General features: G+C 39.4%; 38 protein-coding genes, 9 tRNA genes and 1 riboswitch (1 of these 48 only partly in view). Of the genes, 35 read left to right on the top strand and 12 right to left on the bottom strand.

Annotated features, from left to right (window positions below):
- Positions 1 to 141 precede the first annotated feature (141 nt).
- From J7E63_RS06070 to J7E63_RS06005, 14 genes are all read left to right on the top strand, one after another.
- Positions 142 to 215 (top strand) — tRNA-Met (locus J7E63_RS06070).
- Positions 216 to 217: 2 nt separating this feature from the next.
- Positions 218 to 294 (top strand) — tRNA-Asp (locus tag J7E63_RS06065).
- A gap of 6 nt (positions 295 to 300) precedes the next feature.
- Positions 301 to 376 (top strand) — tRNA-Phe (locus J7E63_RS06060).
- A gap of 27 nt (positions 377 to 403) precedes the next feature.
- A tRNA-His gene (locus tag J7E63_RS06055) sits at positions 404 to 479 on the top strand.
- Between the two features lie 17 nt (positions 480 to 496).
- Positions 497 to 570: transfer RNA gene (locus J7E63_RS06050), tRNA-Gly, on the top strand.
- Positions 571 to 576: 6 nt separating this feature from the next.
- Positions 577 to 653 (top strand) — tRNA-Ile (locus tag J7E63_RS06045).
- 31 nt (positions 654 to 684) lie between these two features.
- Positions 685 to 759: transfer RNA gene (locus J7E63_RS06040), tRNA-Asn, on the top strand.
- 3 nt (positions 760 to 762) lie between these two features.
- A tRNA-Ser gene (locus tag J7E63_RS06035) sits at positions 763 to 853 on the top strand.
- 8 nt (positions 854 to 861) lie between these two features.
- Positions 862 to 933, top strand: a tRNA-Glu gene (locus J7E63_RS06030).
- A gap of 549 nt (positions 934 to 1,482) precedes the next feature.
- Positions 1,483 to 3,426: a 1,4-alpha-glucan branching protein GlgB gene (gene glgB / locus J7E63_RS06025; protein WP_215010673.1), complete on the top strand. Its 1,944-nt coding sequence runs from the start codon at positions 1,483 to 1,485 to the stop codon at positions 3,424 to 3,426.
- Positions 3,374 to 4,519 (top strand): glucose-1-phosphate adenylyltransferase, encoded by a 1,146-nt coding sequence (locus J7E63_RS06020; protein WP_215010672.1) that lies wholly within the window; start codon positions 3,374 to 3,376, stop codon positions 4,517 to 4,519. Before glgB ends, J7E63_RS06020 begins: the two co-directional genes overlap by 53 nt.
- A 22-nt stretch (positions 4,520 to 4,541) precedes the next feature.
- Complete coding sequence (locus J7E63_RS06015) at positions 4,542 to 5,573, top strand: GlgC family sugar phosphate nucleotidyltransferase (protein WP_215010671.1); 1,032 nt, start codon at positions 4,542 to 4,544, stop codon at positions 5,571 to 5,573.
- Positions 5,570 to 7,021, top strand: coding sequence for a glycogen synthase GlgA (gene glgA, locus J7E63_RS06010; protein ID WP_215010670.1), 1,452 nt, complete (start codon positions 5,570 to 5,572; stop codon positions 7,019 to 7,021). Before J7E63_RS06015 ends, glgA begins: the two co-directional genes overlap by 4 nt.
- Positions 7,011 to 9,407: a glycogen/starch/alpha-glucan phosphorylase gene (locus J7E63_RS06005; protein ID WP_215010669.1), complete on the top strand. Its 2,397-nt coding sequence runs from the start codon at positions 7,011 to 7,013 to the stop codon at positions 9,405 to 9,407. Before glgA ends, J7E63_RS06005 begins: the two co-directional genes overlap by 11 nt.
- A 34-nt stretch (positions 9,408 to 9,441) precedes the next feature.
- Here J7E63_RS06005 and J7E63_RS06000 read toward each other — a convergent pair whose 3' ends face one another.
- On the bottom strand, positions 9,442 to 10,377 hold the full coding sequence (locus tag J7E63_RS06000) for a 1,4-dihydroxy-2-naphthoate polyprenyltransferase (RefSeq protein WP_215010668.1): 936 nt from the start codon (positions 10,375 to 10,377) through the stop codon (positions 9,442 to 9,444).
- A gap of 357 nt (positions 10,378 to 10,734) precedes the next feature.
- Between J7E63_RS06000 and J7E63_RS05995 the strand changes: the two genes are divergently transcribed.
- The 6 genes from J7E63_RS05995 (at position 10,735) to menC (ending at position 18,226) form a co-directional block, all read left to right on the top strand.
- Complete coding sequence (locus J7E63_RS05995; protein WP_215010667.1) at positions 10,735 to 12,135, top strand: isochorismate synthase; 1,401 nt, start codon at positions 10,735 to 10,737, stop codon at positions 12,133 to 12,135.
- 1 nt (position 12,136) lies between these two features.
- Complete coding sequence (gene menD / locus J7E63_RS05990; RefSeq protein ID WP_215010666.1) at positions 12,137 to 13,885, top strand: 2-succinyl-5-enolpyruvyl-6-hydroxy-3-cyclohexene-1-carboxylic-acid synthase; 1,749 nt, start codon at positions 12,137 to 12,139, stop codon at positions 13,883 to 13,885.
- A complete protein-coding gene (menH, locus tag J7E63_RS05985; RefSeq protein WP_215010665.1) occupies positions 13,886 to 14,698 on the top strand; it encodes a 2-succinyl-6-hydroxy-2,4-cyclohexadiene-1-carboxylate synthase in 813 nt (270 codons plus the stop codon).
- Positions 14,699 to 14,716: 18 nt separating this feature from the next.
- Positions 14,717 to 15,535 (top strand): 1,4-dihydroxy-2-naphthoyl-CoA synthase, encoded by an 819-nt coding sequence (menB, locus tag J7E63_RS05980; protein ID WP_215010664.1) that lies wholly within the window; start codon positions 14,717 to 14,719, stop codon positions 15,533 to 15,535.
- A gap of 91 nt (positions 15,536 to 15,626) precedes the next feature.
- Positions 15,627 to 17,120, top strand: coding sequence for an o-succinylbenzoate--CoA ligase (locus J7E63_RS05975; protein ID WP_215010663.1), 1,494 nt, complete (start codon positions 15,627 to 15,629; stop codon positions 17,118 to 17,120).
- The gene (menC, locus tag J7E63_RS05970; protein WP_215010662.1) at positions 17,120 to 18,226 is read left to right on the top strand and encodes an o-succinylbenzoate synthase; all 1,107 of its coding nucleotides are present in this window, start codon (positions 17,120 to 17,122) and stop codon (positions 18,224 to 18,226) included. The genes J7E63_RS05975 and menC overlap by 1 nt, the downstream gene beginning before the upstream one ends.
- 239 nt (positions 18,227 to 18,465) lie before the next feature.
- On the opposite strand, the gene J7E63_RS05965 is transcribed toward menC, so the two are convergent.
- Positions 18,466 to 19,401, bottom strand: a complete 936-nt coding sequence (locus J7E63_RS05965) for a metal ABC transporter solute-binding protein, Zn/Mn family (protein ID WP_215010661.1) — start codon at positions 19,399 to 19,401, stop codon at positions 18,466 to 18,468.
- Between the two features lie 214 nt (positions 19,402 to 19,615).
- Between J7E63_RS05965 and J7E63_RS05960 the strand changes: the two genes are divergently transcribed.
- Positions 19,616 to 20,188, top strand: coding sequence for a beta-class carbonic anhydrase (locus tag J7E63_RS05960; protein ID WP_215010660.1), 573 nt, complete (start codon positions 19,616 to 19,618; stop codon positions 20,186 to 20,188).
- Here J7E63_RS05960 and yidD read toward each other — a convergent pair.
- The gene (gene yidD / locus J7E63_RS05955; RefSeq protein ID WP_215010659.1) at positions 20,185 to 20,412 is read right to left on the bottom strand and encodes a membrane protein insertion efficiency factor YidD; all 228 of its coding nucleotides are present in this window, start codon (positions 20,410 to 20,412) and stop codon (positions 20,185 to 20,187) included. The genes J7E63_RS05960 and yidD overlap by 4 nt on opposite strands.
- A gap of 141 nt (positions 20,413 to 20,553) precedes the next feature.
- Between yidD and J7E63_RS05950 the strand changes: the two genes are divergently transcribed.
- Entirely contained in the window at positions 20,554 to 21,027 is a 474-nt protein-coding gene (locus tag J7E63_RS05950) for an S-ribosylhomocysteine lyase (protein WP_215010658.1), read from the top strand.
- 61 nt (positions 21,028 to 21,088) lie between these two features.
- Here J7E63_RS05950 and ytzI read toward each other — a convergent pair whose 3' ends face one another.
- Positions 21,089 to 21,262, bottom strand: a complete 174-nt coding sequence (gene ytzI, locus J7E63_RS05945) for a YtzI protein (protein ID WP_215010657.1) — start codon at positions 21,260 to 21,262, stop codon at positions 21,089 to 21,091.
- A 111-nt stretch (positions 21,263 to 21,373) separates the two neighbouring features.
- A complete protein-coding gene (locus J7E63_RS05940; RefSeq protein WP_066258317.1) occupies positions 21,374 to 21,631 on the bottom strand; it encodes a DUF6154 family protein in 258 nt (85 codons plus the stop codon).
- A gap of 201 nt (positions 21,632 to 21,832) precedes the next feature.
- Here J7E63_RS05940 and J7E63_RS05935 point away from each other — a divergent pair, with 201 nt between their 5' ends.
- Entirely contained in the window at positions 21,833 to 22,150 is a 318-nt protein-coding gene (locus J7E63_RS05935; protein ID WP_215010656.1) for a hydrolase, read from the top strand.
- 88 nt (positions 22,151 to 22,238) lie between these two features.
- Complete coding sequence (ytkD, locus tag J7E63_RS05930) at positions 22,239 to 22,718, top strand: RNA deprotection pyrophosphohydrolase (RefSeq protein WP_215010655.1); 480 nt, start codon at positions 22,239 to 22,241, stop codon at positions 22,716 to 22,718.
- A 21-nt stretch (positions 22,719 to 22,739) separates the two neighbouring features.
- Here ytkD and J7E63_RS05925 read toward each other — a convergent pair whose 3' ends face one another.
- The 3 genes from J7E63_RS05925 to J7E63_RS05915 are packed head-to-tail and all read right to left on the bottom strand — an operon-like array spanning position 22,740 to position 25,289.
- Positions 22,740 to 23,546, bottom strand: a complete 807-nt coding sequence (locus J7E63_RS05925) for an ABC transporter permease (protein WP_168245398.1) — start codon at positions 23,544 to 23,546, stop codon at positions 22,740 to 22,742.
- Positions 23,527 to 24,303 (bottom strand): ABC transporter ATP-binding protein, encoded by a 777-nt coding sequence (locus tag J7E63_RS05920; protein WP_215010654.1) that lies wholly within the window; start codon positions 24,301 to 24,303, stop codon positions 23,527 to 23,529. The genes J7E63_RS05925 and J7E63_RS05920 overlap by 20 nt, the downstream gene beginning before the upstream one ends.
- A 20-nt stretch (positions 24,304 to 24,323) precedes the next feature.
- Entirely contained in the window at positions 24,324 to 25,289 is a 966-nt protein-coding gene (locus J7E63_RS05915) for an ABC transporter substrate-binding protein (protein ID WP_374193701.1), read from the bottom strand.
- A gap of 175 nt (positions 25,290 to 25,464) precedes the next feature.
- On the opposite strand from J7E63_RS05915, the gene J7E63_RS05910 reads away from it, so the two are divergent.
- Together J7E63_RS05910 and J7E63_RS05905 are read left to right on the top strand one after the other, a co-directional pair.
- A complete protein-coding gene (locus J7E63_RS05910; RefSeq protein WP_215010652.1) occupies positions 25,465 to 26,259 on the top strand; it encodes an alpha/beta hydrolase family protein in 795 nt (264 codons plus the stop codon).
- Positions 26,260 to 26,296: 37 nt separating this feature from the next.
- The gene (locus tag J7E63_RS05905) at positions 26,297 to 26,539 is read left to right on the top strand and encodes a DUF2584 domain-containing protein (protein ID WP_168245394.1); all 243 of its coding nucleotides are present in this window, start codon (positions 26,297 to 26,299) and stop codon (positions 26,537 to 26,539) included.
- A 43-nt stretch (positions 26,540 to 26,582) separates the two neighbouring features.
- On the opposite strand, the gene pckA is transcribed toward J7E63_RS05905, so the two are convergent.
- Entirely contained in the window at positions 26,583 to 28,169 is a 1,587-nt protein-coding gene (gene pckA, locus J7E63_RS05900) for a phosphoenolpyruvate carboxykinase (ATP) (RefSeq protein ID WP_215010651.1), read from the bottom strand.
- 247 nt (positions 28,170 to 28,416) lie between these two features.
- Positions 28,417 to 28,556, top strand: a riboswitch (SAM riboswitch).
- A gap of 200 nt (positions 28,557 to 28,756) precedes the next feature.
- Here pckA and metK point away from each other — a divergent pair.
- Together metK and asnB are read left to right on the top strand one after the other, a co-directional pair.
- A complete protein-coding gene (gene metK / locus J7E63_RS05895; protein WP_215010650.1) occupies positions 28,757 to 29,956 on the top strand; it encodes a methionine adenosyltransferase in 1,200 nt (399 codons plus the stop codon).
- A gap of 315 nt (positions 29,957 to 30,271) precedes the next feature.
- Positions 30,272 to 32,176, top strand: coding sequence for an asparagine synthase (glutamine-hydrolyzing) (gene asnB, locus J7E63_RS05890; RefSeq protein ID WP_215010649.1), 1,905 nt, complete (start codon positions 30,272 to 30,274; stop codon positions 32,174 to 32,176).
- A gap of 224 nt (positions 32,177 to 32,400) precedes the next feature.
- Here asnB and J7E63_RS05885 read toward each other — a convergent pair whose 3' ends face one another.
- Positions 32,401 to 32,913, bottom strand: a complete 513-nt coding sequence (locus J7E63_RS05885; RefSeq protein ID WP_214719273.1) for a gamma carbonic anhydrase — start codon at positions 32,911 to 32,913, stop codon at positions 32,401 to 32,403.
- Positions 32,914 to 33,060: 147 nt separating this feature from the next.
- Here J7E63_RS05885 and J7E63_RS05880 point away from each other — a divergent pair, with 147 nt between their 5' ends.
- A complete protein-coding gene (locus J7E63_RS05880; protein WP_214719272.1) occupies positions 33,061 to 33,864 on the top strand; it encodes an alpha/beta hydrolase in 804 nt (267 codons plus the stop codon).
- A 17-nt stretch (positions 33,865 to 33,881) separates the two neighbouring features.
- Positions 33,882 to 34,964: a tetraprenyl-beta-curcumene synthase family protein gene (locus tag J7E63_RS05875; protein WP_215010648.1), complete on the top strand. Its 1,083-nt coding sequence runs from the start codon at positions 33,882 to 33,884 to the stop codon at positions 34,962 to 34,964.
- A gap of 21 nt (positions 34,965 to 34,985) precedes the next feature.
- Here the strand turns inward: J7E63_RS05875 and mnmM are convergent, their stop codons facing one another.
- Together mnmM and mnmL are read right to left on the bottom strand one after the other, a co-directional pair.
- Positions 34,986 to 35,558, bottom strand: a complete 573-nt coding sequence (mnmM, locus tag J7E63_RS05870) for a tRNA 5-(aminomethyl)-2-thiouridylate-methyltransferase MnmM (RefSeq protein ID WP_215010647.1) — start codon at positions 35,556 to 35,558, stop codon at positions 34,986 to 34,988.
- Between the two features lie 5 nt (positions 35,559 to 35,563).
- Positions 35,564 to 36,520 (bottom strand): tRNA modification radical SAM protein MnmL/YtqA, encoded by a 957-nt coding sequence (gene mnmL, locus J7E63_RS05865; protein WP_215010646.1) that lies wholly within the window; start codon positions 36,518 to 36,520, stop codon positions 35,564 to 35,566.
- A gap of 216 nt (positions 36,521 to 36,736) precedes the next feature.
- On the opposite strand from mnmL, the gene J7E63_RS05860 reads away from it, so the two are divergent.
- The 5 genes from J7E63_RS05860 to J7E63_RS05840 all read left to right on the top strand — a co-directional run.
- Positions 36,737 to 37,006 (top strand): YtzC family protein, encoded by a 270-nt coding sequence (locus J7E63_RS05860; RefSeq protein WP_088089319.1) that lies wholly within the window; start codon positions 36,737 to 36,739, stop codon positions 37,004 to 37,006.
- Entirely contained in the window at positions 37,003 to 37,182 is a 180-nt protein-coding gene (locus J7E63_RS05855) for a glycogen biosynthesis protein GlgD (RefSeq protein WP_088089318.1), read from the top strand. The genes J7E63_RS05860 and J7E63_RS05855 overlap by 4 nt, the downstream gene beginning before the upstream one ends.
- 501 nt (positions 37,183 to 37,683) lie before the next feature.
- Complete coding sequence (locus tag J7E63_RS05850) at positions 37,684 to 38,196, top strand: NapC/NirT family cytochrome c (RefSeq protein WP_215010645.1); 513 nt, start codon at positions 37,684 to 37,686, stop codon at positions 38,194 to 38,196.
- 2 nt (positions 38,197 to 38,198) lie between these two features.
- Positions 38,199 to 39,650 (top strand): ammonia-forming cytochrome c nitrite reductase subunit c552, encoded by a 1,452-nt coding sequence (locus tag J7E63_RS05845; protein ID WP_215010644.1) that lies wholly within the window; start codon positions 38,199 to 38,201, stop codon positions 39,648 to 39,650.
- A gap of 432 nt (positions 39,651 to 40,082) precedes the next feature.
- On the top strand, positions 40,083 to 40,892 hold the 5' portion of the coding sequence (locus tag J7E63_RS05840; protein WP_215010643.1) for an MDR family MFS transporter. It continues 384 nt past the right edge of the window; the window shows 810 of its 1,194 coding nt (coding positions 1–810); the start codon lies at positions 40,083 to 40,085; its stop codon lies beyond the right edge, outside the window.

Below are 40,892 nucleotides of genomic sequence, written 5' to 3'. Positions count from 1 at the left end.
GTCGCGGGGTGGAGCAACGAGCATTGCTTCTATGAATAATCTGCGAGTTGTATCAATCGAGCTGCTGCTTGCATATGCTTACTGAGATTGATACAGTCCATGGAACATTGAGCATGGGCAAAATTTTATAATTTCTATTGTCGCGGGGTGGAGCAGTCTGGTAGCTCGTCGGGCTCATAACCCGAAGGTCGCAGGTTCAAATCCTGTCCCCGCAATTGGTCTGGTAGTTCAGTTGGTTAGAATGCCTGCCTGTCACGCAGGAGGTCGCGGGTTCGAGTCCCGTCCAGACCGCCATATGTTGGCTCAGTAGCTCAGTCGGTAGAGCAAAGGACTGAAAATCCTTGTGTCGGCGGTTCGATTCCGTCCTGAGCCACCATTTTAATTAAATAGAGTTTTTATTGTGGCGATTGTGGCGAAGTGGTTAACGCACCTGATTGTGGTTCAGGCATTCGTGGGTTCGATTCCCATCAGTCGCCCCATAATAAATTTATTATATGCGGGTGTAGTTTAGTGGTAAAACCTCAGCCTTCCAAGCTGATGATGAGAGTTCGATTCTCTTCACCCGCTCCAATTTATGGGCCTATAGCTCAGCTGGTTAGAGCGCACGCCTGATAAGCGTGAGGTCGATGGTTCGAGTCCATTTAGGCCCACCATATATCTTTTCACAGCAGCAACTTTAATTGTTCCGCAGTAGCTCAGTGGTAGAGCTATCGGCTGTTAACCGATCGGTCGTAGGTTCGAGTCCTACCTGCGGAGCCAAACGGGGAAGTACTCAAGTGGCTGAAGAGGCGCCCCTGCTAAGGGTGTAGGTCGGGTGACCGGCGCGAGGGTTCAAATCCCTCCTTCTCCGCCATATATTAAGGCCCCTTGGTCAAGCGGTTAAGACACCTCCCTTTCACGGAGGTAACACGGGTTCGAGTCCCGTAGGGGTCATACAAAAAAACTGATAACAACTTGTTATCAGTTTTTTTTTGTTGTATAGGAAATTATAAAATTATTTATTGTGGATAACACTGAACAAGTTCTCTGAATCCAGCTCCAAAATGGTGATTTACATTCAAGACTATAAAGGTCAGTATCAGTTCTAGTGGACCTATGATAAAAGCACTACAAACGAGGACGTGTTTTATACAAGAATCATTATATTGATATAATTTTTAGCACCCTCCTCACCATAGCAAAAACACTGATAACGCTTACATTTACAACAATTCCCCCTAATTTTGAACTATCCATTTTTTATAAATTAAATAACATTTTTTGAATGAAAATCAAAAAAAACTTAAAAAAATTTATATATTTTTGGCGATTACTGATAGAAAAATTGATGTATGGTGTCGAAATTTGTCATATGAATGGTTTTTATGGCATATCGTCTCAATTATTGTCAGAAAAGATAAAAAAGTTTTATAAGGAATATTGGTTAATAGCCATTATAATTGGTCTTTGAAATACATATTTTCATTGGGAATGAGGAGAGCCATGACAGTGAATACGTTTTTTCCGACTGACTATCAGTTACATTTATTTCACGAGGGAAATTTTTTCCAAAGTCATCAGCTTTTTGGCGCTCATATCTTTAAGAATTCCGATAAGGTTTATACACGATTTTGCGTATGGGCCCCTAATGCAATGCAGGTTAGGCTTGCGGGGGATTTTAATAACTGGAATGGTGAAGGGTATGAATTGCAAAAGGTTAATGATGAGGGAGTTTGGATTCTGATTGTTAATAGGGATCTAACAGGGAAGCTATATAAGTATGAAATTATCACACATTCAGGTGAGAGGCTGCTAAAATCAGATCCATTTGCTTTTTATTCTGAAATTAGACCGAATACAGCTTCTATTGTTTATTCGTTAAACCATTATGAGTGGCAAGACAATCATTGGATGAATCGAAGAGGAAAAAAGAACCTCCTTTCTGAGCCAGTGGTAATTTATGAAGTGCATTTGGGTTCATGGAAAAAGAAGGAAGACGGCGAATATCTAAGCTATAAAGAATTGGCATTGGAACTTATTCCATATGTAATTGAGCATGGATTTACACATATAGAGTTATTACCTATAGTCGAACACCCTCTCGATGCCTCATGGGGTTATCAAGGAACAGGTTACTTTTCTGTTACATCCAGGTATGGGACACCAGATGAATTTAGAGAATTTGTTGATATGATTCATCAACATGGTATTGGGGTTATTCTTGATTGGGTGCCTGGTCATTTTTGCAAGGACGCTCATGGCCTTTACCGTTTTGATGGGACGCACATTTATTCCTATAGCACAGCTAGCGACAGAGAGAATGCTGTTTGGGGAACGGCCAACTTTGACCTTGGAAAAGGAGAGGTACAAAGTTTTCTTATCTCAAATGCCCAGTTTTGGATTGACTATTTCCATATTGATGGTTTCCGAATGGACGCAGTAGCTAATATCATTTACTGGCCGAATGGCTCAAATGAAAAGCGTGAAAACCCATTTGGAATTAACTTTTTGAAAAAATTAAACCAACATGTTCATGAGTATGAACCACACTTTTTAATGATTGGTGAGGATTCAACAGAATTTCCTAATGTCACAACACCAGTTACATACGGTGGGCTTGGCTTTGATTATAAATGGAATATGGGCTGGATGAATGACATGCTTGAATATATGGAAACTCCACCTTACTCGCGCTCACATGTTCATTCTAATGTAACGTTTTCATTTTTATATGCCTTTTTAGAAAACTTTATGCTGCCATTTTCTCACGATGAAGTGGTACATGGAAAAAAATCACTGCTCGATAAGATGCCAGGCGATTATTGGGAGAAATTTGCTCAACTTAGACTTTTGCTAGGGTATATGTTTGCTCATCCTGGAAAAAAACTTTTATTTATGGGTTTTGAACTGGGCCAGTTTTCTGAATGGAAAGATAAAGAACAGCTCGATTGGAACTTAATGGACTATGAGATGCATCAAAAATTAAATGCCTACGTAAAGTTTTTAACTAAATTCTATAAACGTTCAAAGGCACTTTATGAACTCGATCATTTACAGGACGGATTCGAATGGATTGATGCCAATAATAGCCACCAATCTGTTTTCTCTTTTATGAGAAAAGGGAAAAAGTCTGAAGAAACATTAGTGGTTATTTGCAATTTTACTGGTGTCAATTACCCAATGTATAAAATTGGTGTTCCTAAATCCGGTGAGTATCGAGAAATTTTCAATAGTGATCATATAGAATACGGTGGAGCTGGATTGGTTAATAAAAAGACTATTATAGCAGAAGAAGAACCATTCCATGGCCAGCCATTTTCATTAAATCTAGCAATTCCCCCATTTGGATTTCAAATCATCAGACCAGTTAAAAAGAGGAAGGAGCGAAAAGGAAATGGCAAAGAAGAAGTGCGTAGCCATGTTATTAGCAGGAGGGAAAGGAAGTAGGCTTAATTCGCTGACAAAGGATCTAGCGAAACCAGCTGTTCCTTTTGGAGGTAAATATCGAATTATTGATTTTGCATTGAGCAATTGCGCCAATTCTGGCATCGATACGGTTGGGGTATTAACACAATACCAACCATTGTTATTAAATTCCTATATTGGGATTGGAAGTGCATGGGATCTTGACCGAAAGGATGGCGGGGTAACTGTATTACCACCATATGCTGAATCTTCCGAAGTAAAATGGTATACAGGCACTGCAAGTGCGATTTATCAAAACCTTAATTACCTTAAACAATACCAGCCTGAATATGTGCTAATCCTATCAGGTGACCATATTTACAAAATGAACTATGAGAGTATGCTTGAATATCATATTGAAAAAAGGGCTGACGTAACTATTTCTTTAATAGAAGTTCCTTGGAATGAAGCCAGTCGTTTTGGGATCATGGATACAGACGAAGAACTAAGAATTGTCGATTTTGACGAAAAACCAGCGAATCCAAAAAATAATCTTGCTTCGATGGGCATTTATATTTTTAACTGGAATATACTTAAAGAATATTTAGAAATGGATGACCGTGTTCCTGAATCGAGTCATGATTTTGGTAAAGATGTGATTCCGATGCTTTTAGAGGAAAATAAAAAATTGTTTGCTTATCCATTTAAAGGCTATTGGAAAGACGTCGGTACGGTCCAAAGCCTCTGGGAAGCTAATATGGATCTACTAAGAGAAGAATGTGACTTAGATTTGTTTGACCACGGATGGAGGATTTATTCAGTTAACCCGAATCAGCCGCCACAATATATTTCTCCGAGTGCGGTGGTTAAAGAGTCACTTATTAATGAGGGATGTACAATAGAAGGGGAAGTAGTGAAATCTGTTCTTTTTCAAGGGGTTACTGTTGGAAAAGGATCCACTATTTTAGAGTCGGTCATTATGCCGGATGCGATCATTGGTAATAATTGTTTGATTGAAAGAGCCATTGTACCTTCTGAAGTGAATGTACCTGACGGGACTGTTATCCGCTCGTTCGATGAAGAGATTATTCTAGTTACTAATGAAATGTTAAGCGGGTTATACCCTGCTTTTTAATATAATACAGGAGGGACTTGGATTGAAAAAAAAGCTACTAGGAGTCATTGATGCCACCACATACCATGAAAATTTGGAAGATTTATTAACACATCGCGCACTTGCTGCCCTGCCTTTTGCAGGAAGATATCGTATTATTGATTTTGTGCTATCGAATATGGTGAATTCAGGTATTCGTAGTGTGGCAATATTTCCAAAAATGCAGTACCGTTCACTGATGGATCATCTAGGTTCAGGGAAAAACTGGGATTTAGATCGAAAACGGGATGGCCTTTTCTTTTTCCCATCTCCAATAGTTGATTACGATGGAAATACAATTGGTTCGTTTGAGAATTTTGCAGCAAATTTAGACTTCTTTTATCGCAGCACGCAAGAGTATTCGATTATTTCCAATTGCTATACGGTTTTTAATATGAACTTTAGACCAATCTTAGATTGGCATAGCAATTCAAGATGTGACATTACCGAAATCCATCAGAAGGATGGAGCTTCAATGGAGATGTACTTAATCAAAACATCCCTACTTATTAAGCTGATTGAAACGCGTAATGAAACAGGGTATACCTGTATGAAGGATGTTGTAAATGATACTGAAAATCTTTACTCGATTTGTAACTATGAATATGACGGTTATGCCGTGATGATAGATTCGATCGAAAACTATTTTTCTACTAGTATGAATTTGCTACAGTCGGATGTCTGGAAAAAACTTTTTATTAAAGAACAGCCGATTTTCACTAAGGTAAAGGATGAGCCGCCAACGAAATATATTAAAGGATCTGTTGTAAAAAATGCAATGATTGCCAATGGATGTTTAATTAGCGGTTCAGTAGAAAATAGTATTATATCCCGAGGTGTAAAGATTGGAAAAGGTGCAGTTATTAAGAACTGTATCATTATGCAAAAGTGCCAGATCGAAGATAATTGTTATCTAGATTCCGTTATTTTAGATAAAGATGTGAAAGTTGAAGCAGGAACTCACTTAACTGGAACAGCGGGGTCACCATTTGTGGTTCGTAAAGGGACAAAACAAGGAGCGTTGATGAACTCGTGAAAGTACTATTTGCCGTTTCGGAATGTGGACCATTTGCAAAATCGGGAGGACTTGCCGATGTTGCTGGTTCCCTTCCAAAAGAATTAAAGAGTTTGGGAACTGATGTCAGAGTTATTCTACCTAAATACGGAACAATTTCAGAAGAATTTAAGAGTGAGATGAAAAAGGTTAAAGAATTTACTGTTTCTGTTGGCTGGAGAAATCAGTATTGCGGAATTGAAGAGCTCACACACCAGGGAGTTACATTTTATTTCGTCGATAATGAATACTACTTTAAACGAGAAAATTTATATGGATATTTTGATGATGGGGAAAGATTTGCTTATTTTAATAGGGCTGTCTTAGACACACTTGCCCAGCTAAACTTTTTTCCAGATGTGTTACATTGCCATGATTGGCACACGGCGATGATTCCTTTTCTGTTACGAACTGAATATTATAAAAGAAAAGGTTACGGCTTAATGCGTACTGTTTTTACGATTCATAATCTTCAATTCCAAGGGATCTTTCCAAAAGAGGTCTTGGGAGACTTGTTAGGAATGGATTACAATTCCTTTCACACTGGTCACTTAGAGTTTTTCGGAAATATCAATTATATGAAGGGCGCTCTTGTAGCTGCAGACAAAATTACGACAGTTAGCCCGACCTATAAAGAAGAAATTCAAACACCTGTATTTGGTGAAAAGTTAGACGGTCTCTTAAGAGAAAGAAAAGATGACTTAATTGGGATTTTAAACGGGATTGATGAAGATTTCTATAATCCTGTTTCCGACCCATTAATATATCAAACATATACGGCTGATAATCATCAAAAAAAATCAATCAACAAAAGTGAGATTCAAAAACATTTTGGATTACCACAATCTGCGCGTACACCTTTATTAGTCATGATTACAAGGCTGACAAGGCAAAAAGGACTTGATTTAGTTAAATGTGTCCTTCGTGAAATATTGCAGGAGGATCTGCAGGTCATTATCCTTGGAACAGGTGATTATGAATACGAAGAACATTTAAGACAGGCCGCACGTATTTATCCTGAAAAATTAAGGGTTCATACTGGTTTTAATGAAGGGCTTGCCCATAAACTTTATGCTGCTGCAGATTTGTTTTTGATGCCATCCCAATTCGAACCATGCGGGCTTGGACAGTTGATTGCAATGAAATATGGTGCGATCCCGATCGTTAGGGAAACTGGCGGATTAAATGATACCATAAAACCTTGGAACGAATTTACTGGAAAAGGAAATGGATTTTCTTTTGCAAATTTTAATGCCCATGATATGCTCTATACAATTAAAAGAGCACTAGGCGTTTATCACGATTCAAAATCGTGGAAATCAATTGTAAAGCAAGCAATGGAAATGGATTATAGCTGGGCACAGTCAGCATATAGCTATAACCAGTTATATGCAGAGATCGTTGCAAGGAGTGAAACACATGTTTTCTAATACGGTCGAGTTTAAGGAAACTTTTCTAAAAAGGATTGAGATGGTAGGTGGGAAGAGTTTCCCTGAAAGCTCAGCCAGGGATCACTATCAAACCCTTGGAACAATGATTAGCGAATTTGTAAGTAATGCTTGGATTACTACAAACGAGCGTCATTTGGCGGCAAAGGGAAAGCAGGTTTATTACCTCTCTATTGAATATCTTTTGGGGAAATTACTAAGACAAAATCTAATTAACCTTGGTGTGGAAGAGACGGTGCAAGCAGGCCTAGAGGAATTAGGAATCGATCTAGGAGAATTAGAGGAATATGAGGCTGATGCAGGCTTAGGAAACGGCGGCTTAGGAAGATTAGCTGCCTGTTTTCTAGACTCACTTGCTTCACTTAATCTGCCGGGTCATGGTCATGGCATTCGTTACAAACATGGCTTATTTGAACAAAAAATTGTTGATGGCTATCAAGTAGAATTGCCGGAACAATGGCTAAGGAACGGAAATGTTTGGGAAATCCGTAAAACCGATAGTTCCATCAAAATCCCATTTTGGGGTAAGGTGGAAACGAAGATGGAAAATGGCCGACTTGTGTTTCATCATCTACATGCTGAAACGGTCACCGCAGTGCCTCACGACATGCCGGTCATCGGCTATCAGTCAAAAACCATCAATACACTAAGACTTTGGAATGCAGAGCCTTCCCAATTTCCCTTACACGAGGATATTTTAAAATATAAACGGGAAACGGAAATGATTTCTGAGTTTTTATATCCTGATGATACCCATGATGAAGGAAAGGTTTTAAGATTGAAACAGCAATACTTTTTGGTATCCGCTAGTATACAATCTATTTTAAAGACCTATCGGAAACAACACAGCAGCTTAAAACAACTCCATGAACATATCTGTATTCACATTAATGATACACACCCTGTCCTTGCCATTCCCGAGTTAATGAGAATCCTAATTGATGACGAAGGATTTGATTGGGAGCAGGCATGGCACATTACAAAACATACTATTTCTTACACCAATCATACCACCTTGTCAGAAGCGTTAGAGAAATGGCCAATACATATTTTTCAACCGTTGCTTCCAAGAATATTTATGATTGTAGAAGAAATCAATGAACGATTTTGCCAGGAACTTTGGGAGCAAACACCAGGTGATTGGGAGCGGATTAAGGGACTAGCCATCCTTGCCGATAATTATGTAAAAATGGCTCATTTGGCTATCGTCGGAAGCTTTAGTGTGAATGGTGTGGCGAAACTGCATACTGAAATATTAAAGAAACGCGAGATGAATCAATTTTATCAATTGTTTCCTGATAAATTTAACAATAAAACGAACGGAATTGCCTACCGCCGCTGGCTGTTAAAAGCGAATCCAAAACTATCTTCATTGATTACAGATACGATTGGGTCTGAATGGACCTATAAAGCTACCGAGCTTTCCCAGTTACTTAATTATCAAAACGACACTTCGTTTTTAGATCAATTGTTCAAAATTAAGAATGAAAATAAACAAACACTTGCCAAGATTATTTTCGATAAGACGGGAACTGCCGTTGATACTGGTTCAATCTTTGATGTACAAGTGAAGCGGCTCCATGCTTATAAACGGCAGCTTTTAAATGTCTTACATATTATGCATCTCTATAATCGGATCAAAGAAGATTCAAGCTTCAAGGTTGTTCCAAGGGTGTTTATTTTTGGAGCGAAAGCATCGCCAGGATATTATTATGCGAAGAAAATCATTAAGTTAATAAATACAGTTGCTGAAAAAGTCAACAATGATCCATCTATCAACGACAAAATCAAAGTGATTTTTCTTGAAAATTATCGCGTTTCTCTTGCGGAGAAGATCTTTCCTGCAGCAGATGTCAGTGAACAAATCTCCACGGCTAGTAAGGAAGCTTCTGGAACAGGTAATATGAAGTTTATGATCAATGGGGCATTGACGGTGGGAACCTTGGATGGTGCCAATATAGAAATTCGTGAATTAGTCGGTAATTCCAATATATTCACGTTTGGACTAACTGCAGATGAAGTTCTTCACTACTATCAACATGGCGGATATCAATCTGATGAATATTACCACCACGATTATCGAATTCGTCAAGCCGTTGACCAGCTTGTGAATGGCTTTTTCCCTGGTGTTTATAATGAATTTGAACCAATATTCGATTCACTCCTTCAGGAAAATGATCAATATTTTGTCTTAAAGGATTTTGCTTCCTATGCAGAAACGCAACGTTCCATTGGAGAAGCGTTTATTGACCGATTACGTTGGCAGCAAATGAGTCTAAATAATATCGCCCAGGCTGGTTATTTTTCAAGTGATCGTACGATTCAGGAATACGCAGACGACATATGGGGAATTAAGCCCCTTCAATAAAAAAAGCTTCTGCCAGTTGCGGCAGAAGCTTTTTTTATAAGAAGTGCCCAGCAAAGATTCCGATTGCTAATAAAAACCCAAATATCGTATTGGTTTGTGCTGTTGCTTTCATCGCTGGTGCCATTTGAATCGGCAAGGTATTTTCAATAAATCCTTTGGTTGCTTTCATAGCCTTTGGGGCGCTAAGAATTACAAGTGCTGTCCAAATTGGTAAAACACCAATAATGATGAGTCCCAAAACCCAAAGAAATGAAAAAGTGAACATCCCTGTTAATAAGTAAATAGCACCTTTCTTACCTAATAAAATGGCAACTGTTTTACGGCCGTTTTCTTTGTCGCCATCCAAATCACGGATGTTATTCGATAACATAATCATACCAACCAATATCATACTTGGAACTGAAACGAGAATACTTGTGCTGCTGACAGTTCCCGTTTGAATAAAGAAGGCGATTAAAATAATCAGCATCCCCATAAAGAAACCTGAAAGAATTTCACCAAATGGTGTATAGGCGATTGGGAAAGGACCTCCAGTATAAAAATATCCCACAGCCATACAAATTAGGCCTACAACAGCTAACCACCAGCTGCTATTTGCGCAAATATAGATCCCTAATAATAGAGCAATTCCATAAAAGCCAAACGCAAGATTTAGGACTGTTTTGGGTTTGATTCCGTCACGAACAATCGTACCTCCAATCCCAACGGATTGGGCAGTATCCAAACCGCGTTTGAAATCGAAATATTCATTAAACATATTGGTTGCAGCTTGAATCAATAAACTCGCTAAAAGCATGGTAAAAAATAGACCAAAATGGATTTTCCCATACTTAAGGGCTAATGCCGTACCAAGCAGAACTGGCACGAATGCAGCGGTTAATGTATGTGGACGGGTCATTTGCCACCAAACTTGAAAGCCGCGGTTTGATTCAACTACAGGATTCGAGCTTTGCTGTATATTTGGTTGCATAGTATCTCTCCCTTTTTAGTTTTTTTCTCTCTATTTAAAGGTTTAGAATCGATTATTTAATGGGCTTTGCCCAAAACTAAGTGTATGAAATTCAAGGAAAAGTGTCAATTAATTTTTCTTATCAAATCTAGAAGATTATACCTGTTTGATTATTATTGAATGGTTAGTGGGAAAATGAAACTAAACAAATGAGAAGGCTTTTTTTATCAGAAAGATGAAAACTTAAGATATAATACGGAATGATGCAGGTTTGCTAGTGACAAGTATTACTGACTTCTTTACAATGAGAGTAGTATGTTAAAATTTGCATTAATATGAATGGATAACAGTCATTTCGGCTGTTTTGGAGGGATTTGTTTGGTTACCATTCAAGAATTGGAAATAATGGAACGAGGTCTTTTGGCTGTTAATCGGGCAAAAGAACTTGGCCGGCCCATTTTAATTAGTGAAGTTCATAAAATGGACACGATTAACCCACTATCATTTTTTAATATAGGAAAAAAACATTATCGCGGGGAACGATTTTTCTGGAAGGACCCAACGGACGAGACGGTGCTTATTGGACTTGGGATTTCTAAACAAATTCAGACGGATCAGGCTTCTGACCGCTTTTTTCATGTTGAAAAGGAATGGGAAAAATTTTTAGAGGACTGCCTCATTTTTAATCCAAATATAGAAGTTGGTGTAGGGCCAGTCATGTTCGGGGGCTTCTCTTTTGACCCCTACAAGGATAAAACAGACCTCTGGTCCAAGTACGCTGATTCACTGTTCCACATACCCAAATTTTTATTGAGTATCATTCGCGGTCAAACGTATTTAACCACGAATACAGTTTGTACTCCACATGAGGATCCTTATTTATTTAAGAAAGTGAGCGAAGAGAGAAATCAGCTATTAAATTCGCTCCATCAGAATGAACGGATGAGTACAGCGTCACTTCTAGAAACGCGGGAGATTGAACCAGCGAAGTGGAAAAAAACTGTTGATGGAGTTGTGAAGGAATTAACAGAAGGCCCGCTTAAGAAGGTCGTTCTAGCCCGAGAATTGCGGCTTGTATTTGACGATCATGTAGAGGCAGAGGATGTATTGAATAATTTATATCTGCAGCAGCATGAAAGCTTTATTTTCGCATTTGAATCGAATGGTGATTGTTTTATTGGGGCATCTCCAGAAAGACTAGTGAAAAAACATGGCAATGAGGTTTATTCTACCTGCCTTGCCGGTTCTATTTCACGGGGGAAAACCGAACAAGAAGACCTGAAATTAGGTCAAATGTTATTAAATGATCAAAAAAATCTGATTGAGCATGGTTTCGTTGTAGAAATGATTAAGGAAGCACTTGAAGAATCATGTGAAGAAATTATCCTGCCTGACAAGCCGCAGTTGATGAAGATACGGGATATTCAGCACCTATACACCCCTGTTATCGGAAAATGCCATAATGATGCTTCCTTGTTGTTATTAGTCGAACGACTTCACCCAACACCAGCACTCGGCGGACTGCCTAAGGATGAAGCAGTTGTAAAGATTAGACAAGTAGAGGAACTGGACCGTGGATTCTATGCTGCCCCTTTAGGGTGGGTGGACTACAGAAGAAATGGCGAATTTGCTGTTTCGATTCGATCTGGACTGATCCAGGGGGATGAAGTATCGTTGTTTGCAGGTTGTGGAGTAGTTGCAGATTCGGACTCAGAAAGTGAATATTTGGAGACGAGCTTGAAATTTAAACCAATGCTCCGAGCCCTTGGAGGAAATTAATATGAATCATCAAGAATCATTAACAGCCTATATAGCCGCCGTAGTTGCTGAACTTATTTTTTCGGGAGTTACAGATGTAGTTGTTAGCCCTGGTTCAAGATCAACTCCAATGGCGATGATCATGGCAGAACATCCTGACCTGAAAGTCCATATCCATGTAGATGAACGGTCAGCGGCTTTCTTTGCGTTGGGAATAGCAAAGTCGTTAAATAAGCCAGTTGCCATACTTTGTACTTCAGGTACAGCCGCAGCAAACTATTTTCCTGCGATTGTTGAAGCGCGTTATGCTCGGGTACCATTGATTGTACTTACAGCGGATCGACCGCATGAACTGAGAGAGGTTGGTGCCCCACAGGCAATCGACCAAATTCATTTATATGGGAAGCATGTGAAATGGTTCTCCGAAATGGCATTGCCTGAAAAAAGTGATGAAATCATTCGCTATGCCAGGACCGTTTGTGCCCGGGCAGTTGCGATTGCCACTAGTGCCCCTTCTGGTCCTGTACATATGAATTTTCCTTTCAGAGAGCCGCTAATTCCAAAGATGGATGATGAGCTCTTCCAGCTTAATGAACGACCAAATGGGTATATAAAAGTTCAAAACGGGGACTTAACCCTTTCAGATGAACATTTTCAGGAAATAGCTGAAAGGCTTAATAAGACAAATAAAGGTGTTATTATTTGTGGAAACATGGGAGATGCTGAATTTCCTAACGCGGTTACGCAATTAGCTGAGAAATTAAATTTTCCAATCATTGCAGACCCCTTATCACAATTAAGAAGTGGGCAACATAGCCTTAAAAATATCATTGAAACTTATGATACCTTCCTAAGGAATGAAGATGCAAAAACCTTCCTTAAACCAGAAGTTGTTCTTCGATTTGGTGCGATGCCAATATCAAAAGCATTAACGATCTTCTTAAAAGAAAATGGAGATGCTGAACAATTTGTGATTGATGGCGGCGCAGGCTGGCGTGATCCTTCATCCTTGTCAACCAGTATGATCTTTTGTGATGAATCGGTATTCTGCAAGAAGCTATTGTCATATACGAATGAGAACCCCTCATCCCAATTTTTAACGAAATGGAAAAAAGTAAACGGGCTAACCAAAGAAAATATGAATGCTCTAAGAGATATAACAGAATTAAGTGAAGGCAAACTATTTTATCAATTAGCCGATATGGTGCCAGAGGGTGCTACCCTTTTTGTTGGCAATAGTATGCCAATTCGCGACTTGGATAGTTTTTTTATTAACAATAATAAAGCAATCAAAGTAATGGCGAACAGGGGAGCCAATGGGATCGATGGTACTGTTTCGACCGCTTTAGGTGCAGCTTTATACTCAAAATCCTTATACCTTGTCCTTGGCGATTTAACTTTTTTCCACGACTTAAATGGTCTGATTGCAGCAAAGTTGTACAATATCAATATTAATATTATTGTTATCAACAATAATGGAGGCGGAATTTTTTCCTTCCTTCCTCAATCGGAGCATTCTAAGAATTTTGAACTGCTGTTTGGAACTCCACTAGATCTAGAATTTGAGCATGCGGTTAAGATGTTTAAGGGTGAATTTACGAAGATTGAAGATTGGGACCATTTAGGGTCAGAAATGATGAAGGCTACGAATCAAACGGGGTTAAAAGTATATGAACTTAGAACAATCAGAGACGTTAACCGTGACGAACACCGCGGATTTTGGAGCTTTGTTTCCCAGGAAATATCGAACTTTGTCAAAGGTGTACAGTAAATGAAGATTGTTAGCGACGGGATTCAATATCATGTCGAAGATTACGGGGAAGGATCTATCCCGCTTGTTCTTTTACATGGATTTACCGGGGACAGCTCGACATGGACTCCTTTCTATGATGCTTGGGGGAAGCAAATGAAACTAATTAATCCTGACATCATTGGACATGGAAAAACAGAATCACCTGATGTACTTAGTCGATATCATATAGAGTCAGTTGCGAAGGATTTAAAAACGATCCTTGAACATTTAAATATTAAGCAAGTAGATCTACTTGGTTACTCAATGGGTGGAAGACTTGCCCTTACTTTTGCCCTGCTTTTTCCTGAGCGGGTCCGAAAATTAATACTTGAAAGTGCCTCACCAGGTCTGGAAACAGAAAATGAAAGTCAACTTCGCCGTATGAAAGATGCGGAACTTGCTAAATTTATTAAAGAACAGGGGATAAGCTCGTTTGTAGATTATTGGGAAGGGATCCCCCTTTTTCAAACGATGAAACGACTGCCTTCAGCACAAAAGCAGGTCTTAAGAGAACAGCGTTTAAACAATTCGCCTACTGGGCTCGCGAACAGTCTGCTTGGGATGGGAACCGGGTCTCAGCCTAACTGGTGGGGGAAATTAAACGAACTAACTTGCGAGGTTCTGCTCTTAACGGGTGAAGAAGATAAAAAGTTTTGTGATATAGCGGATAAAATGATGAAAGAGCTAAAAAATAGCTTTTGGGTGGTTATTGAAGGTAGTGGGCATGCAATTCATGTGGAAGAACCAGAAAAGTTTGGTACAATAGTAAGTGACTTTTTGTCAAAAGAATAAATAAGGGAGGATATCATTTTGACAGTAGAATGGATTGCAGGACGCAAATATGAGGAAATTCTATATGAAACATACAATGGTATTGCAAAAATCACCATTAATCGTCCACATGTACATAATGCATTTACACCGAGAACTGTTTCGGAATTAATTGATGCTTTTGCCTTCGCACGAGATGATTCTAGTGTAGGAGTTATTATTTTAACTGGAGCAGGAGAAAAGGCATTTTGTTCAGGTGGTGACCAAAAAGTTCGTGGCCATGGGGGATATGTTGGAGAGGATCAAATTCCTCGTCTAAATGTTCTTGACCTTCAGCGCCTTATTCGTGTTATTCCAAAACCTGTTATTGCAATGGTAAAAGGGTATGCCATCGGTGGTGGTCATGTGCTGCACATTGTGTGTGACTTAACGATTGCAGCTGATAATGCTATTTTCGGACAAACTGGACCGAATGTTGGAAGCTTTGATGCTGGATACGGCTCAGGCTACCTAGCTAGAATTGTTGGACATAAAAAAGCTCGGGAAATCTGGTTCCTATGTCGTCAATACAATGCCCAAGAGGCACTTGATATGGGCTTAGTGAATACGGTTGTTCCGCTTGAAAGAGTAGAGGAAGAAACGATTCAATGGTGTAGTGAAATACTTGAGAAAAGTCCAACTGCCCTTCGTTTCTTGAAAGCAGCCATGAATGCTGATACAGACGGATTAGCTGGTCTTCAACAATTTGCTGGCGACGCAACCCTGCTTTATTATACAACCGATGAAGCCAAAGAAGGCCGTGATTCATTTAAAGAAAAGCGTAAGCCTGATTTTGGTAAATTCCCTCGTTTTCCTTGATAGTTTTTACCAGCAGCTTGATGGTTTCCATCAGGCTGTTTTTAATAGAAAATCTGGGAAAAAGCAAGGCAGATTAGGAAAGGTGACAATTATGCAAAGCGAAATGATGCCTAATTTTTTGAAGAAAAGAGCGTTTCTAACCCCTGAACGAACAGCGGTGTATTTTCAGGAACAAACCATAACCTTCGGCGAACTCTACCAACGTTCTTATCAAGTTGCAGGACAGTTACAAGGGTTAGGAATGCGTAAAAACCAATATGTTGGTGTGTTATTAAATAGCAACCTAGATACGGTTGTAATATTATTTGCCCTTCAACTGTTAGGAGTTAGGGCTGTAATTTTGAACAACCGCCTTTCTCCGTCGGAACTAGTATGGCAGCTAATTGATGCAAAGGCCGTCTCTTTAATCATTGAAGATACTTTTCCTGAAAAAAAAGCCTTCATAAATAATCAAATTCCATCAATTTGTTCGCTGACAAAGGCCGAGATATTTTTCGGCAGTCAAAACGCGCCCATTATTCAGGAAGAAATCAGCTTATCTGAAATTTGTACGATCATGTATACGTCCGGAACCACTGGAAATCCCAAAGGGGTAATCCAAACCTATGGAAATCACTGGTGGAGTTCCGTTGGTTCAGCCTTAAATTTAGGATTTATTGAAGGGGATTCCTGGCTTTGTAACGTTCCGCTTTTTCATATTAGCGGCTTTTCAATTTTAATGCGCAGTGTCATATATGGAATGCCGATCGTTCTTCACGAGCACTTTGATGTGGAAGAAACCATTCATGATATTCATGATAAAAAAGTGACTATCATGTCAGTGGTTGGTACTTCCCTGAGACGAATAGTTGATGCTCTTCGAGAGAGGCGCCTGCCTAATCATTTTCGCTGTATGCTTCTTGGAGGAGGACCTGCACCATTACCATTACTCCAAGCGTGTGTTGAAAAAGAAATTCCTGTATTCCAAACCTATGGAATGACCGAATCCTCCTCGCAAATAGTGACACTTGCTCCAGAATATAGTCTGACGAAGCTAGGCTCGGCAGGAAAGCCCTTGTTCACCTCGCAGCTTCAAATAGTTGCAGAAGATGGTGGTCTGGCTCCCTCAGGTATGCCAGGTGAAATTGTCATAAAAGGACCCAATGTTACCCCAGGGTATCTATTCCTTCCTGAAGTAACAGAAGAGAAGTTTATTAATGGCTGGTTCCACACGGGAGATGTGGGCTACTTAGATGAAGAAGGCTTCTTATATGTACTTGATCGGCGTTCTGACTTAATTATTTCAGGGGGAGAGAATATTTACCCTGCAGAAATTGAGGCAGTTTTGTTAGCCCATCCGGATGTTTCAGAGGCTGGTGTGACAAGTTTAGAGGATGCTGAGTGGGGACAAGTCCCAATTGCTTATATTGTAAAAAGAGAAGGAACAAATCCTACGGTTGGAGCACTTGAGCAATTTTGTAAAGAGCGTTTAGCCAAATATAAAGTTCCTAAAGCATTTTATTTTACTAAGGAACTGCCTAGAAATGCATCGAAAAAAATACTCCGCCGAGAGCTCCGGGAGTGGGTGAAAGAGGAGATCCGGTAATGAAGATAGCAGCAGTAGAGTTAAATGTCATTCAAATGCCCTTAAATGACCCGTTTCTGACCCATTTAGGGGCCGTGAAGAACCGTGAGGGAATAATCATTAAGATAACCAATTCCGATGGTGTATCAGGGTTTGGAGAGGGCGTTGCCTTTTCTACTCCGTGGTACACAGAAGAAACGGTTAAAACAAGTTTACATATGTTAACTGATTTTTTGATTCCACTCCTTCAAAAAACACCTTTAAACCATCCTGAGGAGGTCTCTCAGCTGTTTAGCTCGGTAAGAAGGAACAATATGGCTAAGGCTGCCTTAGAAACAGCTGTATGGGATTTATTTGCGAAGAGTCATTCGCTGCCACTATCAAAACTCCTTGGGGGAACACGGTCTTTGATTGCGTCAGGGGTTGTAGTCGCCACAGATTCCACTAAAAATGCACTCCAGCAAATTGAGCAATATCTTGAGGTCGGTTATCAAAGGATTAAAGTTAAAATAAATCCACAGCAGGATTATGCTTTTCTTTCTGAAATTCGCCGTTTTTATCCTGAACTGCCAATCATGGCAGATGCGAATTCTGCCTATACGATTAAGGATATCGAACGAATAAAAGCTCTTGATGACTTTAACTTGCTGATGATCGAGCAGCCGCTGGGCTATGATGATATTCTTGAACACGCCTTGCTTCAAAAAGAAATTAAAACACCTATTTGTTTGGACGAAAGCATTGTCAGCTATGATGATGCTCGAAAAGCCATCGAGTTCGGAAGTTGTCAGGTAATTAATATTAAAGTGGGCAGGGTAGGGGGCTTGTATGAAGCGAAACGAATTCATGACTATTGCTTCGAAAAGGGCATACCGGTTTGGTGTGGGGGTATGATCGAGTTTGGGGTTTCTCGGGCCCATAATATTGCACTCGCCTCATTACCAGGATTTTCGATCCCAGGAGATATCTCTGCTTCTAATCGCTTTTGGGAGGAAGATATTATTACCCCAGAAGTAAACGTTAAAAATGGTTTTGTCAAAGTCCCATCCGGTCCTGGAATTGGATTTGAAATAAACGAAAAAAGATTACAGGAAACCTTACTATTGAAAGAAACGTTTGTTCTATAAAAATGTTATTATAAAGCTCATAGCTAATTTTGGAACAATGTTGATTGGAGCAGAAGGCGCGAAGACTCCTGCGGGAGGACGGGGCAGGGGAGACCCCGCAGGCGCTTAGCGCCGAGGAGGCTCCCCGGACCGCCCGCGGAAAGCGAAGCGCCTGGAGCGGAAATCAACATCCAAGTTTAAAAGAGAATATAAAAAAATGAACCAGGTTAAAAGCGGCCTGGTTCATTTCATCTTCAAATTTAGTTATTTAAGGCTATTTCTAATGATTCAAGATTTTTATTCATTAAAGAAAAATAGGTTTCTTTGTTTTTGATGTTGTCGTTAGACAAAACAGCAAGATTATGAATGTGTAATGCTTTTGCCCCAATTTCTTTTTGAACAATTTTTCCAAGTTTTGATTGGACATTTTGTTCGAAAAGCATATAGTGTAAACCATCATGTTCAGCTACAGAAATAATTTTTTCTAACTCCTTTTGGGTCGGCTCATTAGCAGTCGAAAGACCAGAAATGCTGATTTGTTCAATCCCATAACGTTTTTCCCAATAACTGAACGCCGCATGTGTAACGATAATTTTTTTATGCTTCGCATGTGTAAGTGTCTGCTTATATTTAGTATTTAGTTCATCTAACTTTTGGGCAAGTTGTTTAAAATTCTCATTGAATAGTTCTTTGTGCTGTGGCATTTGTTTAATTAATGAATCACGGATGACAGCAGCCATTTCCTTAGAATAAATGGGGTCAAGCCATACATGTGGGTTGACATCCGAATTGCTATGGTCATGTTCTTCTTCATGTGAATCGTCGCTTTTTGGGAGTTTTAGTTCCTCAGCCGTTGGGACTAATGTTACATGTTCATTTTTCAATGTTCCCTTTGCTTTTTCCACAAATCCTTCAAGTCCAAGTCCAATGTAGAAAAATAAGTCTGAATCGGCTAAATTCATCATATCCTTTTGGGATGGTTCAAATGTATGTTCATCTGCCCCAGGTGGATAGATCGTTTTCACATTTACATATTTTCCACCAATTTGTTCAGTAAAATATTGAAGTGGGAATACTGTTGTATAAATAGTTAACTGGTCCTTCTTTTTTTGTACATGGTCTTTACCATTTGAACACGCAGACAACAGAAGACTTAATGGTAACAGAAAAGAAAGGATAAGAATGATTTTTTTCATAAAGACTCCTTCAATATATTATTAAATCGGATTAATTACGATTTATTATCGAAATTTTTTTTGAATTCTGAATGATTACAAATGTATAATACGGAACGATTCCGATTTCCATTAGTATCTTACAAAAAAATTTCCTCAAAAGCAAGTATAAAATTTGGTTTTACCATTAAAAATTAGGTATGCTTAAAAAGAAACAAAAGAAAGGATGGTTATCATGAGTAACCCCACATTATTGAATGAGCTGTTAGACTATAATAAAAAATTTGTGGAAAACCACGAATATGAAAAGTATGAAACAACTAAATTCCCTAATAAACGCATGGTGATTCTTACATGTATGGATACCAGACTATTGGAATTATTGCCGAAAGCATTGAATTTGGGAAATGGTGATGCAAAGATTATAAAAGACGCAGGGGGCCTAGTGTCACACCCTTTTGGAAGTGTGATGAGAAGTATACTGATTGCTGTATATCAATTAAAGGCTCAAGAGGTTTTAGTCATTGCCCATTATGATTGCGGCATGAGCGGTCTTAAAGCTGAACCAGTGATCGAGAGTATGATGGAGCGTGGAATATCAGAAGAAACGATTGACACACTTACATATTCTGGCATCAACATTAAAAAATGGCTTCATGGATTTGATAATGTGACCGAGAGTGTTGAGCATAGTGTAGATATCATAAAAAATCATCCATTAATGCCAAAGGGTGTTCCTGTTCATGGATTGGTCATCGACCCAAAGACAGGAAAGCTTGATTTAATTGTTGATGGCAATAAGAATTAAAGCTTCTCTTTATCAGGAACAGGATCCAAGCCACCAGGATGAAAGGGATGACATTTTGATATCCTTTTGATAGTGAGCCAGCCGCCTTTTAAAGCACCAAACCGCCCAATCGCTTCCAGACCATAATGGGAACAAGTAGGATAAAAACGGCAGGTCGGCGGTTTTATAGGTGAGATAACAATTTGATAAAAACGTATAATCGCTAGGAAGGCTTTTTTTAACATGTCAATCACTCCTTAACTACAATTAACTACAAGATACCATAAATAAATAATATCGTCTAAATTGTTAATTGTATGTAAGTGGATGAAAAAACTCGGAATTTATTGTATGATAAATGGTAGATAAAAAAAGGAGTGATATCGATGCCTTCAGTTGAAAGCTTTGATTTAGATCATAACGCTGTTAAAGCCCCTTATGTGAGACATTGCGGGGTCCACAAAGTTGGAAGTGACGGTGTTGTTAATAAATATGATATTCGCTTTTGCCAGCCCAATAAACAGGCGATGAAACCTGATGTCATTCATACACTAGAGCACTTGCTTGCCTTTAATCTTCGTGAGCACTCCGAGAAGTATGATCACTTTGATATTATCGATATTTCACCAATGGGCTGCCAAACCGGCTATTACCTTGTTGTCAGCGGCGAGCCGACTGTGGAGGAAATCATTGATCTTCTTGAGGATACAATGAAAACTGCAGTTGAAATCGTCGAAATTCCTGCTGCAAATGAACGACAATGCGGCCAAGCAAAACTGCATGATTTGGAAGGCGCTAAACGTTTAATGCGTTTCTGGCTTGAACAAAGCAAGGAAGACCTTAAACAGGTATTTGCTTAATTAGAAAAGCTGAAGCTAGACAAATAATAAAAATTCCTATTCTATTTGAATAGGAATTTTTTTAAGCTTTATTTTGATCCTGAGTATGTTCTTGGTTTTTCTCTTGGTCAAGATGTGGATTATTTTCTATTGGGTCCACAGTATGTTTATACGTGTAGGCTTTAGAAGTTGTGCCCACGGCTAGAAGCAGGATCACGATAACAATAATAATACAAATAACAGCTACTACATACATTTGTGTGAATACCTCCTTTTTTCTTAATTGTAGCATGAATGGATGCTTTTTTGAGAAAAGAAAAAGGGAAGCCCGCTGTTTGAGCTTCCTTCCTTATGTTTTTATGTACAATCAATGAATATTTCGAGGATGATAAGTATTTGTGCGATGTTGTCCGTACTCTTCTTGGGCAAATTTACCTTTCAAACTTTCAATTAAATAAATACCCATTAAATTGTATAATTCCTGCTTATCCATTTCTTGGATTAAAGCAAGTAGATCCTCATGTGACATCTCTTCTAAAAAGGCAAATGCCAGCATGTCGATATCCTCTTCATCACCGGTTAGCTTGTTTCGGTACATTTCGTACAACTCATCAACTAATTTCATTTCGATACACCTCCTAGTTATTCTTTTCCCTTATAAACATAAAATAATTCTAACTTAACCGTTTGTAAATTAACAGAAAAATCTGTTTCTTCGATTGTATGTTTATTATAGCGTATTCATTTCTAAAAAAATAATCGAAATTTGACAAAGAATAAATTTTTTCTATTTGCAAATTACTAATGAGTAAAAGGGGATGACATAATGGATCAGAAAAAGAAGACCTATTATATTGATGTTGGAAGCGGTGAAATATCTCAAAGTCCAACAAGTTCAACCTGGAGCTATAAAATACAGGCAGATAATGAAGAAATAACCCAGCTGCGCGAGCTTTTTGACCAAAACTATTCCACCGAGTGGAAAAACTTCTTTAGAGCCCATGTGCCATTTGTTCAGTATCATTATGACCGTGAAAACGATGCCTATGACAGTACGATTCAGCAAGTGTATGGGATGCTGCATAAACTTGGTGACGCGGAAGCAAAAAATCATATTGAAAGTATGAATATACTACCAGAATAAAATTTTCACCCTGTAAGAAAAATCCTAACTTTAGGATTTTTCTTTTTTTTATTATAATTAAGTATAAAATAGTTGAGGCGGAAATTAGATGATGCGATTTTTAGATGAAAATGGGAATCCAGTAGAATTGTCTTTTTTACCAAATGCTTTCGAAGAGGCAGCAAAGCATGTGTTAGTCATTTGCCAGTATGGGAAAGAGTGGCTATTGACGAACCATAAAAAAAGAGGACTTGAATTTCCCGGTGGAAAAATGGAATCAGGGGAAACTCTTGAAGAGGCAGCCCAACGAGAAACCTATGAGGAGACAGGTGCAATCCTAGGTGAGCTAAAATTTATTGCTGAGTATAAATTTACCGACCCGATGAGGTCATATGTGAAGGCTGTCTTTTGGGGAATGGTCGATAGTGTTGAAGATATGACTAGTTACCACGAAACCAATGGTCCAGTTGTTGTTAAAGGAGATATATTGCAGCAGCGATTTGGGGATGATTACAGCTTTATTATGAAAGACCAAGTCGTCGAGCAATGTGTTAAACTGATTCAAAAGGTACAAAACGAAAAAGAATAGCAGAAAGTATATGACAATCCACTATTCTTTGATAATTTTTTTTTCTAATAATTCAACAAGCTGGTACATAATAGTAGCAAATACCGCGATAACCAAAAGTGATAAGAAAACAAGTGTAAAATTAAATACTTGGAAGCCATAAATGATCATGTATCCAAGTCCTCTAGAGGATACAAGGAATTCACCTACGATCACACCGACCCAAGACAGACCGACATTTACCTTAAGAGTAGAAATAATCGTTGGAAAACTTGCGGGGAGGATAGCCTCTTTGAAGCATTGCCAACGAGTTGCTCCGAAAGTTTGGAGTACTTTAAGATAATTCGGATCCACCTCTTTAAATGAGGTATATACCACAATGGTGGTAATGATAATTGAGATAATCGCGCCCATGGCAATAATCGATGAATACCCAGGACCTAGCGCCACAATCAAAATGGGCCCTAATGCGACTTTCGGCATAGCATTTAAGATGACAAGATAAGGATCAAGCACCCTTGAAATCATTGGTGACCACCAGAGGATAGCAGCTAATATCGTACCCAGTAGTGTGCCTAGAATAAATCCCAGGACGGTTTCCGTTAAGGTTACGCCAATATTGCTAACTAAAGTTCCATCCTGAATTTTTTCCAGGAGTAAATTCCATATCTTTGAGGGAGAACTGAAAAGAAGCGGATCGATCCACTGCTTTTGACTAAACAATTCCCAACTAGAGAAAAAGACGATAAAAATGATCGCCTGATAAAATCCGACCCATCTTTTTTCAACCTGCAGTGATTGAATATAATTTTTATGGAGGAGTTCCAGCTTATTCTTTTTCTGGCTCAAGAGACTCCAACTCCTTCCATATGGTTTGAAAGATACTTGAAAATGCCTCGTGATTTCTTGCTTCAAATGGGGATATATTTCTTAGTTCCTCCGGCATCGTAAATGTTTTATAGATTCTCCCGGGACTTGGTGAAAGCAGAAAAACGCGATCGCTCATGGCAATAGCCTCACCAATATCGTGAGTAACGAGAATAGCTGTTTTTCCAAATTTATCTAATGTTTGTGATACTAAATCCTCCAATTTAAGCTTAGTTTGATAATCGAGAGCGGAAAAAGGCTCATCAAGCATAAGCAGTTTTGGTTCTGTGGCAAGCGTCCGAACGAGAGCCACCCGCTGCCTCATACCCCCTGATAACTGCCTAGGAAGCTGTTTTTCCACCCCGGTTAATCCGATTTGGCTTAACAGGCCAAGGGCAGCCAATCTTGTTTTTTGGTTCAACTGCTTTGATAATTTCAAACCGATCAGGATATTCTCTTCAATCGTTTTCCAAGGGAACAAATAATCTTGTTGGAGCATATAACCGATTTGGTTTTTTGCGGTAGTTACCGGCTTTTTTTCTAACAAAACAGTACCTTGCGTTGGTTTAAGCAAACTAGAAATAATGGAAAGCAGAGTCGTCTTACCACAGCCGCTGGGGCCGAGGAAGGAGACAAACTCGCCCTCCTCCACTGTTAATGAAATATCGGAGAGGGCCGTGGTGGCAGAGGATTTAGTAAAATAGGTGTGATGAATATTTTGAACGGTCAAAAAGCTCATAAGGACGGCCTCCCTTTCCTTTATTCTTTTATTATCTTGTTAGCAATCTCTGTATTTACAAGTGTTTGATGATCTACTTCTTTTGGCAGTACTCCTGCTTCGTTCATGATGTTTTGTAGATTGTTCCACTCCTCTTGGTCAAGGATAGGATCTGTTGCAAAAGATCCTTGATTTTTATAACGCTCAACAACAGTGGTCATAATTTCTAAATCTGTATCTGGAAAAAACGGTTCCACCGCTTTGGCAATTTCCTCAGCACTGTGCGACTCTACCCATTGTTGAGCTTTGTAAATTGCTCGTGTGAACTTTTCAATCGTTCCCTTATTTTCTTTCATATAGCTTTCCTTGGACATAAACGTAGTATATGGTACGTGGCCAGACTCTTTACCGAAGGAAGCAACAATATGACCTTTTCCTTCTTTTTCAAAAATACTTGCCGTTGGCTCAAATAATTGCACAAATTCGCCCGTTCCAGAAGCAAAGGCATTGGCAATATTGGCGAAATCAATGTTCTGGATTAAGTTCAAATCCTTTTGAGGATCAATTCCATGCTTTTTTAAAACAAATTCACCGACCATCTGTGGCATGCCGCCTTTACGTTGCCCTAAGAAGGTTTTTCCTTTTAAGAGATCCCATGAAAAATTATCAATCTTTTCTCTAGCAACGAGGAAAGTACCATCGGTCTGGGTTAATTGTGCAAAATTGATGACGGGGTCGTTTGCTCCTTGGGCATAAACGTAAATCGATGTTTCTGAACCAACTAGGGCAACGTCGGCCCCCCCAGAAATCAGAGTGGTCATGGTTTTGTCGCCGCCGGGTGTTGTTGTTAGTGTGGCGTCTAAACCTTCAGCTTTGAAAAATCCTTTGGCTAGGGCAACATACTGCGGGGCATAGAAAATCGACCGGGTAACTTCAGCGATTCGAACTTTCTCAAGTTTCTTTGTTTCATTTTTTGTAGAGCTATTACAAGCGACAAGTGAAAACATAAGTATAGTGATGAGCAGAAAGGAGAAACTGAACTTTAACGATTTTTTCATGAAGCGAGCCTCCTTATTTATCATAAAAAATCTGGGCTAATTGCCTAAGATATCGTATGAAGAGGAGAAAAATGTGTGAATGCCTAGAGAGAATAAATTTTATAAAAAAAGGGAAGTTTTGCTGATGAGCCAATACAATGATGGAAAGATTGTTGATATCACGCGCTTTCCTTCTCCAAATCCCAATATTGAATTAAAAGTAATCACTTACCTTTCCAATGGATTACGAGTGAAAGGAATGCTTGCGGAACCGATTGGGGAAGGTGAGTATGATGGATTCCTTTATTTACGCGGCGGCATTAAAAATGTTGGCAAAGTTCGACCAGCAAGGATTGCCCAGTTCGCAGCGGAGGGCTTTGTTGTTTTTGCGCCTTATTATCGTGGAAATCAAGGTGGGGAAGGCAATGAGGATTTTGCCGGGGACGACAGGGAAGACGCCTTTTCCGCCTTTTTGCTGTTAAAATCTATGCCTAGAGTACGTGAAATACATATATTTGGGTTCTCGCGGGGTGGTGTAATGGCGCTTTTGACAGGAATTGAGTTCCCTGAGACCGCGTCTGTTGTCAGCTGGGGCGGGGTCAGTGATATGTCCCTCACCTATATGGAACGTAAAGATTTACGGAGAATGATGAAGAGGGTCATTGGCGGAACCCCTCAGAAATTTCCGGAACGGTATCAAGAAAGGACCCCTCTTTATCAAATAGAAAAGATCAAAGCCCCTGTCCTGATTATCCATGGTGCTAAAGACGGAAATGTTTCGGTGGAGCACGCGTATCGTCTTGAAAGAAGGCTGAGGTTACTAGAAAAACCAGTCGAAGCATGGTATTTTAACGAATTTACACATTACTTCCCACCAGCAGTAAATAGAAAAGTCGTGAATGATTTAACGAAGTGGATGAAAAGTCACCGTAAAAGATGATAATATATAGGTATTACAAGTAGAGGAGCGGATGTATATGGGTATGCCTCTTGAGTTAAATACGATGATTGTAACTAAAGGTAGAGAAAAACGAGTGGAAGAAAACGTCTTTTTGCTAGAAAAAGAAGGGTACAGACTTTATCCAATTGAGATTCCGATTGATGTAAGAAAAACAATCGATAGTGATTCAAGTGGTACCGCATTGATAAAAAAAGTCGAGTTGCAAAATAACAGCACGACCATAACCTATCAATTAATATCATTAAATTCGACTAACTAATGAGATTAGAAAGCCCATATCGAATCGATATGGGCTTTTGATATTATGCTATTGGTCCGCCTTTTTCTTCAATATCTTCTGAAACATTAGTGAATTTTTTAAAGTTTTCGCGGAACTTTGCGGCTAATTCTTTTGCTTTCTTTTCATATGCCTGCGAATCCGACCAAGTTTTAATCGGCTGTAGGACTTCGTCTGGTACACCTGCAATATGGAGCGGGATATTTAATCCAAAGATCGCGTCCTTGACAGTCTCCACATGGTTTAATTCTCCCTCAAGAGCGGCTTCAACCATAGCGCGCGTGTAGGAAAGTTTCATTCGATTACCGACTCCATATTCGCCGCCGGTCCAGCCAGTGTTGACAAGAAAAACATTGGCATTGTGCTCAAGTATTTTTTCACCGAGCATTTCTGCGTAACGAGTCGCAGGCAGCGGCAGGAATGGAGCACCAAAGCAAGTGGAGAAGGTAGCTTGTGGTGACGTTATTCCACGCTCTGTTCCGGCTAGTTTTGAGGTGTAGCCACTTAAAAAGTGATACATTGCTTGTTCCTTTGTTAATTTTGAAATTGGAGGCAAGACTCCGAATGCATCAGCGGTTAAAAAGACAATCGTATTTGGATGGCCAGCGATACTTGGTTGAACAATATTATCAATTGCGTCAATCGGATAAGCGGCACGTGTATTTTCGGTCAACGTTCCATCATCATAATCAGCGATTCTTGATTCCTGATTCAATGTTACATTTTCTAGGACAGTTCCAAAGCGGATGGCATCAAAGATTTGCGGCTCCTTTTCACGAGAAAGATTGATACATTTTGCGTAGCAGCCCCCCTCGATATTAAAGACACCATTAGAGGACCAACCGTGCTCATCATCACCAATTAATCGACGAGTGGAATCCGCTGATAAGGTTGTTTTGCCAGTTCCAGACAAGCCAAAGAATAAAGCAACATCGCCTTCAATCCCAACATTGGCAGAACAGTGCATCGAAAAAATATTGTTTTCAGGCAGTAAATAATTCATTACAGAAAAAATCGACTTTTTCATTTCCCCTGCGTATTCTGTACCACCTATTAAAACAATTCTTTTTTCAAAAGAAATCATAATAAAAGCTTCCGAGTTGGTACCATCGATAGCCGGATCTGCCTTGAAATTAGGTGCAGAAATAACGGTAAATCCAGCATCATGGGCAAGTAGTTCATCATCCGACGGGCGAATAAATAACTGATGTACAAATAAATTTTGCCAAGCTAATTCATTTACCACTTGGATGGATAAACGTGATTTTTTATCAGCACCCGCAAATCCTTTAAAAACAAAGATCTCATTTTTCTGTTGTAAATAATTAATGACCTTTTGATAAAGCTTTGTAAAAACCGGTTCTGAAATTGGTTGATTGGTCGTGCCCCATTCAATTTTGTCTTTAGTTGAATCTTCTAAAACAATGAATTTATCCTGTGGAGACCGGCCAGTATACTTTCCAGTAGCGACACTAATTGCTCCCGTAGAAGTTAATGCTCCTTCATGACGGGTTAAGACTTTCTCAACTAATTGAGGAACAGATAATTGCACATGAACATGACTTTCATTTAACAATTGATTTAATTCATTAGGAGTATCAACAGAATTCATTTAATGAGACCTTCCTTTATTTCGTTTTTAGGTTGTTAATAATATAAAAAGTATAACACATTAACTGAATTAATGTATCCTATTTAACTGGATTTATATATTATAAAACTTTAATTGAAGATATAAAAAAAATTTATAAAAGATACTAACATATTTCGTATATTTCCCATTTTGTTGAAAAACATTTCTTAAAAAATTCATTGACATTGTTGGGCAGTGTGATATTATTCTAATTTGAACGGATACTCTCTTATCCTGAGCTGGTGGAGGGACAGGCCCAATGAAACCCAGCAACCTGCAGTATGAAAAGATTGACCACTTAAAAGGTCCTTTTCAGGATGCGAAGGTGCTAATCTGACGCAAGGCTTTGACCTTGAACGATAAGAGCGAAAGGCCCGGAACAACCTTTCCTCTCTGGTAAGGTTTTTTGTTTTGTATAAGTCCTTTATGAAAAGAGTCTCTAATAAAAATCCTTTGTTTATTACATACTAAGGGAATGAGTACCGTATCAAATTCTCGATGTTTAAGGAAGTATTCCTGTAACCTTCCTAAAACCTCGATTATCTCATATTATAGGAGGAATTCAGATGTCAACAAAACGTCGTTTGTTCACTTCTGAATCAGTTACTGAGGGTCATCCTGATAAGATCTGTGACCAAATTTCTGATTCCATTTTAGATGCTATTTTAGCAAGGGATGCTAATGCCCGTGTTGCGGCTGAAACTTCAGTAACAACAGGACTAGTGCTAGTAGCAGGAGAAATCACCACATCTACCTACGTGGATATTCCAAAAATTGTTCGTGAAACGATTAAAAACATCGGCTACAATCGCGCGAAATTCGGTTTTGACTCAGAAACCTGTGCTGTTTTAACATCTATTGATGAACAGTCTCCAGATATCGCGATGGGTGTTGACCAAGCATTGGAAGCGCGTGAAGGTCAAATGTCTGATGAACAAATCGAAGCAATTGGTGCAGGGGACCAAGGTTTAATGTTTGGTTTTGCTTGTAATGAAACAAAAGAGCTTATGCCTCTTCCCATTTCACTAGCGCACAAACTTGCTCGCCGTTTAACAGAAGTACGTAAAGATAAGGTTCTTGATTACTTACGCCCAGACGGAAAAACACAAGTAACGGTTGAATATGATGAGAACGATAAACCAGTACGCATTGATACGATTGTTATTTCAACTCAACACAATCCTGAAGTTGAGTTAGAGCAAATTCAACGTAACTTGAAGGAATATGTTATTAATCCGGTAGTTCCAAACGAATTAATCGATGAAAAGACAAAATACTTTATTAATCCAACCGGCCGTTTCGTTATTGGCGGACCACAAGGGGATGCTGGCTTAACAGGCCGTAAAATCATCGTAGATACGTATGGTGGATATGCTCGCCATGGCGGTGGTGCCTTCTCTGGTAAGGATCCTACAAAAGTGGACCGTTCAGCTGCCTACGCCGCACGTTATGTTGCCAAAAATATCGTTGCTGCTGGCCTTGCTGATAAGGTAGAAGTTCAACTTGCCTATGCAATTGGAGTTGCTAGACCCGTTTCGATTGCAGTTGATACTTTTGGTACAGGTAAAGTCAGCGAAGACGTGTTAGTTGACCTAGTAAGTCAAAACTTCGACCTTCGCCCTGCAGGTATCATTAACATGTTGGATCTTCGTCGCCCTATTTACCAACAAACAGCAGCTTATGGTCACTTTGGCCGTACAGATGTGGATCTTCCTTGGGAGCGCACAGATAAAGTAGAAACATTACGTCAACAAGCAAATCTATAAATAGAAAAGCAGAAGCGCCTTGGCGCTGGAGCTAGACAATACAAAGGGAGTTACATACTACATGTAACTCCTGTTTTTATTCGTATGTCTATTTACCTGTACAGTAACAAATAATTGAAAAAATGAAGTGTTTAAGCAGGTCAAAAGAAGTAAAAAATGATGATATTAAATTTGCCTATGGTTCACAGTGCAATTTTTATAAAAAAAGTGGTAGTATTAGAGAGTATGTTTTTCTGTCTAGCTCCAGCGCAAGGCGTTTGCGCTTTGGGGCAATACGTCCTTTTAAAGGATATTTAGAATGAGGTGAAGTACATAATGTGTGGTTTTATCGGTTGTGTACACGACAAAACACAAAACTATAGTGATGAGCAAAAACAACAATTTAAAAATATGAACGATATTATAACTCATCGTGGGCCGGATGATGATGGTTTTTATTATGATAATCATATCCAATTTGGGTTCCGCCGTTTAAGTATCATTGATATTGAAAGTGGTCATCAACCGCTTACGTATGAAAATGAACGCTACTGGATTATCTTTAATGGTGAAGTTTATAACTATGTAGAACTGCGCGAGGAGCTATTGAGCGAAGGATTAACCTTTTCAACTAGCTCCGATACCGAGGTTATTATTGCACTCTACAGCCATTTGAAGGAAAAAGCCGTCGAAAAACTACGCGGAATGTTCTCCTTTGTCATCTGGGATAAACAAGAACAAACTCTTTATGGCGCGCGTGATCCGTTCGGGATTAAACCGTTTTTTTATTTTGAAGATGGTGAAAGAACATTTTTTGCCTCTGAGAAAAAGAGTATTCTATTGGGGCTCGAAAATGATGTTCTTAACTATGATTCCTTGCAGCATTATTTGACCTACCAATTTGTTCCTGAACCAACCACCATGTCTGATGGTATTAAGAAATTAGAGCCAGGTCATTTTTTTACCAAAAAGATTGGCTCACCAATGGAAATCAAAAGATATTGGAAAGCACACTTTAAACCCGTTCACAAATCAGAACCTGATTTTATCAAGGAAATTAAAGATGTCCTGTTCGATTCTGTAAAAATGCACATGCGCAGTGATGTTCCAGTAGGCTCATTCCTTTCTGGCGGGATTGATTCTTCGATTATTGCATCGATTGCAAAAGAATATCACCCTGCAATTAAAACCTTTTCGGTAGGTTTTGAGCATAATGGATTCAGTGAAATTGATGTCGCAAAAGAGACAGCTGAGAAGCTTGGTGTCGAAAATATCAGCTATGTGATTTCACCGCAGGAATATATGAATGAAATTCCAAAAATTATGTGGCATATGGATGATCCGCTGGCAGACCCTGCTTGTGTCCCGCTTTATTTTGTTGCCCGTGAAGCGAGAAAGCACGTAACCGTTGTTCTTTCAGGTGAAGGTGCGGATGAATTATTTGGCGGCTACAATATTTATCACGAGCCGCAATCCTTAGAGGTGTTTAATAAAATTCCGAGAGCAGGAAAAGTGCTTTTAAAAGGGATCGCAGGTATGATGCCTGAGGGAATGAGAGGAAAAAGCTTTATCGAACGCGGTGTAACTCCAATGGAAGAACGTTACATTGGTAATGCGAAAATGTTTACCGAAGAAGAAAAGCGCGAACTACTAAATGTCTATCGTGAGGGATTAGATTACACTGATATAACGAAGCCGCTTTACGCCGAATCGCGTGGTTATGATCCTGTGGACCGGATGCAGTATATTGATATCCATACATGGATGCGCGGCGATATTTTGCTGAAGGCCGATAAAATGACGATGGCTCATTCCTTAGAACTTCGTGTGCCATTCCTTGATAAAGCGGTCTTCGAAGTGGCATCAAAAATTCCGACCAGCCTGAAAACAGTGCATGGAACGACGAAGTATATCTTACGTAAAGCAGCCGAAGGTGTTGTACCTGCCCATGTACTTGACCGGAAGAAACTTGGGTTCCCTGTACCAATCCGTCATTGGTTAAAGGATGAAATGAACGAATGGGCGAAGAAGATCATCCGCGAAAGCAACACGGATCATTTGATCAATAAATCATATGTGCTTCAATTGCTTGAAGACCATTGCCAAGGTAAAGCCGATAACAGCAGGAAGATTTGGACTGTGCTGATGTTTATGGTATGGCATCAAGTATATGTTGAAGATGTCTATTCCTTTCAACGTGATTACGCACTAGAAAAGGCCCTGCAAACATCGAAAAATTAATCGTAAAAGCACCCAAATTTCTTGGGTGCTTTTGCTTTTTCTCTGTTACACTTGCCAAGTTGATTTCCGCTCCAGGTGCTTCGCTTTCCGTGGGCGGTTCGGGGAGCCTTCTCGGCGCTAAGCGCCTGCGGGGTCTCCCCTGCCCCGTCCTCCCGCAGGAGTCTTCGCACCCTTCCGCTCCAATCAACTTGGCAATAAAATCAACACAGCCTATTTTTTAAGAATTATGATTGGATTGACTTATAATATTGTCCCTTTTCTGCATATTCTGTAGAGATTCTTACCATATCTTTTATGTCTTCTGGAGTTAATTCTCTAATAACTTTTGCCGGTCTGCCAAATGCTAAGGTATTAGGGGGAATTTTTTTCCCTTGCGGAACCAGACTGCCGGCTCCAATAAAAGCACCCTCGCCGATTTCAGCATTATCAAGAATGATGGAACCCATTCCTATTAACGCTTTTTTTCGAATGATACAACTGTGTAGAATAACCTGATGACCAATCGTTACTTCATCTTCTAAAATTAGCGGGTTATTGGGGCTTTGGTGTAAGATAGAATTATCTTGTATATTTACTTTCTTACCAATAATGGTTGGGGCAACGTCCCCTCTGATAACGGTGTTAAACCAAACACTTGATTCATCGCCAATCTCAACATCACCGGTAATCGTTACATAGTCGGCAATATAAGCAGTATCAGCTATGCGGGGGTACTTCCCTTTAAATGGATAAATCATTATTCTCGCTCCTTTTGTATGATGATTCTATTTTATCGGAAGTATGAAGTGATTCACAAAAAATTTGTCTTTTTTATTATAAAGGGACTAAAGATAGTTTGGAAATTTTCCAGCAATAGGTAATAACTAATTCCAGGGGGGAAAACTATGTGGAAGTGGGAAGCAGAAGGAGAAGCGAAGGCTGTTATCGTGATCGTCCATGGCGCTATGGAACATCATCGCCGTTATGGCTGGCTGATTGAAATGTGGCGTTCGGCTGGATTCCATATCATTATGGCAGATCTTCCGGGGCAAGGGATGACAACAAGAGCAAACCGCGGCCATATTAATTCCTTCGATGAATATATTTTCGAGGTGAAAGATTGGATACAGGCTGCTTATCGTTATGATTTACCAGTCTTTTTACTTGGTCACAGTATGGGCGGCTTGATCTCAATCCGTCTCTTACAGGAAGAAAGATTGAATGTCGCTGGAGTCATTCTTTCTTCCCCATGTTTAGGGTTAGTTCATACTCCTTCCAAATTTTTAGATATTCTATCGCATGGTCTGAATGTGGTTTTCCCTTCACTTCGGATGAATTCCGGATTGACGGTTCAAATGGCGACAAGAAACGAAGAAGTAAGGGAAGCCGATTCAAATGATACTCTCTATATTACCAAGGTATCGATCAGATGGTATCGGGAATTGGTAGGGGCGATCAAAGAGGCATTTCAAGACCTTGAAAAAATACAGGATATTCCCATGCTTGTCATGCAAGGTGGAGATGACAAAATTGTAAATAAAGGCACCGTAAAAGAATGGTTCAATCATGTTCCATTATCTGAAAAAAGATTTAAGGAATGGCCGAAATGTTACCATGAAATCTTTAATGAACCAGAGCGGGAAGAGGTATTTGAGTATGCAAAGGATTTTGTTTTAAGTCAATTAAAAGCAATAGGTTATATTGTTTAGAAAGGTTGTCGGTTTCAATGATGCCAATCACCCTTATGTCTAGGGTATATCGCAAAATACTTCCAGCAGTACACAAAGAATTGGCTTATTGGAAAAGCCGTGCTAAAAACATTCCGAATGCGGAGCTAAGAACCCAAGCTCTCGCAAGCATTGAGCATAAAACATTCCATTGTGAAGGTGGAGCCATCCTCGCACTAACTGCTAAAGAGGACTATAAAAAAGCCATAAAATTTATCGTTGCCTATCAAACCATCAGTGATTATCTAGATAATCTTTGTGACAGAAGTACCTCTCTTGATCCTGCGGATTTTGCAGCACTCCATGAATCGATGTCAGATGCATTTGTTCTACAGGCTGGCAAAAAAAACTATTACCGGCTCCGCGCGGATCAGGATGATGATAATTATTTGTATGATTTATCGGAAACCTGTCGTTCTGTCCTAAGGGAAGTAAATAATTATGATGGAATCAAAGATTACTTGCTCGAGCTTTGCCAATACTATTGTGATTTACAAATTCACAAGCATGTAACTCAAGAGGAGAGAGTCCCTCGTCTTGAAAAATGGTTTCAAACCAACCAATACCAGCTGCCTGAAATGGAATGGTATGAATTCTCGGCATGTTCCGGTTCTACCTTAGGAATTTTTTGCCTCATATCCTATGCGCTTCGTGATGATTTTCAGCTGAGAGATGCAGAAAATATCAGGAAGGGGTACTTTCCATATATTCAGGGCTTACATATTCTATTGGATTATTTTATTGATCAAGAGGAGGACATCGCGGGAGGGGACTTGAATTTTTGTTCCTATTATCAAAGTGAGGAAAAACTTTTTCAGCGGTTGAAGCATTTTGTGGTAGAAGCTGACCGACACACGGAATACCTTCCGCATAAGAACTTCCATCGCCTGATTAATCGCGGTCTGTTAGGAATTTATTTATCAGATGCCAAGGTCCGCAAACAGAAAAACGTCCGTAAACTGGCAAAAGGCATTATCAAGTCGGGCGGCTGGATTAGCTATTTCTTTTATTTCAATGGTCTTGCCTACCGTTCTGTGCAAAAATCAGTACCGGCATTTGTAACAAGGTTAATCACAAAATAAACCAGGCGCGAGCCTGGTTTGTTATATTTTTTCAATCGCAATAATAAATGCTGGATGATTTTGTTGATTAATAAATTGGTATTGGAGCACATGTGCCGTTTTCTGGTCCATTTGCTGGCAATAGGAAAGCAGAGAATCACGCTCCTCGGCACCGCCTTTGTGACCATGATAAATAACAAGCACGATGATTCCTTCAGGTGCCATGATCTCCAATAGTTGTTGAATGGCAGCAATCGTTGTTTCAGGACGAGTTATAATTGCTTTATCACTGCCTGGAAGATAACCTAAGTTAAAAATCGCACCTGAAATCTTACCGTAATGGATGTCGGGAATCAATTGGGATAGGTTTTCATGACCTGAATGAAAAATTGTGACTCGCTCTAACATGAATTTCTGTTTCAGACGTTCCTTGCTAGCAACAATGGCTTCATTCTGAATATCAAATCCAAATACTTGCCCTGATTCTCCAACAACCTCTGCTAAGAAAACAGTATCATAGCCATTTCCTACTGTCGCATCAATAACGACATCCCCAGGTTTAACCGCTTTAATGAGTAGACTTTTCGCAAACGGAAGAATCTTATCTATGTTCATTGTTACTACACCAAGTTCCCCTGATAAAATTTTCCCTGCCAACTGTTCCTTTCTTTCAGTTTAGCATCAATCGCATTTAAGACTTCCCACTTGTTTATACTCCACATGGGTCCAACCATTAAGTCAATTGGTCCGTCACCTGTGATTCGGTGAACAATCATTTCGGGTGGTAAAATTTCCAATTGGTCACATACTAAGTTTACATAGTCTTCTTGGGACAGAAACTCAAGCATTCCTTTTTCATATTGCTTGACCATGGGCGTTCCTTTTAACAAATGCAGCAAATGAATCTTTATACCTTGCACGTCTAACTTGGCAACTTCATGCGCTGTTTCCATCATCATGTCATAGGATTCAAGCGGCAGGCCATTAATGATGTGAGAGCAGATACGAATGCCATGTTTCCTAAGCTTAGTAACGCCGTCTTTATAGCACTGAAAGTCATGGGCACGATTAATAAGTGAGGCAGTCCGCTCATGAACCGTTTGAAGCCCTAATTCAACCCATAAATAGGTGCGTTGGTTTAATTCCGCTAAATACTCGACCACATCATCGGGCAGACAATCAGGACGAGTGGCGATTGATAAACCCACTACGCCTTCCTGATTTAGAACTGATTCGTATTTTTCGCGGAGAACATCTACAGGTGCATGGGTATTTGTAAATGCCTGAAAGTAGGCCATATATTTACCATCTTTCCATTTCGTGTGCATTTTTTCTTTTATTTCGTTAAATTGTGTTTCCAAGGTCTCCACGCGATTTCCAGCAAAATCACCTGATCCGGACGCACTACAAAATGTGCAGCCCCCGTGTGCCACCGTGCCGTCACGGTTAGGGCAGTCAAATCCCCCGTCGAGTGCAACCTTAAATACCTTATGACCAAATTGCCCACGAAGGTGGTAATTCCATGTATGGTAACGTTTATCATCAGAAGCATATGGAAAAGGTCTAGTCTGAATCAATCAGAAAACCCCCTTTATAAAAAGTAAAAGACATAACATCAATTTTATCATGATATGACAAGCTTATCCAAATGTAATTATTAACGGCCATGGTTGGTAAAATTTATCCAACTGTTTATGTTATAGGAAAAAGAATGGAGAACACAATAAGAAATGAAGCATTTTGCTTCTAGAGATTCAACGGGGATTGAGTTATTACAGAAGGGGGTTCTAAAGATGGCTACTCGCGACTCAATGGACAACTTAATGCAGCAGGTTGAGGATGCAATTCGCTATGCCGAGGAACAGTACAAACAAAGCAGCCTTCAAGAGCATTATAATGATGATGATTACACAAAGGCACTGCAACAGCTTGAAGATACTTATCTGGACATTGCAAAAATGGCCCAAAGTGCAAATTCGCAGCAAAGGGACCAACTCCATAGAATGAGACTCCAGCTTCAGCAGCTTCAGAACACAATGATTCTAGAGGGGGAAAACCTTTGAAAAAGCGTTCCAAGCAACAAAACCCTGAACAGAAAACACGGAATGGAATTAATAATCAAGATCTGGAACTCGGACAAGATTTCGATCTTGTAAAACAAGCAAAGAAAAACTATGAAAAAACAGGCGGGCAGCCGGTGAAATCCAAATTTCACCAAGAAAAGGACCAGTCCTCCTAAAAATACAGAAGGAACCCTCATTTTTTTCATTGAGGGCTCCTTTTTTTTTCGCGAATAATTTGCCGAAAAATCACTAAAAAGTGTTAAAAATCACTTGGGATACTAATTTTTCAATAAAAGCACCTTGAAAATAGAAGGAAGACCTTGTTCATAATTTGGTAACAAGTGTTGTTTAATTTGTGATGTGCGTCACAGTTTGCCCTTTTATATCATGGTTTAAATAAGGTATGGATTAACAAAATTTATCTCAAAAACTCCACTTTTTGTTTGCTGAACACGACAAAAGAACGGTTCATACGGAATCCTTTTTTGAATTATATGTGAACGAATTCACATTTTTTTACCTTGTGGTGAAAGGAAGTGGACTAACATTTTTGATAAGAAGAGGAAAAGAAATTAATAGGCATTTGTGAAAAAGCAAAATCCATTTGGGATTAAGGTACAGAAAAGTACTTTAACTATATAAAGAGAGAGAAGAATTTTCTATGGGAGGTGAAGTAAATGTTAAAAAAACTGCTGAAAATGGACAAAAAGTTTTTAATTGTGTTGGCACTTCTAATTGGTGTGTTTTTATCTTTTTCAACGGTAAAAACAATGGCTTACCTGGATTCACCAGGTTTTTGTCAAAACTGTCATACGATGAAATCGGTTCATAAGTCATTCATGGAATCTACGCATTCGGATTTACAGTGTAATGACTGCCATCTGCCACATAAAAGTGAAGCGGGTAAGTTATTCTTTAAAGGCCGCGCAGGGATGACACATATTTATTTCAACACACTTGGAACAAAGAAGATACCAGATGTGATTGAGGCGACGGATCGAACAGAAAATATCATGAACGATAACTGTATCTCCTGCCACAAGAGCACGCTAGACAATGTATCACATGATGCAAAGGAAAAGTGTATTTCCTGTCACAAAACAGTACCACACGGGAAAGGCTTTAAAGATGACCGTTATAATAAGCCACCTGTTTCAGGCGAGTTATTAGAAAATAAGGGAGGATTTTAGAAATGGGAAGGTTTCGAAATGGGGCATATCTTCTCCTGCTAGCTTTCGTACTGATTATTACTGGATGCAGCAATGATTCCAGTGAGAAAACAGCTTCTGCTGCAGGTAAAAAGACAACAGGCCTCTCAGCCGATGAAATAAGTAATGAAGCGTTTAAGGACTTATTTCCGCTTCAATACAACAGTTACAAGAAAAATGAAAAAATGGAAGATACAACTTATGGCGGTTCTGAAAAACGGAGTAAGTATGATGCTGACAAAGAGCCATTGTTACCAATCCTCTTCAATGGATATGGGTTTGCGACCGAGTATAACGAAGAGCGGGGACATACATACGCTTTAGAAGATATTCGTAACGTTAAACGGATCACAGATAAATCAGTGGGTTCTTGTTATACATGTAAATCTACTGCCGTTCCAAAAATGATTGAAGAAATGGGCGACAGTTACTGGGGCGCTAATTTTAATAAAGATATTTGGCCAAAAGGGGAAAAGATGGGTCACTCTCCAATCGGGTGCTCCGATTGTCATGATCCAAAAACCATGGATTTGCGTGTTACTCGTCCAAGCTTTTATAAAGCCTTAGAAGCAAAGGGAGTAGATGTTTCAAACCCTACAAAAAATGATATGCGCAGCTATGTTTGCGGGCAGTGTCATGTGGAATATTATTTTGCAGCGGATAACAGTGAAGTAACGTTCCCATGGACCAAAGGATTTAAACCAGAAGAAATGTATGAGTATTACAGCACGATTGCCAAAGAGAAAGGTTTTGAAAAAGACTGGATTAGTAATATTTCTGGAACTCCAATGTTAAAGTCGCAGCATCCAGAATATGAAACCCATTCATCAGGAACACATGGTAAGGCCAATGTTTCTTGTGCCGATTGCCATATGCCATATGAGCGTGTAGATGGAAAAAGAAAAATCACTTCACACTGGTGGACTTCTCCACTTAAAACGATGCAAACTTCATGCCGACAGTGTCATGGTGACCGTGATTTAGATAAATTGAAAGATCGCGTACTTGAAATTCAAGAAGCTAATGTAAGTGCATTACACGAAGCACAAGATATTTCAACAACATCACACTATTATGTAAATAAAATGATTACCTCTGGTGTAAGCGAAGAAAAAATCAAGCAAGCTCAAGAATTTATTCGGAAAGGACAATGGTTTTGGGATATCATTGCAGCTGAAAACTCCGCAGGCTTCCATAACCCACAAGGATCGATGGATTCACTGAGAGAATCAGTAGTCCAATCGAACAAGGCAGTCCGTCTTGCCACAGAAGAGCTTGTGAAAAAAGGCGTTAATATGGAAGAACTCGACAAGGAAATCGAAAAAGTGAAAAAAGCGGTTCTCGACGAAAACGTTAATGAGAAGAAAAAGGACGCAGCCGTCAATAGCTATTTTCCTGCTCAAGCACCGGTTGTACCAGCAGTACCAAAAAAATAATGCTAACTGTACATTCCTTAGAGGGTTTAGAGTTCAGATGATATATTTAGAAAACACTGTTTCTTTTTTGAGACAGTGTTTTTTGTTGTGTATGTGGTACTAGGATTGTTGCGGGAGAATTATAGGGTTTGGCGGAATAAACGTGGATTTGGCGGAATATATGGTAAGGTTGGCGGAATATATGGTAAGGTTGGCGGAATCGAAACGTAGTTTGGCGGAATAATTTCGAAAGTTGGCGGAATCCCATCCCAGTTCGGCGGAATCTCCTCTAGAATCCACAGAATTATTTAAAAGTTTCACGAATTTCCTATTCTAATACGCCAGATCATAGCCCGCCAATACTGGAAAAGAAAAAGAATTGCACCCCACTTGAAAAAGGATTAGAATAAATCTTTGGAAATTGAAAAGTGAAATGTGAAGGGGCGTTTTTTTATGCCACGTGCCTTATGGCTCTTAATAATTGGAATGATCGTCAATGTAACAGGCTCTTCATTTTTATGGCCTTTAAATACAATCTATATTCACGACCATTTAGGGAAGTCCTTATCAGTAGCTGGCATTGTTTTAATGTTAAATTCCGCAGCTAGTGTGATCGGAAACCTTTATGGCGGAAGCCTATTCGATAAAATTGGCGGCTACAAATCTATTATATTTGGAATTAGTATTACGCTTGCAGCTCTTGTTGGCTTAACATTCTGGCACGGCTGGCTAGCATATATTGTCTTCCAAATCATTATTGGATTTGGTACTGGAATTATTTTTCCATCGATGTATGCCATGGCAGGGTCAGTTTGGAAAGAAGGCGGGCGTAAAGCCTTTAACGCCATTTATGTTGCTCAAAACCTTGGAGTAGCCTTGGGTGCATCTCTTGGAGGGATTGTTGCAGCTCATTCCTTTCAACTAATCTTCCTAGCAAATACAGTCATGTACGTCCTCTTTTTACTCATAGCGGTATTTGGCTATAAGGGAATCTTAGTGGATTCAGGAAAACAAGGAACGATCGATATAAATGTTCCAACCGTTACGAATAGAAAAAATCTGTATGCCTTATTGATACTGTGTACAGGTTATTTGCTGTGCTGGGTGGCCTATGTACAATGGCCAACGACGATTGCGTCGTATACACAGGAAATCCATATCTCTTTAACGCAATATAGCTTATTATGGTCGATAAACGGAGCCCTCATTGTCGTTGGCCAACCGCTTTTAAATGGTGTGTTGAAACATCTAACCGCCTCACTC

The organism is Bacillus sp. ISL-75, from assembly GCF_018613095.1.
Note: the sequence above shows the minus strand (reverse complement) of the source record. Positions and strands in the feature narration are given on the sequence as shown.

Excerpts from the sequence above, each read along its gene's own strand:
- glgB (WP_215010673.1), top strand. The coding sequence starts at position 1,483 with ATGACAGTGAATACGTTTTTTCCGACTGACTATCAGTTACATTTATTT.
- J7E63_RS06020 (WP_215010672.1), top strand. The coding sequence starts at position 3,374 with ATGGCAAAGAAGAAGTGCGTAGCCATGTTATTAGCAGGAGGGAAAGGA.
- J7E63_RS06005 (WP_215010669.1), top strand. The coding sequence starts at position 7,011 with ATGTTTTCTAATACGGTCGAGTTTAAGGAAACTTTTCTAAAAAGGATT.
- J7E63_RS06000 (WP_215010668.1), bottom strand. The coding sequence starts at position 10,377 with ATGCAACCAAATATACAGCAAAGCTCGAATCCTGTAGTTGAATCAAAC.
- menD (WP_215010666.1), top strand. The coding sequence starts at position 12,137 with ATGAATCATCAAGAATCATTAACAGCCTATATAGCCGCCGTAGTTGCT.
- menH (WP_215010665.1), top strand. The coding sequence starts at position 13,886 with ATGAAGATTGTTAGCGACGGGATTCAATATCATGTCGAAGATTACGGG.
- J7E63_RS05975 (WP_215010663.1), top strand. The coding sequence starts at position 15,627 with ATGCAAAGCGAAATGATGCCTAATTTTTTGAAGAAAAGAGCGTTTCTA.
- menC (WP_215010662.1), top strand. The coding sequence starts at position 17,120 with ATGAAGATAGCAGCAGTAGAGTTAAATGTCATTCAAATGCCCTTAAAT.
- J7E63_RS05965 (WP_215010661.1), bottom strand. The coding sequence starts at position 19,401 with ATGAAAAAAATCATTCTTATCCTTTCTTTTCTGTTACCATTAAGTCTT.
- J7E63_RS05960 (WP_215010660.1), top strand. The coding sequence starts at position 19,616 with ATGAGTAACCCCACATTATTGAATGAGCTGTTAGACTATAATAAAAAA.
- yidD (WP_215010659.1), bottom strand. The coding sequence starts at position 20,412 with ATGTTAAAAAAAGCCTTCCTAGCGATTATACGTTTTTATCAAATTGTT.
- J7E63_RS05950 (WP_215010658.1), top strand. The coding sequence starts at position 20,554 with ATGCCTTCAGTTGAAAGCTTTGATTTAGATCATAACGCTGTTAAAGCC.
- ytzI (WP_215010657.1), bottom strand. The coding sequence starts at position 21,262 with ATGTATGTAGTAGCTGTTATTTGTATTATTATTGTTATCGTGATCCTG.
- J7E63_RS05940 (WP_066258317.1), bottom strand. The coding sequence starts at position 21,631 with ATGAAATTAGTTGATGAGTTGTACGAAATGTACCGAAACAAGCTAACC.
- J7E63_RS05935 (WP_215010656.1), top strand. The coding sequence starts at position 21,833 with ATGGATCAGAAAAAGAAGACCTATTATATTGATGTTGGAAGCGGTGAA.
- ytkD (WP_215010655.1), top strand. The coding sequence starts at position 22,239 with ATGATGCGATTTTTAGATGAAAATGGGAATCCAGTAGAATTGTCTTTT.
- J7E63_RS05920 (WP_215010654.1), bottom strand. The coding sequence starts at position 24,303 with ATGAGCTTTTTGACCGTTCAAAATATTCATCACACCTATTTTACTAAA.
- J7E63_RS05915 (WP_374193701.1), bottom strand. The coding sequence starts at position 25,289 with ATGTTTTCACTTGTCGCTTGTAATAGCTCTACAAAAAATGAAACAAAG.
- J7E63_RS05910 (WP_215010652.1), top strand. The coding sequence starts at position 25,465 with ATGAGCCAATACAATGATGGAAAGATTGTTGATATCACGCGCTTTCCT.
- J7E63_RS05905 (WP_168245394.1), top strand. The coding sequence starts at position 26,297 with ATGGGTATGCCTCTTGAGTTAAATACGATGATTGTAACTAAAGGTAGA.
- pckA (WP_215010651.1), bottom strand. The coding sequence starts at position 28,169 with ATGAATTCTGTTGATACTCCTAATGAATTAAATCAATTGTTAAATGAA.
- metK (WP_215010650.1), top strand. The coding sequence starts at position 28,757 with ATGTCAACAAAACGTCGTTTGTTCACTTCTGAATCAGTTACTGAGGGT.
- asnB (WP_215010649.1), top strand. The coding sequence starts at position 30,272 with ATGTGTGGTTTTATCGGTTGTGTACACGACAAAACACAAAACTATAGT.
- J7E63_RS05885 (WP_214719273.1), bottom strand. The coding sequence starts at position 32,913 with ATGATTTATCCATTTAAAGGGAAGTACCCCCGCATAGCTGATACTGCT.
- J7E63_RS05880 (WP_214719272.1), top strand. The coding sequence starts at position 33,061 with ATGTGGAAGTGGGAAGCAGAAGGAGAAGCGAAGGCTGTTATCGTGATC.
- J7E63_RS05875 (WP_215010648.1), top strand. The coding sequence starts at position 33,882 with ATGATGCCAATCACCCTTATGTCTAGGGTATATCGCAAAATACTTCCA.
- mnmM (WP_215010647.1), bottom strand. The coding sequence starts at position 35,558 with ATGAACATAGATAAGATTCTTCCGTTTGCGAAAAGTCTACTCATTAAA.
- J7E63_RS05860 (WP_088089319.1), top strand. The coding sequence starts at position 36,737 with ATGGCTACTCGCGACTCAATGGACAACTTAATGCAGCAGGTTGAGGAT.
- J7E63_RS05850 (WP_215010645.1), top strand. The coding sequence starts at position 37,684 with ATGTTAAAAAAACTGCTGAAAATGGACAAAAAGTTTTTAATTGTGTTG.
- J7E63_RS05845 (WP_215010644.1), top strand. The coding sequence starts at position 38,199 with ATGGGAAGGTTTCGAAATGGGGCATATCTTCTCCTGCTAGCTTTCGTA.